The sequence below is a fragment of the Roseiarcus fermentans genome (genome assembly GCF_003315135.1).
In the GTDB taxonomy this organism is placed as follows: domain Bacteria; phylum Pseudomonadota; class Alphaproteobacteria; order Rhizobiales; family Beijerinckiaceae; genus Roseiarcus; species Roseiarcus fermentans.
This window is the reverse complement of record NZ_QNRK01000009.1, coordinates 105199-161238: the sequence shown is the minus strand read 5'-3', so window position 1 is coordinate 161238 and position 56040 is coordinate 105199. Positions and strand designations below refer to the sequence as shown.

Annotated in this window: 50 protein-coding genes and 1 tRNA gene (1 of these 51 only partly in view); 31 read left to right on the top strand and 20 right to left on the bottom strand. The window is 69.2% G+C overall.

Features of this window, described 5'->3' with window-relative positions:
• Positions 1 to 62: 62 nt before the first annotated feature.
• The 3 genes from DFR50_RS10135 (at position 63) to DFR50_RS10125 (ending at position 2112) form a co-directional block, all read left to right on the top strand.
• A complete protein-coding gene (locus DFR50_RS10135; protein ID WP_113889083.1) occupies positions 63 to 1058 on the top strand; it encodes a hypothetical protein in 996 nt (331 codons plus the stop codon).
• A 71-nt stretch (positions 1059 to 1129) separates the two neighbouring features.
• Positions 1130 to 1819, top strand: a complete 690-nt coding sequence (locus tag DFR50_RS10130; RefSeq protein WP_113889082.1) for an AzlC family ABC transporter permease — start codon at positions 1130 to 1132, stop codon at positions 1817 to 1819.
• Positions 1819 to 2112 carry an AzlD family protein gene (locus DFR50_RS10125; protein WP_113889081.1) on the top strand — a complete coding sequence of 98 codons (294 nt, stop codon included), beginning with the start codon at positions 1819 to 1821 and terminating at the stop codon, positions 2110 to 2112. Before DFR50_RS10130 ends, DFR50_RS10125 begins: the two co-directional genes overlap by 1 nt.
• A 1387-nt stretch (positions 2113 to 3499) precedes the next feature.
• Here DFR50_RS10125 and DFR50_RS10115 read toward each other — a convergent pair.
• Together DFR50_RS10115 and DFR50_RS10110 are read right to left on the bottom strand one after the other, a co-directional pair.
• On the bottom strand, positions 3500 to 4015 hold the full coding sequence (locus DFR50_RS10115) for a gluconokinase (RefSeq protein WP_170153146.1): 516 nt from the start codon (positions 4013 to 4015) through the stop codon (positions 3500 to 3502).
• The gene (locus DFR50_RS10110; protein WP_113889079.1) at positions 4012 to 5328 is read right to left on the bottom strand and encodes an MFS transporter; all 1317 of its coding nucleotides are present in this window, start codon (positions 5326 to 5328) and stop codon (positions 4012 to 4014) included. The genes DFR50_RS10115 and DFR50_RS10110 overlap by 4 nt, the downstream gene beginning before the upstream one ends.
• A 425-nt stretch (positions 5329 to 5753) precedes the next feature.
• Here DFR50_RS10110 and DFR50_RS10105 point away from each other — a divergent pair, with 425 nt between their 5' ends.
• From DFR50_RS10105 to DFR50_RS10095, 3 genes are all read left to right on the top strand, one after another.
• Positions 5754 to 6185: a hypothetical protein gene (locus DFR50_RS10105; protein ID WP_147262719.1), complete on the top strand. Its 432-nt coding sequence runs from the start codon at positions 5754 to 5756 to the stop codon at positions 6183 to 6185.
• A 161-nt stretch (positions 6186 to 6346) separates the two neighbouring features.
• Positions 6347 to 8353 (top strand): acetyl-CoA carboxylase biotin carboxylase subunit, encoded by a 2007-nt coding sequence (locus tag DFR50_RS10100; protein ID WP_113889077.1) that lies wholly within the window; start codon positions 6347 to 6349, stop codon positions 8351 to 8353.
• Positions 8350 to 8748, top strand: a complete 399-nt coding sequence (locus DFR50_RS10095; RefSeq protein ID WP_113889076.1) for a RidA family protein — start codon at positions 8350 to 8352, stop codon at positions 8746 to 8748. Before DFR50_RS10100 ends, DFR50_RS10095 begins: the two co-directional genes overlap by 4 nt.
• Before the next feature lie 219 nt (positions 8749 to 8967).
• Here DFR50_RS10095 and DFR50_RS10090 read toward each other — a convergent pair whose 3' ends face one another.
• The 4 genes from DFR50_RS10090 to DFR50_RS10075 all read right to left on the bottom strand — a co-directional run bounded on the left by DFR50_RS10090 (position 8968) and on the right by DFR50_RS10075 (position 12278).
• Complete coding sequence (locus tag DFR50_RS10090) at positions 8968 to 9240, bottom strand: hypothetical protein (RefSeq protein ID WP_147262718.1); 273 nt, start codon at positions 9238 to 9240, stop codon at positions 8968 to 8970.
• Positions 9241 to 9466: 226 nt separating this feature from the next.
• Positions 9467 to 10156, bottom strand: a complete 690-nt coding sequence (locus DFR50_RS10085) for a VIT1/CCC1 transporter family protein (protein WP_113889074.1) — start codon at positions 10154 to 10156, stop codon at positions 9467 to 9469.
• Between the two features lie 209 nt (positions 10157 to 10365).
• Positions 10366 to 11739, bottom strand: coding sequence for a hypothetical protein (locus DFR50_RS10080; protein WP_147262717.1), 1374 nt, complete (start codon positions 11737 to 11739; stop codon positions 10366 to 10368).
• 272 nt (positions 11740 to 12011) lie between these two features.
• Positions 12012 to 12278 (bottom strand): high-potential iron-sulfur protein, encoded by a 267-nt coding sequence (locus tag DFR50_RS10075; protein ID WP_113889072.1) that lies wholly within the window; start codon positions 12276 to 12278, stop codon positions 12012 to 12014.
• 646 nt (positions 12279 to 12924) lie between these two features.
• Between DFR50_RS10075 and DFR50_RS10070 the strand changes: the two genes are divergently transcribed.
• The 3 genes from DFR50_RS10070 to DFR50_RS10060 are packed head-to-tail and all read left to right on the top strand — an operon-like array spanning position 12925 to position 13997.
• On the top strand, positions 12925 to 13200 hold the full coding sequence (locus DFR50_RS10070; protein ID WP_113889071.1) for a PepSY domain-containing protein: 276 nt from the start codon (positions 12925 to 12927) through the stop codon (positions 13198 to 13200).
• Positions 13201 to 13217: 17 nt separating this feature from the next.
• Positions 13218 to 13748: a cytochrome b/b6 domain-containing protein gene (locus tag DFR50_RS10065; RefSeq protein WP_113889070.1), complete on the top strand. Its 531-nt coding sequence runs from the start codon at positions 13218 to 13220 to the stop codon at positions 13746 to 13748.
• Positions 13749 to 13769: 21 nt separating this feature from the next.
• Complete coding sequence (locus DFR50_RS10060; protein WP_113889069.1) at positions 13770 to 13997, top strand: hypothetical protein; 228 nt, start codon at positions 13770 to 13772, stop codon at positions 13995 to 13997.
• Positions 13998 to 14003: 6 nt separating this feature from the next.
• On the opposite strand, the gene DFR50_RS10055 is transcribed toward DFR50_RS10060, so the two are convergent.
• From DFR50_RS10055 to DFR50_RS10045, 3 genes are all read right to left on the bottom strand, one after another.
• A complete protein-coding gene (locus DFR50_RS10055) occupies positions 14004 to 15368 on the bottom strand; it encodes a sensor histidine kinase (RefSeq protein ID WP_170153145.1) in 1365 nt (454 codons plus the stop codon).
• Entirely contained in the window at positions 15346 to 16029 is a 684-nt protein-coding gene (locus DFR50_RS10050) for a response regulator transcription factor (RefSeq protein ID WP_113889067.1), read from the bottom strand. The genes DFR50_RS10055 and DFR50_RS10050 overlap by 23 nt, the downstream gene beginning before the upstream one ends.
• Before the next feature lie 61 nt (positions 16030 to 16090).
• The gene (locus DFR50_RS10045) at positions 16091 to 16576 is read right to left on the bottom strand and encodes a hypothetical protein (protein ID WP_147262716.1); all 486 of its coding nucleotides are present in this window, start codon (positions 16574 to 16576) and stop codon (positions 16091 to 16093) included.
• Positions 16577 to 16633: 57 nt separating this feature from the next.
• Here DFR50_RS10045 and bfr point away from each other — a divergent pair, with 57 nt between their 5' ends.
• On the top strand, positions 16634 to 17113 hold the full coding sequence (bfr, locus tag DFR50_RS10040; RefSeq protein ID WP_113889125.1) for a bacterioferritin: 480 nt from the start codon (positions 16634 to 16636) through the stop codon (positions 17111 to 17113).
• Positions 17114 to 17160: 47 nt separating this feature from the next.
• Here bfr and DFR50_RS10035 read toward each other — a convergent pair whose 3' ends face one another.
• On the bottom strand, positions 17161 to 18408 hold the full coding sequence (locus DFR50_RS10035) for a cytochrome-c peroxidase (protein ID WP_113889065.1): 1248 nt from the start codon (positions 18406 to 18408) through the stop codon (positions 17161 to 17163).
• A 359-nt stretch (positions 18409 to 18767) separates the two neighbouring features.
• On the opposite strand from DFR50_RS10035, the gene DFR50_RS10030 reads away from it, so the two are divergent.
• From DFR50_RS10030 to DFR50_RS10020, 3 genes are all read left to right on the top strand, one after another.
• Complete coding sequence (locus DFR50_RS10030; protein ID WP_113889064.1) at positions 18768 to 19424, top strand: tetratricopeptide repeat protein; 657 nt, start codon at positions 18768 to 18770, stop codon at positions 19422 to 19424.
• Positions 19425 to 19434: 10 nt separating this feature from the next.
• Positions 19435 to 20835, top strand: a complete 1401-nt coding sequence (der, locus tag DFR50_RS10025) for a ribosome biogenesis GTPase Der (protein ID WP_113889063.1) — start codon at positions 19435 to 19437, stop codon at positions 20833 to 20835.
• A gap of 128 nt (positions 20836 to 20963) precedes the next feature.
• On the top strand, positions 20964 to 22691 hold the full coding sequence (locus DFR50_RS10020) for an AMP-binding protein (RefSeq protein WP_245427577.1): 1728 nt from the start codon (positions 20964 to 20966) through the stop codon (positions 22689 to 22691).
• Positions 22692 to 22852: 161 nt separating this feature from the next.
• On the opposite strand, the gene DFR50_RS10015 is transcribed toward DFR50_RS10020, so the two are convergent.
• A complete protein-coding gene (locus tag DFR50_RS10015) occupies positions 22853 to 23710 on the bottom strand; it encodes a LysR family transcriptional regulator (RefSeq protein ID WP_113889123.1) in 858 nt (285 codons plus the stop codon).
• A 92-nt stretch (positions 23711 to 23802) separates the two neighbouring features.
• Between DFR50_RS10015 and DFR50_RS10010 the strand changes: the two genes are divergently transcribed.
• The 4 genes from DFR50_RS10010 to DFR50_RS09990 all read left to right on the top strand — a co-directional run bounded on the left by DFR50_RS10010 (position 23803) and on the right by DFR50_RS09990 (position 26475).
• On the top strand, positions 23803 to 24183 hold the full coding sequence (locus DFR50_RS10010) for a tautomerase family protein (RefSeq protein WP_113889062.1): 381 nt from the start codon (positions 23803 to 23805) through the stop codon (positions 24181 to 24183).
• Between the two features lie 607 nt (positions 24184 to 24790).
• Positions 24791 to 25273: an ester cyclase gene (locus DFR50_RS10000; RefSeq protein WP_170153144.1), complete on the top strand. Its 483-nt coding sequence runs from the start codon at positions 24791 to 24793 to the stop codon at positions 25271 to 25273.
• Positions 25274 to 25376: 103 nt separating this feature from the next.
• A complete protein-coding gene (locus tag DFR50_RS09995; RefSeq protein WP_113889059.1) occupies positions 25377 to 25730 on the top strand; it encodes a hypothetical protein in 354 nt (117 codons plus the stop codon).
• A gap of 139 nt (positions 25731 to 25869) precedes the next feature.
• Entirely contained in the window at positions 25870 to 26475 is a 606-nt protein-coding gene (locus tag DFR50_RS09990; RefSeq protein WP_113889058.1) for a riboflavin synthase, read from the top strand.
• A gap of 24 nt (positions 26476 to 26499) precedes the next feature.
• On the opposite strand, the gene DFR50_RS09985 is transcribed toward DFR50_RS09990, so the two are convergent.
• The 3 genes from DFR50_RS09985 to DFR50_RS09975 all read right to left on the bottom strand — a co-directional run bounded on the left by DFR50_RS09985 (position 26500) and on the right by DFR50_RS09975 (position 30528).
• The gene (locus tag DFR50_RS09985; protein ID WP_113889057.1) at positions 26500 to 27291 is read right to left on the bottom strand and encodes a hypothetical protein; all 792 of its coding nucleotides are present in this window, start codon (positions 27289 to 27291) and stop codon (positions 26500 to 26502) included.
• Between the two features lie 107 nt (positions 27292 to 27398).
• Positions 27399 to 28964: an oleate hydratase gene (locus tag DFR50_RS09980; RefSeq protein WP_113889056.1), complete on the bottom strand. Its 1566-nt coding sequence runs from the start codon at positions 28962 to 28964 to the stop codon at positions 27399 to 27401.
• Between the two features lie 316 nt (positions 28965 to 29280).
• Entirely contained in the window at positions 29281 to 30528 is a 1248-nt protein-coding gene (locus DFR50_RS09975) for a UbiH/UbiF family hydroxylase (RefSeq protein WP_113889122.1), read from the bottom strand.
• A 165-nt stretch (positions 30529 to 30693) separates the two neighbouring features.
• Here DFR50_RS09975 and DFR50_RS09970 point away from each other — a divergent pair, with 165 nt between their 5' ends.
• The 5 genes from DFR50_RS09970 to DFR50_RS09950 all read left to right on the top strand — a co-directional run bounded on the left by DFR50_RS09970 (position 30694) and on the right by DFR50_RS09950 (position 34743).
• Positions 30694 to 31404, top strand: coding sequence for a CDP-alcohol phosphatidyltransferase family protein (locus DFR50_RS09970; protein ID WP_113889055.1), 711 nt, complete (start codon positions 30694 to 30696; stop codon positions 31402 to 31404).
• 84 nt (positions 31405 to 31488) lie between these two features.
• A tRNA-Cys gene (locus tag DFR50_RS09965) sits at positions 31489 to 31562 on the top strand.
• A gap of 59 nt (positions 31563 to 31621) precedes the next feature.
• Entirely contained in the window at positions 31622 to 32293 is a 672-nt protein-coding gene (locus DFR50_RS09960; protein WP_113889054.1) for a protein-L-isoaspartate O-methyltransferase family protein, read from the top strand.
• 248 nt (positions 32294 to 32541) lie between these two features.
• Positions 32542 to 33978: a TolC family outer membrane protein gene (locus DFR50_RS09955; RefSeq protein WP_113889053.1), complete on the top strand. Its 1437-nt coding sequence runs from the start codon at positions 32542 to 32544 to the stop codon at positions 33976 to 33978.
• 138 nt (positions 33979 to 34116) lie between these two features.
• Complete coding sequence (locus DFR50_RS09950) at positions 34117 to 34743, top strand: DUF2497 domain-containing protein (protein ID WP_245427555.1); 627 nt, start codon at positions 34117 to 34119, stop codon at positions 34741 to 34743.
• A gap of 287 nt (positions 34744 to 35030) precedes the next feature.
• Here DFR50_RS09950 and DFR50_RS09945 read toward each other — a convergent pair whose 3' ends face one another.
• Positions 35031 to 35582 carry a Spy/CpxP family protein refolding chaperone gene (locus DFR50_RS09945; RefSeq protein ID WP_170153143.1) on the bottom strand — a complete coding sequence of 184 codons (552 nt, stop codon included), beginning with the start codon at positions 35580 to 35582 and terminating at the stop codon, positions 35031 to 35033.
• Positions 35583 to 37482: 1900 nt separating this feature from the next.
• On the opposite strand from DFR50_RS09945, the gene DFR50_RS09940 reads away from it, so the two are divergent.
• From DFR50_RS09940 to DFR50_RS09930, 4 genes are all read left to right on the top strand, one after another.
• Positions 37483 to 40359, top strand: coding sequence for a valine--tRNA ligase (locus DFR50_RS09940; RefSeq protein ID WP_113889051.1), 2877 nt, complete (start codon positions 37483 to 37485; stop codon positions 40357 to 40359).
• A 219-nt stretch (positions 40360 to 40578) separates the two neighbouring features.
• Positions 40579 to 41541, top strand: coding sequence for a tetratricopeptide repeat protein (locus DFR50_RS09935; protein WP_113889050.1), 963 nt, complete (start codon positions 40579 to 40581; stop codon positions 41539 to 41541).
• A 110-nt stretch (positions 41542 to 41651) separates the two neighbouring features.
• Positions 41652 to 41795 (top strand): DUF5989 family protein, encoded by a 144-nt coding sequence (locus tag DFR50_RS32015; protein ID WP_170153142.1) that lies wholly within the window; start codon positions 41652 to 41654, stop codon positions 41793 to 41795.
• The gene (locus tag DFR50_RS09930) at positions 41792 to 44209 is read left to right on the top strand and encodes an SGNH/GDSL hydrolase family protein (RefSeq protein ID WP_113889049.1); all 2418 of its coding nucleotides are present in this window, start codon (positions 41792 to 41794) and stop codon (positions 44207 to 44209) included. Before DFR50_RS32015 ends, DFR50_RS09930 begins: the two co-directional genes overlap by 4 nt.
• A gap of 46 nt (positions 44210 to 44255) precedes the next feature.
• Here the strand turns inward: DFR50_RS09930 and DFR50_RS09925 are convergent, their stop codons facing one another.
• Positions 44256 to 45260 carry a DUF2865 domain-containing protein gene (locus tag DFR50_RS09925; RefSeq protein ID WP_113889048.1) on the bottom strand — a complete coding sequence of 335 codons (1005 nt, stop codon included), beginning with the start codon at positions 45258 to 45260 and terminating at the stop codon, positions 44256 to 44258.
• A 150-nt stretch (positions 45261 to 45410) separates the two neighbouring features.
• Between DFR50_RS09925 and DFR50_RS09920 the strand changes: the two genes are divergently transcribed.
• Complete coding sequence (locus DFR50_RS09920; protein ID WP_170153140.1) at positions 45411 to 47087, top strand: MFS transporter; 1677 nt, start codon at positions 45411 to 45413, stop codon at positions 47085 to 47087.
• A 1703-nt stretch (positions 47088 to 48790) separates the two neighbouring features.
• On the opposite strand, the gene DFR50_RS09915 is transcribed toward DFR50_RS09920, so the two are convergent.
• Positions 48791 to 49057: a hypothetical protein gene (locus DFR50_RS09915; RefSeq protein WP_113889046.1), complete on the bottom strand. Its 267-nt coding sequence runs from the start codon at positions 49055 to 49057 to the stop codon at positions 48791 to 48793.
• A gap of 475 nt (positions 49058 to 49532) precedes the next feature.
• On the opposite strand from DFR50_RS09915, the gene DFR50_RS09910 reads away from it, so the two are divergent.
• From DFR50_RS09910 to DFR50_RS09895, 4 genes are all read left to right on the top strand, one after another.
• Complete coding sequence (locus DFR50_RS09910; protein ID WP_170153139.1) at positions 49533 to 50849, top strand: ClC family H(+)/Cl(-) exchange transporter; 1317 nt, start codon at positions 49533 to 49535, stop codon at positions 50847 to 50849.
• Between the two features lie 364 nt (positions 50850 to 51213).
• Positions 51214 to 52746, top strand: coding sequence for a succinyl-CoA:acetate CoA-transferase ScpC (gene scpC, locus DFR50_RS09905; RefSeq protein WP_113889044.1), 1533 nt, complete (start codon positions 51214 to 51216; stop codon positions 52744 to 52746).
• 437 nt (positions 52747 to 53183) lie between these two features.
• Entirely contained in the window at positions 53184 to 53441 is a 258-nt protein-coding gene (locus DFR50_RS09900; protein WP_113889043.1) for a hypothetical protein, read from the top strand.
• Positions 53442 to 53702: 261 nt separating this feature from the next.
• Entirely contained in the window at positions 53703 to 54167 is a 465-nt protein-coding gene (locus tag DFR50_RS09895) for a retropepsin-like aspartic protease family protein (RefSeq protein WP_113889042.1), read from the top strand.
• A 26-nt stretch (positions 54168 to 54193) separates the two neighbouring features.
• Here the strand turns inward: DFR50_RS09895 and DFR50_RS09890 are convergent, their stop codons facing one another.
• From DFR50_RS09890 to DFR50_RS09880, 3 genes are all read right to left on the bottom strand, one after another.
• A complete protein-coding gene (locus DFR50_RS09890) occupies positions 54194 to 55471 on the bottom strand; it encodes a helix-turn-helix domain-containing protein (protein ID WP_281015952.1) in 1278 nt (425 codons plus the stop codon).
• A gap of 178 nt (positions 55472 to 55649) precedes the next feature.
• Entirely contained in the window at positions 55650 to 55844 is a 195-nt protein-coding gene (locus DFR50_RS09885) for a hypothetical protein (protein ID WP_113889040.1), read from the bottom strand.
• Positions 55845 to 56014: 170 nt separating this feature from the next.
• Positions 56015 to 56040, bottom strand: partial view of a KUP/HAK/KT family potassium transporter gene (locus tag DFR50_RS09880; protein ID WP_113889039.1) — the 3' end only. The gene runs 1921 nt beyond the window's last position; 26 of the gene's 1947 nt are visible here — the last part of the coding sequence; its start codon lies beyond the right edge, outside the window — the gene reads right to left on this strand; its stop codon occupies positions 56015 to 56017.

The following is a 56040-nucleotide window of genomic DNA, read 5'->3' as shown; positions in this document are numbered from 1 at the left end:
CCGGCTCCGCGTTTCGCTGACAGCGCGATGCGGCCGCGATGCCCCGAGCGAGCCAGAGACCCATGCGCCGATCTGAACTTTCGACCGACTACAGGATCGGGACGCTCTACGCCCTCGTCACCGCGATGCTGTATGCGGTGCAGGAGCCGTTCAGCTTTCCGGCGGCCCACGGGCTGTCCACGGTGCAGTTCGTCTGCCTGACGCAGATCGCGCTGTTCGTGTCGATCCCGCTGGTGACATTTCGGGCCGCGAGCCGCCGCGATCTCCTCGCCCTGCTGGCCGAGCCGGAAAACTACGCCAGGCTCGCGGTTATATTCGCGGTCGGGCTGAGCGGCCTGCTGCTCTACAATGTCGGACTGAGCGACGCCAACCCGATCATCGTCTCGGCGGTCCTGAACCTTCTGCCGTTCTGGGCGGCGCTGGTGGCGCTGGCGATCTCCGGCGTTCCGATCCCGGTGTCGCCGGCGGTGTTCTTCTCCTGCTTCCTCGGCGCCTTCCTCGGGGCGATGATGGTCGCCTGGAGCCAGGTCTCGGCCGCCGACCAGCAGACGTGGGACGCGCTCGTCCAGAGCCTGTTTCGCGGCAGCTGGATCTACGCGCTGCCGGTTCCGGTCTGCACCGCGCTCGGCGGCACCCTGATGGCCCGATGGTTCGCGAAATACGACGAGGCCGCCGCAGTGGCGGCGAACTTTCTGTTCGCCAACGTGCTCCTGATCCCGGCGACCCTCGTGTTTCTCTACCGTCGCTCGGAACTCGGCTTCGACGGAGCGGCCCCGGCGGTCGCGCTGATGTTCGCGGGCACGATCGTGGCCGCCTCGGTCGGCCGGATCGTGTTCCAGATCGCGCTGACGGCGACCGGCGGCGACAACGGCTTCGTGTCGATGTTCCTCAACCTCGTGCCGGCGCTGACCGCGCTCGTTTCCTTCGTGCTGGTGCGCTGGATTCCCGATCTGCGCTTCGCCTTCGACGGCCGGTTCTTCCTCGGCCTGGCGCTGATCGTGGCGTCGCTGGCGCTGTTTTCGGCGCGATCCTGGCGGGCGCCGGCGCGCGGCGGGTGAGCCCTGGGCCGCCGTTGACGGCGGGGCCGGCGCGCCTGTAGGCCGTCCCGACCTCCGACCGGGGTTCCCTCATGCGCACAGAGCAATCCGGCGACGGCTTCTGGGCTGGCGCGCGCGACATCCTGCCGCTCGCGGCGGGCGTTTCGGTCTATGGCCTCGCCTTCGGGCTGCTCGCGGCGCAGGCCGGCTTTTCGCCGCTTCAGATCGGCGCGATGGGCGCGCTCGTCTATGCCGGCAGCTCGCAGATCATCATGAGCCAGCAATGGCTGGCGGGCGCCGGCTTCGCCGGGTCGGTGGTCGCGGGCCTGATCCTCAACCTGCGGTTGCTGCTCATCACCGCCTCGCTGCGCGACGTGTTCGCTGGCCGGCCGTGGTGGCAGACGGCGTTCGGGGCGCATCTCGCGGCCGACGAGAACTGGGCGCTGCTGCTGGCCGGGCGCGCGCGCGGGCGGCGGGTCGGCTACGCCTACCTGATCGGCGGCGGGCTCGCGCAGATGGCCGCCTGGTGCGGATCGACGACGGCCGGGGGGCTGTTCGCTGAGGCCATTCCCGATCCCAGGGGGCTCGGCATCGATTTCGCCTTCACCGCCGCCTTCATCGCGATCGCCCGGTCGCTGTGGCGGGGCCGGAGCGACCTCTTGCCGTGGTTCGTATCGGTCGCCGTCGTGTTCGCCGGGGTGAAGCTCGCGGGGGCGCCGGCGCACTGGATGCTGGCGCTCGGCGGCCTCATAGGCGCTGCGACCGCGGGAGCGCGCGCGTGATGGACGAGCATTGGCTGTTGATCGCGGCGCTCGCCGCCGGAACCTTGTCCATCCGGCTCGCCGGCGCATGGGCGGGGCAGGCGATCCCGGCGCATGGGCCCCTCGCGCGCGCGCTCGACGCGCTGCCCGGCTGCCTGATCGTGGCGCTGGTCGCGACCTCGATGCTGACGGGGGGCTGGCGCGAATGGGCCGCCGGCGCGATCGCCGCGGCCGCGGCGGTCGCGACCCGCAGCGTTCCCGCCACCATGGCGGTCGGGATCGCCGCCATCTGGGCGCTGCGGCACATGGTCTGACACCGTCCGCCCGACCGAATGCAGCCATTCGCACCGGGGGAATTCGTCGGCGTTTCGGGAAGCGGCCGCCGCGCGCGGAGACGGGTTCGCCTCCGGAAACGAGACTTTCCAGACGCTTGCGGCGCGTTTCGGTTCCGCGCGCAACGCCCAGGCCTCGGCGCGCCTCGGGAAGGACGGGCGGTCGTCGACGCCGAGGCGGGGGCGACGACGCTTCCCGCCGTCCTCGCGAGGAGCCCGAAGGGCGACGCGGCGATCCAGGCGCCGCCTGCGCCGACGGTGAAGCGCGGCGACGCCCGGCATACGGCAGACCTCGGCCGCGTCCCCCTGGATCACCACGTCGCTTCGCTCCTCGCGATGACGGCGGCCTGTGTGTTCCGTCCGCGCACGCCGCCCGTCGAGCCGGGATGGTCGTTGCGGGGCGCGATGAACGCGCCCGTCGCCCCGGCACGCGCCCGGAGACGGGTTCGGCTCCGGAAACCAGACTTTTCAGACGCTTGCGGCGCGTTTCGGTTCCGCGTGTAACTCCCAAGCCGGCAGCGAACAGCGCCGTCATCGCGAGCGACCCCCGGGTCGAAGAGCCCGGGGGGAAGCGATCCAGGACCGCTGGGCCGCTGTCGCGCCCTCTGGTCGTCCCGCCGCCCTTCGTTGCGAGCAGAAGACGGAGCGATTTTTTCCGCAGGAAGCAAGCGGCGGCATGGATTGCTTCGTCCCCCCGGGCTCTTCGACCCGGGGGTTGCTCCTCGCAATGACGGGATTGGGAGTTACTTCCGCGCACGGCGCCGCGCGGGGGGTGACGGCCGTTGCGCGCCGCGACGAGCCCGCCCGTCGCCTCGGGCGCGCGCCCTGAGGCGGGTTCGGCTCCGGAAACGAGACTTTTCAGAGTCTTGCGGCGCGTTTTGGTTCCGCGCACGGCGCCGACCTGGTGGTGCTCGCCGTTGCGCGCCGCGGCGAACGCGCCGTTCGGCTCGGGCGCGCGCCGGACAATGAGGCTGCGCACTTCCGAGTGTTTGCGGACAAGGCCCTTGGGCGAGCGGCGGACTTCAACCACGGGCGGCCTCGATGACGTCTCGATGGAACAAAGGTAGAACATGTTTGCGAGGTTGGCAAGGAATTGCCGGGCGCGGGCCTTAGGCCGGCGCGAGACCGCTGCCCCACAGAGCGCAACCCGGCTAACTCACAGCCGGAGCGCGATTCATGAACCCGATTTTGATTCAGGACCATTTCAACGAGATCAGCCGGCGGAAGACGTTTTCCGCACGGAAACCGAAAGGTGATCTCCGAGGCCTTCGGGGAGTTTATCAAAGCATGGTTCGGAGGCGACGATGGCCGAGCCGCATTGTTCCGCGGCGAGACGCCCTCCCGTGCCGCGTCCGAGGTTCCCGCACGCCTACCCCGCCAGCCCCAGCGCCGTCACGATCGCCTCGACCTCGGCTTCCGGCGTCTCGCCGGCGTCGATGGTGACGACCGGTTCGCCGGGCAGGGGTTCTTCGAGCGTGTCGAACTGGCTGCGCAGCAGCGAAGCCGGCATGTATTCGTGATGGCGGGCGGCGACGCGGCCGGACAGCAAAGCCGGCGACCCCTTCAGGTAGACGAAGCGCAGGTCCGGCCGCGCGGCCAGCAGCCGCTCGCGATAGCTGCCCTTGAGCGCCGAGCAGGTGACGAGGCCCGACCGGCCCTCGGCCGCCCAGGCCTTCAGCAGCGCGCCGATCGCGTCGAGCCACGGCCAGCGATCTGCGTCGTCGAGGGGAATACCGCGGCGCATCTTCTCGACGTTCGCCGGCGGGTGCAGGGCGTCGCCTTCCGCCATCGTCCAGCCGAGGCGCTGCGCGAGCCTGTCGCCGACCGTCGACTTGCCGCTGCCGGAGACGCCCATGATCACCAGCGCTTGCGCCGGGCCGGTCATTGCGCCGCGCTTCCCTCGAGCGCCGTCGCGCCGTTCGGTTCGGGGATCGGCTCGATCCGCCCGAGGACGAAGACGTAGGAGATAATCCCGATCATCAGCACGACGCCCGCGACCAGGAAGGCGTTGGTGAACGAATGCGTGGCGCCGACGATGAAGCCGGTGACCGCCGGCGCCACCGCGCCCATCAGGTTGTTGAAGAAATTCATCACCCCGCCGATGCTGCCGGTGCCGCCGCGCGGCGCGATCAGCGACGGGATCGACCATCCGACCGGCGCGGCCGCGGCGAGCCCGCTGAGCGCGATCGAGATCCAGACGATCGCCCAGACCGGGCTCGAGGTCGTGGTGGCGCCGAACACCGCCAGGCCCAGAACCATGCCCGACACCAGCACGGTCTTGCGGACGATCGTTTCGTCGTGGCCGCGGGCGATCAGGTGGTCGATCAGCCAGCCGCCGACGACGAGGTCGGCCACGGTGGCGAACGCCCACGGAATCGCCGCGTAGCCGGCCGACTTGATGATGCTCATGTGCATCTCCGAGACGAGGTAGCCGGGCAACCAGGTGAGGAACAGGTAGAAGGAATAGCCGTAGGCGGCGAAGCCGATGGTCAGCCCCCAGACTTTTCGGTTGCTGAGCACGTAGCCGAGCATGGCGAACGGGCTCGCGCCGGACGGGCCTTCCGGCGTCGCGCCGCCGGCGACGATATAGGCGCGCTCCTCGCGGCCGAGCTTCGGATCCCGGCTCGGGTCGCGGTAGAGGACCCAGTAGGCGACGAAATAGGCGAAGCTCAGGATCGCCGTCAGGCCGAAGCCCCAGCGCCAGCCGAAGGTGACAATCGCGACGGCGACCAGCGGCACGCCGATCACGTTGGAGAACTTCGCCGCCGCGTCGAAAATCGCGGTCGCGGTGGCGCGCTCGCCGCGCGGGAACCAGTAGCCGGTCGCCTTGGAGTTGGCGGGGAAGGCGGGGGCCTCGGCGACGCCGAGCAGCACCCGGGCGGCGAAGATCGTGCCGAAGCCGCCGGCGAAGGCGACGATCGCCGAGGCGACCCCCCACAGGAAGGCGCCGAGGCGGCTGACGCTGGTCACGCCCCATCGGTCGAGCACCATGCCGACCGGGATCTGGAGGATGGCGTAGGACCAGAAGAAGGCGCTGAACAAGAGACCGAGATCGCCCGGGGTCAGGTTGAACTCCTGCTGCAGCTGGGGGGCGGCGACGGAAATGTTCACCCGGTCGAAATAGTTGATCAGGATGCCGACCCCGAGCAGCACGCCGATCGTCCAGCGCCGTCGTCCGACGGCCGCGGCTGTCGCCATGGCCTCTCTCCTCCCGGTCTCCCCGCCCGCCAAGGTGCGCGCGCGGCGCCGGCTCTGTCAATCGACCCGCCGGCCGGCCGGGGCAGTCGCTTGAACGTCCGCGACGCGCCTCCTCCCCCACGAGAGCCCGCGCCCGGGCGCGCGCAAGCGCGGCCCGGGTGGCGGCGGGGACGCAGCCGGTCGCCAGAGGACGGGCTTCAAGCAATGATCCCGGCCGGCCGCCCTTCAGCGAAAGACGTGTTTTGAGCGGACGCGTTCACATCCGTGAAACCATGCGGCTTTGCTGGACCTTAACTGTGCCGGAAGGCTCCCGCCGGATCGGGGGTTCGATTCATTTCTCGGCAAATTTTACCGGGCAGGGTCACGCCACAGAAAGGCGGCCGGTTCTCTGGGCCGCGGCGTCGAGTGCGTAAGGGGTGTCCGCGATGGGGTTTGCTGTCGAGAAAAGCCGGACGATCATCAGCGCCATGATTCTCGGCCGCAAGGTCACCGCGCAGGACGTCGCCTGGCTGAGACGGGAGGTGTTCGCCGACGGCGAGGTGACCCGCGAGTCGGCCGAAGAGCTGTTCGCCGTGGTGCGCGCCGGCATGAGCAATGCGCCGGAGTGGACGGAGCTGTTCGTCGAGCTCATCACCGATTACGTGGTCTGGCAGTCGCGGCCGACCGGCGTCGTCACCGACGAGGAGGCGGAGTGGCTGATCGGGCGCGCCGACGAGTGCAAGTCGCTCGATGCGCTGGCGGCGCTGGTCAACGTGCTGGCCGAGGCGCATCGGGCGCCGCAGTGGTTCGTCACCGCGGTGCGGGCGCGCGCGCTGCAGTGGCCGGGCGTCGAGGCGGCGCTGCGGGCGCGCGCCTGACGAGCGGGCGCTCGCGATCGCGGCGTCGCGACGGACGCGTTCGCACGAGAAATCATTCCTTTTGATAGGCCCTGCGACGGCGCGCGCCGTTTACGCGTGGGCGCGCATCCAATAGAACGGCCCCACAACGAAAAGCCGAGCCGTCGTCGCACGGGGAGTCGATGTTCAAAAAAATCCTGATCGCCAACCGAGGCGAGATCGCCTGCCGGGTCATCAAAACCGCGCGCAGGATGGGGATAAAGACCGTCGCGGTCTACTCGGAGGCCGACAAGGACGCCCTGCACGTCGAAATGGCCGACGAGGCCGTGCTGATCGGGCCGCCCGCCGCGGCCCAGAGCTACCTCGTGATCGACAAGATCGTCGCCGCCTGCAAGGAGACCGGCGCCGAGGCGGTTCATCCCGGCTACGGCTTCCTGTCGGAGCGCGCGGCCTTCGCCATCGCGCTCGCCGAGGCCGGAATCGTGTTCATCGGTCCCAACGTCCGCGCCATCGAGGCGATGGGCGACAAGATCGAATCGAAGAAATTCGCCAACGCCGCCAAGGTCTCGACTGTGCCGGGCTACCTCGGCGTGATCGAATCGCCCGAGCACGCCGCCGCGATCGCCGACGAGATCGGCTATCCGGTGATGATCAAGGCGTCCGCCGGCGGCGGCGGCAAGGGCATGCGCATCGCGCACAGCCGCCAGGAAGTCGCCGAGGGCTTCGCCCGCGCCAAGTCGGAGGCGAAAAGCTCGTTCGGCGACGACCGGGTGTTCGTGGAAAAATTCATCGTCAATCCGCGCCACATCGAGATCCAGGTGCTGGGCGACAAGCACGGCAACGTCATTTATCTCGGCGAGCGCGAATGCTCGATCCAGCGCCGCAACCAGAAGGTGATCGAAGAGGCGCCCTCGCCGCTTCTGGACGAGGCGACCCGACGCAAGATGGGCGAGCAGGCGGTGGCGCTCGCCAAGGCGGTGGACTACGACACGGCCGGCACGGTCGAATTCGTCGCCGGCCAGGACAAGAGCTTCTACTTCCTCGAGATGAACACCCGCCTGCAGGTCGAGCATCCGGTGACGGAGTTGATCACCGGCGTCGACCTCGTCGAAGAGATGATCCGCAGCGCCGCCGGCGAAAAGCTGCGCATGACGCAAGCGGACGTGAAGCTCGACGGCTGGGCGGTCGAGAGCCGCGTCTACGCCGAGGACCCGACCCGCAACTTCATGCCGTCGACCGGGCGCCTGGTGCGCTACCGGCCGCCGGTCGAGGGGACGCACGACCGGATCACCGTGCGCAACGACACCGGCGTGTTCGAGGGCGGCGAAATCTCGATCCACTACGACCCGATGATCGCCAAGCTCGTCACCCACGCGCCCGACCGGCTGAGCGCGATCAAGGCCCAGGCGACCGCGCTCGACACCTTCGTCATCGAGGGCATCCGGCACAACATCCCGTTCCTGTCGACCCTGATGCAGCATCCGCGCTGGCGCGAGGGACGGTTGTCGACCGGCTTCATCGCCGAGGAATTCCCAGACGGTTTCCAGGAGCTGCCGGCCGAGGGCGACACCGCCCGGCGGATCGCCGTGGCCGCGGCGCACATGGACCACGTTCTCAACCTGCGCAAGCGCCGCATCTCCGGCCAGTTGCGCGCGCCCGAACTGCTCAGCTTCGACACCAAGCGCGTCGTGGAGATGGGCGAGCGCAGGGTCGAGCTGGAGATGGAGCCGCGGACCAGCGGCGGCCTGTCGATCGCCTTCGCCGACGGGCACAGGGCCTATGTCGAATCGGACTGGAAGCCGGGCGACGCCCTGTGGTGCGGCAACATCGACGACGCGGCGGTCGCGGTGAAGACGCGCGCGATCCCGAACGGATTTCATCTGCGTCACGCTGGCGTCGGCGTCGACGCCCGCGTCTACACCCGGCGCGAGGCTGAACTCGCCGCGCTGATGATCGAGCGCAAGGGGGCGGACGGCTCGAAGGCGCTGCTCTGCCCGATGCCGGGCCTGGTCAAGTCGATCGCGGTCAAGGTCGGACAGGACGTCAAGGCGGGCGAGCAGCTGTGCATCGTCGAGGCGATGAAGATGGAGAACGTGCTGTCGGCCGAGCGCGACGGGATCGTCAAGGCGGTCCACGCCAAGGAGGGCGATTCGCTCGCGGTCGACGCCGTGATCATCGAATTCGCGTGAAGCCGACGCGCCGCCTGATCTCCTCGGGCTCGCCGTTCGAGCGCGCCTACGGCTATTCGCGCGCCGTCGTATCCGGGGAAGACGTCCACGTCTCCGGCACTACCGGCTACGACTACGCGCGGATGACGATGCCGGAGGACCCGGCCGATCAGGCGCGCGCCATTTACGCGACCTTTGCCGCCGTGCTGAAGGAAGCCGGCGCCGCGCTTTCCGATGTCGTGCGGCTGCGCACCTACGTCACCGATTCTGCCTTCTGCGCGCCGGTGCTCGCGGCGCAGGGCGAGGTTTTCGCGGAGATCCGGCCGGCTGCGACGATCGTGGTCGTGTCCGCGCTGCTGACGCCGGAAATGAAAGTCGAGATCGAGGCGGACGCGCGCATCAGCCGCCGCGGCTGACGCCGCTTTCCGATCGGCCTCGCCACAACCGGGGCGAAGACTGCGGGGCGCGGCTCCGCTTGCAGGGGGACGCTCGTCGGGCGCGCCGTCGCGTGGACGCAATTTCGCCCCGACGACGATTTCCAGCCAAGGCGGCCGATCGCCAATCGGCGGCCGCGTCGGCGTCTCGCAAAAAAAAAGCGGCGGCCGTCGTGCGGCCGCCACTCCTGTCGAAGTCCGTCAGGCGGGCTTCTTGACCCAGAGGTTGCAATAGCCGGTCGGCGAGATCTCGCCGTCGACCATCTTGCACTTGTTCGGCGCGACGAAGAAGTTGCAGCCTTCGCAGTCCCTCTTCGAGCCGTCAGCCATCGTCTTCGGCTCGGTCTTGTAGCCCGCGGCGGCCTGCGCCATGAGCGCCTGGGCGCTGCCCGTCATCATCGCCAGGACCGGCACCGCCCCAGCGGCGGCCAGGAGCACCGTCCGCCGGCTCACGCCCTTTCCACATTCACTCATAATCGCCTCTTCCCTTGGATCGCGACTGTCTGCGCCTGCGTCATGCCGCGCGTCGCGCCGTCATTCAACGGCGTTGCGCTGCGGCTTATCGGCGCACGGGCACTATACGCCACAATGACGATTCCGGATCACCCGACATTCGTATCAGCCGAAATTCTGGAATAGTCTACTTCGTTACTATTCTATTCCGCCCTGGATGCGTCGCGGGGATCGCCTCGTCCGGCGGTCAGACCGCCTTGCCGACGAGGGCGCCGATGCCGGCCGTGACCGCCATCGCCATCGCGCCCCAGAAGCCGACGCGCAGCGCCGGCCACACCATCCCGGCCCCGCCGAGCCGGGCGCCGACCGCCCCGAGCGCGAGCAGAAAGACCAGGGTCGCGGCGGCGACCGCCTCGATCGTGGTTCCCTCGGGCGCGAGGAAGGCGGCCAGCGTCGGCAGCGCGGCGCCGAGCGAAAACGCGGCGGCGGAGGCGAAGGCGGCCTGGATCGGGTTCGCCTCGGCGGTTTCGGTCAGGCCGAGTTCGTCGCGGGCATGGGCGGAGAGCGCGTCCTTCGCCGTGAGCTGCTCGGCGACCTTGCGCGCGAGGTCGGCGTCGAGACCGCGATCCTGATAGATTTCGGTGAGCTCCATCAGCTCGTCCCTGGGATCCTCATTGAGCGCGCGCTTCTCCCGCTCGAGGTCGGCGGCCTCGAGATCGGCCTGCGAACTGACCGAGACGAACTCGCCGGCCGCCATCGACATGGCGCCGGCCGCCCAGCCGGCGACCGCGGCGGTCAAAATCTCGGTTCGTCCCGCCGAAGCCGCCGCCACGCCGACGACGAGGCTGGCGGTCGAAATCAGGCCGTCGTTCGCCCCCAGCACCGCGGCGCGCAGCCAGCCGGACCGGTGGACGAAGTGGTGTTCGACGTGGGGCATGCGGTGCGGTTCTCAGAGCAGAGGGCGAGCCCTTGCCCAGAGCGCGCCACGGTTGGGGAAGGCGGGTTTTTCACAGCAGGCGCGCGTCTTCAAGGCCTTGGAGCGCCTTTGCGATGACGAGCGAGCGCGCTGCGCTTTATCAGCTTCGGATGACGCGTCGCTGACAGCGCCCCGGCCTCGCGCCAACCGGCGCAGGCCTTCCCGGCGGGTCAGAACGCCAACAATGCGTACACGAAGACGGAGTTGTTTCCGGATGCGTTGTGCGTTCCGCCGAGGAACGAGCCGTCGAAATTGGTCGTTCCGCCGTAGAGATGCAGGTAGGTCGTCAACTGGACGCCGAGGCGGGCGTTCCAGGTCTTGTAGTCGTAGGGTCCCGGCGCGCCGTGCGCGAAGGGCACGTAGGAGAGGTCGACGATCAGGCCGTTGCCGTTCGGGCTCGCAATCACGCTGTTGGAGGTCCCGGTGGTCGGCATGCAATAGGCGACCAGCGAGCCGTACAGGTTGCAATCGGAGGAGCCGGTGATGTTGAAGTAGCCGAAGCCAATGCTGTAGGTGTGATCCCAAACGAAGCTGGCGTTGGCCTTGAAGCTGTTGAGCCTGTCGTTCAGGTTCGACGATCCGCCGAGCCCGTATGTGGCGTTCAGCGTCTGCCATTCCATGATGTCGGTGAGCTTGACCGTCAGGCTGTATTGGTCGCCGTCATATTGATACTGGCTGTCGAAGCCGACGTCGAGGTAATTGTCGGTTCCGTATCCGTATTGACGGCCAGGAGTTATCTGTCCGTACATTCCGAACGTGCCGACCATCAGGTAGTGCGAGCCCCAGTGCGGTTCGACCGCGAGTCGCCAGTAGGGGGCGACGTTGGACACCGCGTCGGTGGCGCTGTTGCCGGTGTTGAAAGCCTGCAGGGCGGGCGTCGGGAGGCCCTTGTAGGCGGTCACGTCCAGATAGAGCATGTCGTTCCAGAAGGCGTACACGCCGGCGCCGCCGACGATCCCGCCGTAGCCGCCCTCGATGTGGGTGAGCGGCGGACTGTACAGGGTCGCGCCCGGAGAGACGGCCGAGGCGAACTGCGGCCAGCTCCAGGCCGGGGTCGTATTCCACGGGTCCTGGAAGGTCGGGGAGTTGTTGACGTCGATGCCGACGATCGTATCCTGGCCCAGGAGCTTCAGCGTGTTGGCGTAGCGGATTTCGGAGCCGTCCAGGAAGGCGGTTCCGCCAACCGGATCGCCGGTGATCTGGATGAACGAGCCGACGTTGTCGATGAGCCTGCCGGCGATGTAGCCGGAGATCTGCTGCGACGCAACGTTGTTGTTGGCGTGCAGGCCAGCGGGCGGGGTGTTGGATTGTGGCGAGGCGCCGTTGGGGTCGTTGGCCTGCGCATTCGTGTTCGGATAATCGTAGGGCGCCTTCGCGTGGGTGAATCCGGCGATGTACATCGCAGCGAGCGGCGGTCCCTGCCAGTCGCCGCCCTGAAGCGTGTAGCCGCCGATCTTGAAGCGCCGCCCGAACGGCGTCAGTTCCGGAATGATGGTGTGGCAGGAGGCGCAGGGCTGGCCGGTCTGTCTTGCGTAGCTCGGCAAAGCCCGTGCCGGGCCGGCGCCGAGCGCAAGGAAGGCCGCCGCTCCGGCAAGGAGTCCGGCGCAGACGGCGCCCCAGGCGACGGGACCTGGACGACGCTTCGATACAACGACTTCTGCGTCCTGTTGGATCTTTGCCGCCGCCATTGCGTATACCTCGACTATTGAACTCTTTATTGCGGTTCGGCGCCGCCATCGATTCGAATATATCGTGGAAGAAGTCCTCGACTAAACACGCCGACCGTCCCGTCACGCTGCACGGAGTCTGGACGACGTCAGCCAGCCTTCTTGACCCACAGCGCGCACCAGCCGGACGCTGCGATCGACCCGTCGACGCTCTTGCATGCGTTGGGCGCGACGAACAGGCTGCAGCCGCTGCACTGCTTGCCGTCCTTGGGGGTGGCCTGATAGCGCACCGCCGTTTGCGCCATCTTGCCTGCCTTTGCGCCCGTCGCGCCCAACGCGATCAGGGGCAAGGCGCCCGCGGCGCCCATGAGAACGGTGCGGCGGCTGACGGCTGCGACTTTCAGATCGTCACTCATGGGTCCTGTTCCTCCGATAATCCCTCGCGGGGACTTGCGACCAGGCTTCCACCGAAGGCGAAGCCACATCAATCCGCCCGACCCGCGACGAAAGCGCGCTACCGCCTCGACCGGGAGAATTGCACCGCCGTCAACAGCGTGCGCGCGGCGCGGCGACAGCGCGCGATCGGAACGGCGAAAACGCGGCCAGAACTATACCAATCGGTAATCTACTTTGGTCCGGAGGGGTCGGGCGCAGCGGAAAACAATGAACATCATGAGGTTACGAACAGCCCTGGGAACGCTCGATCATTGCGCTCGCGCCCGCGTCGGCCGGCGGGGTCGGTGATCCGCCGCGCCACGGTCCCGGGGCCGAACCGCGGCTCGGCCAGAGCGTGTTGCGCGCGGCGCAACAATCATTCCCTGTTTCCGGATCGCGCCCGACCGGCCAGACCAGCCGCCCGCGTTCGTCGGCAGGCGCTTCCGGCGCCCGAGCCCGAGGCGTTCCGCCGCCGGCTCGACCTGCGCCGGCCGGCCGAGCGCCGGACATTGGCGATCCGTAACCTGAACACCGTAAATCCGGCGCGATGCGACGCGATTCCGGTCGGCGACGCAAACGACGGGCCTTCGCCCCGCTTCGCGACGTCGTCGAAACCCGGAGATCCCGATGAAGCTGTTCACCGCCCTGACCGTTCTCGCCGTCGCCGCCGCGGGCCCGGCCTTCGCCGAGGGAAAGTGCGCCACAACCGCGAAGTCGAAGTGGCAGCCGAAGTCCGCGCTCGAATCGCAGCTCCAGGCCGACGGCTACAAGGTGAAGCAGATCAAGGTCGAAGGCGGCTGCTACGAGGTCTACGCCACCGACAAGACGGGCAAGCGCGCCAACATGGCCTTCAACGCCGAGACGCTCGAGAAGCTCGACAACGCCGAAGCCGGCGAAAACTGAGCCTCGGTCGGTCGATCATGATTCCGGTCTGGGATCCGTTCGTGCGCGCCTTCCACTGGGCGCTCGCCGCGAGTTTTGCGGTCGCGTGGGCCAGTTCGGAACACGCGGAGACCGTGCACGACGCGGCGGGCTATGTCGCGGGCGCGCTCGTGGCCGTGCGCGTCGTTTGGGGCTTCGTCGGCCCGCGCTATGCGCGTTTCGCCCAGTTCGTGCGGTCGCCGGAAACGGTGATCGACTACGTCCAGGCGATCGGGAACGGGTCCGAGCGCCGCTACATCGGCCACAATCCGGCCGGCGGGGCGATGATCGTCGTCTTGCTCGCGGCGGTGGCCGCGACGGCGTTCACCGGCTGGATGATGACGACCGACGCGTTCTGGGGCTCGGAAGCGCTGCAGCATGTCCATTCGGTCCTCGCCCACGCCGCGCTGGCGCTGGTGGCGCTTCACCTGGCGGGCGTCGCGCTCGCGAGCCTGCGCCATCGGGAGAATCTCGTCCGCGCGATGGTCGTCGGCGCGAAACGGCCCGCGGCGCCCGGCGACGTCGGGTGATCGAGCATCGGGAGAGTCACGATGTCGGAGACAGAAGAAACAGCGGCGCCGTTCTTTTTCGCCGCGGAGCAGCCCACGGCTTCGGCGATCGACGACGACATCTATCTCACCGTTCCGGCCGCCCTGCCGGACTTTCCCGGCAGGATCGAGGCGGTCGACATCGTCCTGACGGTCGAATACGCGAGGGCGGTCATCGATCAGCTTTCGACCGCCGTCGCCGCCGCCGCACGGCGTCGCGAGGCCGGCTGACGGCGTTCACTCCGTCTCGGCCGCCGTCGCGAGCGTGACGCGCAGCCCCGGGCGATTGTCCGAAGCCCGGCAGTCGAGGCCGTGCAGGTCGGCGATCGCCGCGACGAGCGCGAGGCCGAGCCCGGTTCCGGGCGAGCGTCGCGATTCGCCTCCGCGATAGAATCGCTGGAAGATCGCCGCCCTGTCGCCTGGCGCGACGCCGGCGCCGTTGTCGGAGACCGTCAGCGCGATTCCCCCGGCGGTTTTCTCGCCTCCGACCTCGATCCGCACGCCCGCCGCCGTGTGCCGCAGGGCGTTGTCGAGCAGGTTGGCGATCATCTGCACGAGGAGCTCCCTGTCGCCCGCGATCGGCAGCGGGACGTCGAGCCGCTGAACGAGCGCCTTGCCCTCGTCTTCGGCGGCCGGCGCGAAGGTCTCGGCGACCTCGCGCGCGACGTCGGCGAGGTCGAGCGGCCGGAACGCCGCGCGGCGGGCGCCGGCCTCGACCTGGCCGATGCGGAGCAGAGCGTTGAAAGTGTCGAGCACGCCCTCCACGTCGCCGATCGCCGCGCCGATCGCCTCGCGCGACGCGGCGGCCGAAGGGTCGTCGCGCGCGGCTTCGAGGCGGCGCAGCACGCCCGCGAGGGGCTTGCGCAGATCATGCGCGATGTCGGCGCTGACCTGCCGGTTCGCCTGCAGGAGCTTTTCGATGCGATCGAACAGTCGGTTGAAGGTGCGGGCGAGCGCGGTCAGGTCGTCGTCGGTGCGGCTCAGCGGAATGCGCCGGGTCCAGTCGCCGTCCATCAGGCGGCGCGCCGTCTGGCGCATCGAATCGATCCGCTCGAGGAAATGCGCGCTCAGCCACAGTCCGCCGATCGTTCCCAGCGCGAGCGTGGCCGCGACCGCCCACGCGAAGGCGGTCAGCACGCCGGCCAGGATCTCGTCCGGACGGCGCCGTTCGTCGCCGACCAGCAGCGACGATCCGTCGGCGAGCGGGGTGACGAGGGTTCGGATGACCTCGGCCGTGGATTCCGCCGGTTCCTCGCTGTCGGCCTCCTGCGCGTCGGTCCAGCCTGCGACGCCGGCGGAAGGAACGCGCAGATCGCCGGCGATCAGCCCGCCCTCGCGACTGAGCAGGCCATAGGAGAAGCCGGCGCCGCCCTTGCCGCGCGCCTCGATGATCGCGGCCAGACGTTCGCGTCCGCCGTCCGCGAAATCGCTCTTCAGGGCGTCGGTCTCCTCGACGATCCGCTCGTCGAAGTCGGTCAGGATCTCACGGCGCACCGAGAGATAGACGAACGCGCCGAGCGCCAGCGCCGACGCGGTGAACAGCGCGAGATAGAGAGCCGCGAGCCGGAAGCTCGCCGTTCTAAGAAGACGAACCCGGAACACGCAAAACATATCCGGCGCCGCGCACGGTCTGAATCAGCGACGCCTCGCCACGATCGATCTTACCGCGCAGGCGGCTGATGTGGGTCTCGACAATGTTGGTCTTCGGGTCGAAATTGTACTCCCAGACTTGTTCGAGCAGCATTTTCCGGGTGACGACCCGGCCCTCCGCCCGCATCAGGAATTCGAGCAGGCGAAATTCGCGCGGCTGAAGGTCGATTGCCTCGCCGCCGCGCCGAACGGTTCGCGCCACGAGATCCATTTCGAGATCGCCGCAGTCGAGCACGGTCCGCGGCGCCCCGAGCGTCGGGCGTCGGGCGAGGGCCGTCAGCCGCGCCATCAGCTCTTCGAAGGAGAAAGGCTTGACGAGATAATCGTCGCCGCCGGCCTCCAATCCGTCAACCCGATCGTCGATGCCGGAAAGATTTGTCAAGAAGAGGACAGGCGTCGAGACGCCGTCCGTCCGCAGCAGGGCGACGACGGCGAGGCCGTCGAGTTTCGGCAGCATGCGGTCCAGCACGACGACGTCGAAACGATCGGCCCGGGCGCGCTCATACCCTTCGCGGCCATCGCGCGCGACGGTCGGCTCGTGTCCGCGCGCGACAAGCCCCGCCACGACGAACTCGGCGGTCCCCTCGTCGTCCTCGACCACCAGAATCTTCATGCCGCCGGCTTAGCAGACACACACGGGCTGACAATGCGCCAGGCGCGAGGACTGGAGCCGGTCAGGCGGCCTTGGTCAGCCAGATCCGGCATCCGCAATCGCGCCCGATCTGCCCTGAAACGGCGATGCAGGACGAGGGCGCCACGAACAGCTTGCACGCGCTGCAGCAATGACCGTCTTGAGCCGTCGTTACGTAATGGACGCTGTCCTTCGACACCTTGACGGGCGACATCTCGATGGCAGACGCGCCGGTCGCGAGCGCGCTCGCTCCGCCCGCAATGCAACCGAAAACCATCGTCCGGCGCGATACGCCGCTTCCAGACATTGTCATGGCCTTGCGCCTCCGAGGCGGAATAAAATCCGCTCGCAGCTGGTGTTTGTTGCATTGCGAAGCGACACCGAATTTGATCTGGATCAAATGGCGCGCTATTTTCCCGGGCGGCTCCAGCGCGCTCGGGCGTGGCGGGTCGGAAATCGCTGCGGCGACACCTGCGAAAGTCGCTCCGGGCTCTTGCTCACGAACGGGAATCGCGAGACCTTCCTTCACCGGAAGGCGTCGGCCCCGGCTTGGCGTCGGCTGCGGCGCCGGAATAAGGACGAGTGCATGCGTGGGGATCCAAAAGTCATCGAATACCTGAATTCGGCGCTCCGACACGAACTCGCCGCCGTTAACCAGTATTGGCTGCATTACCGCATCCTCGACAACTGGGGCTACAAGGACTTCGCCAAAGTCTGGCGTGAAGAGTCGATCGAGGAGATGCGTCATGCCGACACGATCGTGGCGCGCATCCTGTTTCTCGACGGCGCGCCCAACATGCAGTCGCTCGAAAAGTTGCGCATCGGCAAGAGCGTCAAGGAGATCATCGACTGCGACCTCGCCGCGGAAATGAGCGCCCGCGCGCTCTACCTCGACGCCGCGAAATATTGCGACAGCGTCAACGACCGCGTCACCAGGATGCTGTTCGAGCATCTGACCTCCGACGAGGAGAAGCACATCGACTTTCTCGAGGCGCAGCTCACCTTGATCGACCAGCTCGGCGAGCCGCTCTACGCGCAAAAGCACGTCGGCGAGCTGCACGAATAGGTCGATCCGCCGCCGGAGCCGGCGGCGGGCCGGTTCCCTGTCGGGGCTTACTGCATCCCCTTGTCGGTCAGCGTCCCGAGAAAGGCGACGAGCGCGTCGATGTCCTGGTCGCTGAGCCTCGGCCGCTGGCCCGGATGGCGATCGTAGGGGACCTCGTCGGTGTTGACGTTCGCCTTGTAGCCGCCCGGCAGGTCGTTGAATTTGTCGGCCTCGCCGGACTTGAGCCTGGGGAACCAGCGGCCGGGGTCGGTGTCGCGGGTGGCGTAGATGGCGACGGCGTCGCGCAGGCTGGTGAAAACGGCGTTGTGGTAATAGGCGCCGGCGACCGCCACGTTGCGCAGCGTTGGAACCTTGAAGGCGCCGCAGAGCGATTCGAGCTTGATCTCCTTGGGCAGCTTCGCCGCCAGTCCCGGCTGCTTGCATAGGCCGAGGTCGAACGTCGAAGCGTCGGCGTTGGCCGGAATGGCGGCGTTGCGCGGCGCGCCGAGCGCGTCGTAGGTGAAGTCGGTGAAGATCCAGTCGGTCGGATCCTTCGAGTCGGTCCTGCCGACGTGGCAGGCGATGCAGTTGCCCCGCTTCGGGTCGGTGAAGAGTTCGAATCCGCGCGCCTCGGCCGGCGTCAGCTTCGCCTTGCCGCGCAGGTAATCGTCGAATTTGGACGAGAACGGCGCGAAGCGCTCGGTCACCTCGTAGGCGAAGATGGCGGCGGTCAGCTTGCTCATGGCGGCCTTCGGGTCGGCGAAGGCGTCGTCGCCGTAGACGGTCCTGACGAGGTCCGCGTAGGGGCCGGCCTTCACCTTCTCGACCACCGCTTCGATCGACGGGTTGTTCATCTCGGCCGGGTCGAGCATCGGCAGCGTCGCCTGCTCGACCATGTCGCTGGCGCGCCCGTCCCACATCTGGCCGCCCTTGGCCTCGAGCGTCTCCTTGCCGTCGTCGAGGTCCTTGTAGAAGCCGAAGGCGGGCGAGTAGGTCTTGTACATGAGGGTCGGCGACTTGCGATGGCCGATCTTGTCGGGCGTGCTGCCCGCCGCGATTCCCGGGATCGGCGAGCCGTTGACGCCCTGGAAAGCGTGCTGCGGTTGGTGGCAGGCCTGGCAGGCGAGACCGCGCGGCTCGGACAAATTCGTGTCCTCGAAGATCCGCTTGCCGAGGAGCTGGACGTCGCTCAGCGATTTCTCGTCGTCCGATTGCGCGAAACGCGAGGGCGCGGCGGAATCGGCCCAGCCAGCGAGCGGCGCGAAGCCGGCGAGGCCGACGGCCAGATAGAGAGCGCGCGCGCCCGTGCGTGACATGGACCCCTCCTTCGACGCGGCAAGTGACGGCCCGACGTCGTGTCGCCCGCTTACTCACGGAGGACCTGGCGCGGCAAGCCGGCGGGCGAAGATCGGAATGGTTTCAATTTGGAATCGTTTCAAAACGCCCTTCAGCCGGGCCTGCCGACTGCGTTCATTCTGGTTGAGATCGGGAAGCGCGCCGCCTATACTTGACGAGACCGGCCGGCCTGCGAGCGGCGGGACGATGAGGTCGCACGGGCGCGCCCGCCGAGGGGAAAGCGAGCCCCGCTCGCTTTCCCCGGCCTCCCGTGTTAGGGCGGGCCCCCATTCGCCCAACGCCTCGCGAAAGCGACGTTGCGGCACGCATCGAGCCAAAAATGAGCGATATCTTTCAGGAAGTCGACGAGGAGGTCCGGCGCGACAGGGCGGCGGAATTCTGGAAGAAGTATCAGAACGTCATCATCGCCGCGGCGGTCCTGATCGTGCTCGCTTCCGCCGGCTTCCGCTATTGGCAGCACCAGCGCGAGGCCGCGGCGCAGGCGGCCGGCGACCAGCTTCAGGCGGCGATCGCGGCGTTCGACGCCGGCAAGCCGAACGAAGCGTTCGGGGGCCTCGCCAAGCTCGCGGCCGAGGCGCCGGGCGGCTACCGCGTCCTCGCCCAGATGACCGAGGCGGGGGCCAAGTCGGCGACCGACCCGGCCGCGGCGATCTCCGCCTTTCAGGCGATCGGCGGCAACAGCGCGGTCGATCCCATGTTCCGCGACGCCGCCAAGCTGCGCGCCGCGCTCCTTCAGCTCGGCGTCTCGGGGGAGGAATCGGCCGGCGTCACGGCTCTGACCTCGCTCGCCAACGCCGAAGGCCCCTTTCGCCGCCTGGCCAAGCTGACGCTCGCCGCGCTCGACATCGGCCGCGGCGACTACGACGCCGCCGGCAAGGATCTCGACGACGTGCTCGCCGATCCTGAGGCGTCGCAGCGGGAACGCAATCTGGCTGAGCGCTGGCTCGCCCTCGTCGCCTCGAACCGCGCGAAGTGAACCGAGGGGCATGAGCAAGGTCGCGATCATCGGCCGACCGAACGTCGGCAAGTCGACCATCTTCAACCGGCTGGTGGGGCGCAAGCTCGCGCTGGTCGACGACCAGCCCGGCGTCACCCGCGACCGTCGCGAGGGCGAGGGGCGCATCGCCGACCTCGCCTTCACCGTCATCGACACGGCGGGCCTCGAGGAGGGCGATCCGGAGACGCTCGCCGGCCGCATGCGCGCCCAGACCGAGACCGCGCTGTCCGACTGCGACGTGATTGTGTTCGTCATCGACGCGCGCGCCGGCGTCACCGGGACCGACCGGCACTTCGCCGCCGCCATCCGCCGCGCCGGCAAGCCGATCATCGTGCTCGCCAACAAGGCCGAGAGCGGGGCGGGGCGGGACGGCGCCTACGAGGCCTTCAGCCTCGGCCTCGGCGACCCGATCCCGTTTTCCGCCGAGCACGGGCAGGGCCTCGGCGACCTTTACGACGCGCTGGTCGACGCGCTGCCCGCCTCCGCCCGGCTCGATCCGGACGAGGAGGACGAGGGCGCGCCGCTGGTGCTCGGCGAAGAGGAGGACGGCAGCGAGCTCGATGCGACCAAGCCGCTGCGCATCGCCGTGCTCGGCCGCCCCAACGCGGGCAAGTCGACGCTGCTCAACCGCATCCTCGGCGAGGACCGGCTGCTGACCGGCCCTGAGCCGGGCATCACCCGCGACTCGATCGCGATCGAGACCGAGTGGCGCGGGCGCAAGCTGAAGCTGTTCGACACCGCCGGCCTCAGGCGGCGGTCGCGGGTGGTCGAGAAGGTGGAAAAGCTCGCCGTCGCCGACGCCCTGCGCGCGGTGCGCTTCGCCGAGGTGGTGGTGCTTCTGCTCGACGCGACCATCCCGTTCGAGAAGCAGGACCTGTCGCTCGCCGACCTCGTCGAGCAGGAGGGCAGGGCGCTGGTCATCGGCCTCAACAAGTGGGACCTGATCGACAACAAGTCGGACCGCGCGCGGGAGCTGCGCGAGGAGGCCGACCGGCTGCTGCCGCAACTGCGCGGGACGCGCGTCGTCCCCGTCTCCGGCCTCACCGGCGCCCATGTCGACAAGCTGCTCGAAGAGGTGGTGGCGACGCACGCAATCTGGAACACCCGCATCTCGACCGGGCGGCTCAACCGCTGGCTCGGCCCGGTCGTCGATTCGACGCCGCCGCCCGCGGTGTCGGGGCGGCGGATCAAAATCCGCTACATGACCCAGCCCAAGGCGCGGCCGCCGTTCTTCGTGCTGTTCGGCAACTCGGTCGAGTCCATCCCGGAGAGCTACAAGCGCTATCTCGTCAACGGCCTGCGCGAGACCTTCGGCCTGATCGGGGTGCCGATCCGGCTGTCGATGCGCTCGGGCGGCGCCAATCCGTACGCGCCCAAGAAGCGGCGCTGACGGCCGGCGCTCGATGCGAGCGAGGCGGACGTAACCCTCGTCGGCGGGTCCGGAGCGCGTCCGGTCGCGCCGGCCTCAAAATCCTCGCTTGCGGCCGCCGTCCGGACTAGAAGCGGAGCGGCCCTTCCATGCGGTTTCCCATGACCTTCTCAACGCAGCATCGACCGGGCGAGCACACGCCCACCTTCCGCGAGGCGCGGGATCTCCTGCTCGCGCTCGACGACCGCTACATGGCCGCCAAGACCCAGTTCGCCTGGCCGCGGCCGGCACGGTTCAACTGGGCGCTCGACTGGTTCGACGCCGAGTTCGCCGGGGGCGACTGGGCGGCGCGGACCGCGCTCAAGATCGTCGGCGAGACGGTCCAGATCCGCAGCTTCGGCGAGCTCTCGCGCGAATCGTCGCGGCTCGCCAACGGCCTGCGCACGCTCGGCGCGCGACGCGGCGACCGGCTCCTGATGATGCTCGGGGCGTGCCCGGAGCTCTGGGTGACGATGCTGGCTTCGATCAAGCTCGGGCTCGTTCTGATGCCGGCCATGCCGCAGCTGAGCCCTCTCGACATCGTCGACCGGCTCGAACGCGGTCGGGCCAAGTTCCTGATCGCCCACGGGTCCGACGCGGGCAAGTTCGCCGAGGTCGAGACGAAGGCCGTCCGCATCGCGGTCGGCGCGGCGGCCGAGGGCTGGCGCGCCTTCGATCAGCTGCTCAGCCCCAACCCGCGCTTTCAGCCGGACGGCCCGACCGACGCCGACGACCCGATGCTGCTCTATTTCACCTCGGGCACGACGGCGCGCTCGAAGCTGGTCGTGCACAGCCACGCCAGCTATCCGATCGGCCACCTCTCGACCATGTACGGGTTGGGCCTCAAGCCCGGCGACATCCACCTCAACATCTCCTCGCCCGGCTGGGCGAAGCACGCCTGGTCGAGCGTATTCGCGCCCTGGAACGCCGGGGCGACGGTGGTGGCGCTGGCGCAAAGGTTCGAGCCGGGCGCGGCGCTCGACGCGCTCGCCGCCCACGGCGTCACCACCTTCTGCGCGCCCCCGACCGTGTGGCGCATGCTCGTTCAGGCGGACCTCGGCGCCCGGAAGGCGGACTTGCGCCTGCGCGAGATCATGTCCTCGGGAGAGCCGCTGAACCCCGAGGTGATCGACCAGGTGCGGCGGGCCTGGGGCCTGACGCTGCGCGATTCCTACGGCCAGACCGAGACGACCATGATGGTCGCCAACTCGCCGGGCCAGAGGGTGATTCCCGGCTCGATGGGCCGCCCCCTGCCGGGCTACCGCATCGTTCTGCTCGACTCCGACGGGCTCGAGAGCGACCACGGCGAGATCGCGCTCCCCTTGAGGCCCCGCCCCGTCGGGCTGATGAGCGGATACGCCGACGACACGGGCGGTCCGGCGCCCGTCGGCGGCGCCTATTTCCGCACCGGCGACGTCGCCTCGCGCAACGCCGAAGGCTACCTCACCTACGTCGGCCGGGCCGACGACGTGTTCAAGTCGAGCGATTACCGGCTGAGCCCGTTCGAGCTCGAGAGCGCGCTGATCGAGCACGAGGCGGTGGTGGAGGCCGCCGTCGTGCCGGCGCCCGATCCCGTGCGCTTCACCACGCCCAAGGCCTACGTCGTGCTCGCCGAGGGCTTCGCGCCGGACGCCGCGACGGCGGCCGCGATCTTCGCCCACGTCCGCGAGCGCCTGTCGCCCTACAAGCGCGTGCGGCGGATCGAATTCGCCGAGCTGCCCAAGACGGCGTCGGGCAAGATCCGCCGCGTCGAGCTGCGCGCTCGCGAGACGGACCTCGCGGAGAAGGGCGAGCGGGCGGAGCGCGAGTTCCGGATCGAGGATTTTTCCGAAGGGTGAGGCGCGCCGGGCGGGGCCCGAGGCTTCAGGCGAGACGGGATTCGACGCAACTGCGGCGCCGCCTCCCTTTGCCGGAGGGAGAGCGCCTCGACCGCCCACTCTCCATTGCCGATCCATCGCCGCAGCTTGGCTGTTCCGATTCGACCCAATGGCGCCTTGTCTCAGCCGCGCACGGCGCTCCGGAAGGCCGCCGAAAGCGCCGCGAGCGTGTCGCGCGGCCGATCCTCCTTCAGCCTCGTGTGAAGCACAACCGGCAGGCGCGGCAAATCGGGCAGCCCGAGTTTGGGGCCGACGTCGACCGCGCCGAACGGCAGCATGCGCGGCGCCAGCGCCGCAACGCCGAGCCCGGCCATGACGGCCGCAGCCACCGCCGCGACGCCGCCGCCGACGAAGATTTCCGTCCACGGCACGCCGGCCGCATCGAGCAGTTCCGCTGCGATCGCGCGCACGCCGCACGGCTCGGCCATCGTTGCGACCGGCAGCGGCTCCCCGGCGCGACGCCGCCAGCCGGGGGCCGCGAACCAGCCGAACTTCTCTTCGACCAGAACCTCGCCGTCGGCGCGCCCGGCGTGGAGACGGACGATCACCGTGTCGAGTTCTCGCCGGTCGAAGCTCTGAAGCAGCTCGGCCGACGATCCGATCCGGATTTCGATCAGCATCTGAGGGTCTTGCGCGTTCATGCGCGCGATCAGCGCGGGGAGCTCAGGCCCGGCGACGTGATCGCTCATGCCGATGGCGAGGCGCTGCCGGGCCGCCGTGAACCCGGCGAGCGCGCGCTCGTGCGCCTCGAGGAGGCTGCGGGCATGGTCGAGAAAGCTCGCGCCGCGCCCCGAGAGCTGCACGCGCCGGGGCGTCCGCTCGACGAGCCGGCAGCCGAGCCTCGTCTCGAGCCGCTTCAGCTTCAGGCTGACCGCAGCCTGCGTCGTTCGCATGGTTTCGGCCGCGCGGGTGAAGCTGCCGAGCTCGGCGACGCTGACGAAGGCCTGGACGGCGTCGAGGTCGAGGGGGCGTTGAACCATATCCATGCGTTATCTCTGATATCAATATCCATAGCGTATCAAAATGGTTGGCGGCGGTCTACGTTGGCGCGGGACAAATTCGAGGAAGGCCCATGCCGCTTGCACACATCTCCCTTCGCGCCGGAAAGCCTGAGGCCTACCGGCAGGCGATTTTCGACGGCCTTTACCGTGCGTTGCGCGAGACCTTCGACGTGCCCGAAGACGACCAGTTCATGACCATCACGGAGCACGACGCCGCGAGCTTCCGCTACAGCCCATCGTATTTCGGCGTCGCCCGGAGCGACGATCTGGTGCTGATCCAGATCACTGTCAGCAACACCCGCACCGTGGCGCAGAAGAAGGCGCTGTTCGGGCGGATCGCGGCGGCGCTCGGCGAAAGCCCCGGCCTCCGGCCGGAGGACGTGTTCGTCAACCTCGTCGAGGTCGCCAAGGAGAATTGGTCCTTCGGCCATGGCCTCGCGCAATACGCGTGAGGCCGATCGCATTGCGGGTCACAGCGGGCGAATTCGAAATGGCCGTGGAGAGGCGCAAGGCCGCCAGTTTCGAGAGGCTTTTCCGGGAGTTGGCGCGATGGCGCGCCATCGCCGCCCCCTGGCGAACGCCCAGGCCCGCGAAGGCGCGCGATCCGGCGTCGACAGGGTTCGTCGCCGGCATGGCGTCCTGGCGCCGGTCGAGAGCCGCCCATGCGACGGGGGAATTGCCGCCGGCTCGCTGGTGTGATCAGGTCGAGCGCGAGATCAATAACCAGATCATTTACGGCGACCCTCGGGGCGGGAACCGCCCATGGTAGCCCTCGGCTCCCGCGAGGACTTCGCCAAACGACCGAAGCCGCGAAAGCAGCGCGGACGCGTGTCCGGGCGCTGATCGGCGAAAACAGCTCCGAGTCCTGCGAAGCTGGGCGCCGTGGATCGTCCTGGGCGCCGCCGACGCCTTCGAGGTTCCAGGTCGCATGGTCGCTCAGAACCGTTCGGTCGGCCCGAAAAGGACGCGCTTGGAGCGAGGGGGGCGCCTGCCGGGCTCGGAATGGACTATAGGGATCGGGTGGGCGGCTCGCCGTTCGCGAGCCGAGGGAGCACCCCCATGCGACGCAGAACATTTTTGACGGGCGCCGCGGTCACGGCCGCCGGCCCCCTCGCGTCCGGTCAAGCCCGCGCCGCCGACGCTACGATGGCGCGCAAATTCGCCGACGCCCTCAGCGCCCACGACATCGATGCGTTCGCCGACCTGTTCGCCGACGATTACGTCAACCATCAGGTTTCCATCGCCGCCCCGCCGCCCTCGGGCCTGTCGGCGAAGGCGGCGACGGTCGCCTTCTTCGCCGCGCGGCTGAAGGCGATCCCGGACCTCGCGGTGTCGCTCGAGACGACCGTCGCGGAAGACGACCGGGTCGCAGCCAGTTTCGTCTATCAGGGGCGGCACGAGGGGGTCTATTACGGCGTCGAGCCGACCGGCAGGCGGCTGTGGTTCACCTCCTGCGACATCTTCCGCATCGCCAACGGGCGAATCGTAGAGCATTGGGGTATGGGGGATCTCGCCGGGATCGTTGCGCAGCTGAAGGGCTAGCTGGCCGCGAGAACAGCCGAGCCGGGTTTTGTGAAGGGCGCGGCGTCGCCGCCCCGGAGCGAGTGGTGATTGTCGGGTCCGCGCGGGGTACGGGAGTGGCGCGATGGCGTGGGGGGCGGTGATCGTTTGCGGGCTCGTGCTGTGGGCGGCGAGCGGCGGCGTGCTCGCTCTGGGGCGGGAGATCTGGCCGGCGGAAATGCCGGAGGCGGTGCGGCTCGCGGTGGCGCCGGCGCTCGCCGCGGCCGCCACGCTCGCCGACAAGCTCGCCACGCCTCTCCTCGACCCGCTTCTGCGCGCCGTCGCGCTGACCGCGATCGTCGGGACGCTGGACGCGTTTCTCATCGCCCCGCTGATCGTCGATGACCGCGTCGTCCTTCGCGCCGGTTTCGCCTACTGGGCGCCGCTGGCGGCGATCCTGTGCGCGAGCTGGCTCACCGGCCGCTTCGGACCAATGTAACGGCCATGGGCGCACGTCTCGGGCGCCGCCCCTACCATCCGATGCCCGATTGCGCGCTGGCGCCGCCGCCGCCTTGCTCCGCCCGCTTCGGCGGCGCTATGACCGCGCTCGAGCCGATGCGGCCGGAAAGCGAGGCGCCATGTTCACCGGTATCGTCACCGACGTTGGAGAGGTCCTCGACAGGGAAAGGCTCGGCGCGCGCGACCGGCTGACCATCGCGAGCCGCTTCGATCCCGCGTCGATCGCCCTCGGCGCCTCGATCGCCAACGCCGGCGTGTGCCTGACCGTGGTCGACGCGGCCCCGCGCGAAGGCGGCGCGCGGCTCGTGTTCGACGTCGGGGCCGAGACGCTCGCAGTGACGACGCTCGGGCGCTGGGAACCAGGGACCCGGGTCAACCTCGAGCGCTCGCTCAGGGTCGGCGACGAGCTCGGCGGCCACATGGTCTCGGGCCATGTCGACGGCCTCGCCGCGATCGTGTCGCGGCGCGACTTCGACGGCATGGCGCATTTCCGCTTCCGCGCGCCCAAAACGCTGGCGAAGTTCATCGCGGTCAAGGGCTCGGTCGCGCTCGACGGGACGTCGCTCACCGTCAACGCCGTCGAGGACGACGAATTCGAGCTCCTGCTGATCCCGCACACGCTCGAGGTCACCACCTGGGGCGAGCGCAAGGCGGGCGACGCGGTCAACATCGAGGTCGACCAGATGGCGCGCTACGCGGCCCGGCTGATCGAGGCGGGGCGGTAGGCTCGACGGACTGACCGTCGGATCTCAACCGTCCGTCGCGCCTTGCCGTGCAACCGAACTGTCCGCCTCCGCCACGGGGTCGTTGAAGGTCCAGCGGCGGATTGCGCGGATGCGGTCGAGGCCTGCGAACACGCCGGCGAAACCGCCGTGGGGCGAAAGCTCCCGAAGGACGGCGTCGAACGCCTGACCGAACCCGTCGAAGCCGTCGGCGTCCACCTCGCACAGGTGAATCTGGTTCCAGTCGATCGTCAGCCCGGGGTCCCGATACAGCACCGCGGCCGTCTCCATCGCCCTGAAAGTCCCGATTCTGTTCGCCCTGACGAGCTCCGCGGCGGCGGGGCCGATGTATCTCCGCATGATGTCTCTGTATTCCTCGAGATATATCGGGTCGACATCGATATATTCCAGCGACGCCTGCCGTCCCGGCGAATCGGCCGATCCCCGCCAGGCGCGCGGCAGGATGAAGGCCGCGGGCGTGGTGAGGAGAATCTCCGCGCGCAGCAGGTCCGTCCCTGCCGGTTGCCGCCTGACCACGAGGTCGTGGATGGCGTCGGCCGGAACGATGTTGCGGAAGTAGCTCAGCTCGAGATGGCTCCACGCCGGCGCCTCCGCGGCGTTGCGAAACACGGAGCGGTGCCGGTAGAGCGCCTGCCCGAGGCACGTTTCCCCGAAGCGCGCCCAGTCGGCGGCGCTGTCCTTCAGCGCGGCTTCCGTTCCCGGATCCCGCGCCTGTATCGTCCGGGCGAGCGCCACGAGGCGGTCGCCCGGTTCGATCCGGGCCAGGGGCTCCAAGAGGGGATCGACGCTCGCCACCATTGCCCGCCTCGCTCACGCGCCTGCCCCGAAGGCCGCGCGACCGGGATCGCGGATTCCAGCGGCTTGTTCAAGCCGTCGCGGAAGGTCGAGCGCTTTCTCGCCCGCCGTCATCGACCGAGAATCACCCCGAGGGCGGCGAGCAGCGCCTTCGGATCGAGCTGGCTCTGATAGACCGGCGGCGGCGCGGGGCCGCGCCCGGTGAGCCGGTGGATCGCCTCCCAGGCGGTGCGGGCGGAATATTCGATCGTGAACGCGATGTCCCTCGGCGTCTCCACATACTGGCCGATCAGCCCGAGATTGCTGGATCCCTCCGGAACGACGGCCGGCCGGTCGCCGCCCTTCCTCGGCAGCCAGATATTGTTGACGAACGGCAGGCAGCAGGGAACGCAGGTCGAAGTCCGCATGATCGCCGCCAGTCGGCCGTCGAAGCCGAACTGCCGCACGACCTCCTCGAGGATCTCGGCGCCGGCGCACTCCGTCATCGCCTTCCGGACGTGACCGCCCGGTCGATCGGGATAAAGGCCGTATCCCCACCACACGGTCGCGTCCTGCGGCTGGCCGAGGACTTCGGGGTTGTGAAAGACCGTCACCGAGGGGACCCAGGGCGCGTCGCGCAGCGTCACCAGGCCGCCCGAGCCGGATTTGCTCCCCGTGAGCCGTGCGAGCGAGTCCTGGAAGTCGGTCCCCGTGGTGGTGACCGTGAACGCCACCCAGCGCGAATCGGCCGCTTTGTCCGCAGCGAACCAGACGTCGGGATTGCCGAAGCCCGCGCGCCGCTCGGCGAGCCGGCGCCACAGCGCCGCCGCTCCCCCGCCCGGCGGCTTCGGCGCTTCGGTCATCGACCCGACGGACATGCAGGCCGCCTGCGATCCGGTCGTGACCAGCACGAGGTCCTCCGGCGCGACCGCGATCGGGTACGCCGCCCCTGCGCGCTCCACCTCGAGGCCGACGACCGTGATCCGCTCGGTCGCGGGCGCAAAGGCCAGGTCCGTGACGACGGCGCCGGTCAGGACGTTGACGCCGAGCGGATGCAGCCAGGCGGCCATCGGTTCGACGAACGCCTGCTTTTGGCAGTATGGCGTTCGCAAAATGTGCGTCATGTCCGAGAGGTTCGGGAACAGATAGAGGAACCGGTTCAGGTAGCGACGGAACTCGACGGCGCCGTGCTGGGGCAGCGATCCCATCAGCGTCGACCACAGCAGCCAGAACTCGCTGGCGAAAAACGCCTCTGGGAAGAACGCGTCGATCCGCCTCCCCGCCAGCCAGGCTTCGGGCGTGAGCGCGACGCGGGCGAGACGAAGGAAATCGCCGAGCGTCAGGCCGAAACGCGGGTCGTGCGCCACGAGCCGGCCGTCGCGGTCGACGATGCGCCCACGGTCGTCGAACGGTTCGGCGTCGTTGAAGGCGAAGAATTCGTCTGTGACGGACATCGCCGGAGTCTTCGCCGCGGGAATTCCGGCGAGCAGGTCGAACGCGCAGCGAAATTCCCTGTCGAAGACGGAGCCGGGCAGGTTGTAGCCGCGCTGCGCCGTTCCCTGCAGATAAAGGCCGCCGCCGAGGACGTCGCCCGCTTCGTAGATCGTGATGTCGGGGCCGGAAATCCCGGCGTTGCGGACGAGCAGGACGGCCGCCGCCAGCCCGCCGAACCCACCCCCGACGATATGCGCCTTCATGCGCGCCTCCCGCGGATCGCTTGCATCGGCCGTCGTCGGCGCACGCTTTCGGCCGGGCGCGAGCGCAGAGAAGGCCGGCCGTTTTCAGACAGGGGCCGCGACAAGCGCCGGACGCCGTAAAACAATCTGCTAATGTATAAGATAGTGAATCCGAGGAGCCGTCAAGGGGCGGATGTCGGGGCGCGTCGTTGTCGACGCAGCCGCCGGCCGCGTCGCGCTCGGAAATCCGCCCCCGTCGCCAGAAACGGCGCAAGCGGTTGAAGGGTCTGACGTCGGGGTCGAGAGTCCGCGCCCCCGCGGTAGCCGGCCGAGCCGGTCAGGCGTTGTCCGGGCGGCGCGCGGGCCCGGGAAGCGGCCGGGCGAACCGGGGCGCCACCCCCTCGCGCATGACGAATCGCCGCAGCGGCCCCACCGCGGCGAGCGCCGCGAGCCCGGCGCCGCGGGCGAGGTCGAGCGGAGCGAACTCGGCCAGAAGCGCCCGGTTCAGCCCGTCGACCGCGGCCGTGCGGGTGAAAATGTCGGCCCGGCGCGCCCGCTCGTAAGCCGCGAGCGCGGCGCTTCCGCCGATGTCGCCCCCGGCCGCGCGCGCCTCGACCGCGGCCTCGACGATCGCCTCGACGTCGCGCAGGCCGAGGTTCAGCCCCTGGGCGCCGATCGGTGGAAACGCGTGGGCGGCGTCGCCGATCAGCGCGAGCCGGGGCGCGGTCAGGGTCGGCACGACCTGCCGCGCCATCGGAAAGATCCCGCGCCGGCCCTCGATCCGCATCGCCCCGAGGAGCGAGCGCGCCTGACGCTCGATCTCGCGCGCGAGCGCAGCGTCGTCGAGCGTCTCGCGGCGGCGCGCCTCGTCGTCCGACATCAGCCAGACGAGGCTCGACCTGTCCGCCGCTTCGCCCGCCGGCGGCAGCGGCACCAAGGTGAACGGCCCCTGCCGGGTGTGGAACTCGGTCGAGACATCGCGATGCGGCAAGCGGTGCGCGAGCAGCGCGGTCAGCGCGCTCTGCGGATAACGATGCGTGCGCACGCTCAAGCCTGCGGCGCGCCGGGCGGGCGAAGCGCGGCCGTCGGCGCCGATGACCAGCGCGGCCGCGACCGTGCGCCCGTCCGCGAGCCGGGCGAGCGCCCGCTCGCCGGAGAAGTCGTAGCTTTCGACCGGGCGTCCGGTCCGCTCCACGCCGGGAGCGGCGGCAGCGCGCGCGGCGAGCGAATCGGCCATGAGGTCGTTCTCGACGTTCCAGCCGAACGTCTCGAGGCCGATCTCCGAGCTCGCGAACTCGACCGGGCGGGGCGGAAACAGCCCGCCGGTGTCGTCGATCATGCGCAAGGCCCGCATCGGCGCGGCCTGCGGTTCGATCGCCGGCCACAGGCCCAGCGAATCGAGGTAGGCGATCGAGCGGGCGAGCATGGCGACCGTGCGGCCGCGGGCGAGCCGTTCGTCGGCCCCGCACGCGACGACGTCGAAACCGGCTCGGGCGAAGGCGATCGCCGCCGCGAGGCCCGCGAGTCCGGCGCCGGCCACGAGGACGTCGCAGATACGGTCGGCAGGTTCGGCGAGGCGGGTCATGGGCGGCGGCTCGATCGGGTTGTCTTGCGGCGCCGGGCGGAGGCCGGCGCGGTCGCCATGGGGAGACGGCGTCGCCGGACTTTGATAAGCCGGAGGCGGCGCGGTCAAGCCACGGGCGAACGCGTTTGCGCTTTTGTCGCGCAACGAGAGGCGGGCGGATAAGGCATGGCGAGCGAGAAGCAACCCGTTCGGGTCGCGAAGGCGGCGGGCTTCTCCGTCCACGTGTTCACCGCGTCCGGCGGCGCGGTCGCCGTGCTCGCGCTCTACGCCGCGATCGAGCGGCAGTTCGCGATCTCGTTCGCCTGGCTCGGCCTCGCCCTGTTCATCGACGGGATCGACGGGACGCTGGCGCGCGCCGCCCGGGTGCACGAGACCGCCGCGACCATCGACGGCGTGGTCCTCGACCTGGTGATCGACTTCCTCACCTATGTGGTGGTGCCGGTGGTGGCGCTGTGGCGCTCGGACCTGATGCCGACCGAGGCCTCGTTCTGGATCGGCCTCGTGGTGGTGATCGCCTCCGCGCTCTATTTCGCCGACACCCGGATGAAGACCGACGACCTGTGGTTCCGCGGCTTTCCCGCGACGTGGAACATTCTGGTGCTCTATCTCTTCGTTCTGCGCCCGCCCTGGATCGTCAGCGCCGCGGTCCTCCTGGGGGCGACGGCGCTGATGTTCGCGCCGGTCGTCTCGGTCCATCCGCTGCGCGTGCTTCGGCTGAGGGCGCTGACGATCGCGATGACGCTCGCCTGGTTCGCCTTCGCCGCGCTCGCGATTCTGTTCGATCTGTCGCCGCCGCACTGGGTCGTCGCCGGCATGGTCGCGACCGGCGCCTACTTCCTCGCGCTCCCGCTGCTGCGTCATTCGCCGTGGGCCTAAGATCGCACGCTTGAGGCGCTTGCCGGGCCGAGCGAATCCTTGCTATAGCGCCCCCGTTGCGGCCGAACGCCTTGGTTCGTCGCCGGCCTCGTGGCGGAGTGGCTACGCAGAGGACTGCAAATCCTTGCACCCCGGTTCGATTCCGGGCGAGGCCTCCAATTCAACTGACCATGAGGCACGGACGGCCCGTGCGTCAGAAGCGCGGGGGCGGATTCCAATGGCGACGACTTCTCCGGCCGACGGGACCCTCGAGCAGCGGCTGCACATGGTCAATTGCCAGTTGCGCACCGGCGACGTGGTCGACCAGGAAGTGCTCGCCGCCTTCCTCGACACGCCGCGCGAACCGTTCGTGCCGGCGGAGCTTCGCCCGCTCGCCTATCTCGATCGCGAGACCCCGGCGTTCGGGGCGAAGACCCGCCGGCTGCTGCGTCCGCTGACGCTGGCGCGGCTCCTCCAGGCGGCGGCGGTGAACGCGGGCGACCGCGCGCTCGACGTCGGCGGGGGGTCCGGCTACGGCGCGGCGCTGCTCGACGCCATGGGCGCGAAGGTCGTCGCGCTCGAATCGGACGCCGGCGCGGCGGCGGCGGCGCGCGGGTTGCTCGCCGGGCGCGCGGGCGTGACCGTGATCGAGGGACCGCTGCCGAACGGCGCCGTGGCGCAAGCGCCTTTCGACGTGATCGTCGTCGAAGGCGCCTTCCGCGTCGCGCCGGACACGCTCATCCGGCAGCTCGCGGACGGCGGCAGACTGGTCGGAATCGACGCGATCGTCGGCGCGCCGCAGGCCGCCCTGTACGAGCGGCGCAGCGGAGGGGTGAGCCGACGCGCCCTGTTCGAGGCGGCGGCCGACGTCCTCGACGGTTTCGCGCCAGCGCCGAGTTTCGTCTTCTAGCGCTGGCCGCGCCCCGCGCGCGGTCGACGAAAAGTGTCTCATCTTTGCGACGCCCGGGCGAAAAAGTGACGAGGCCGGGCGTATTTGCGGGTGGCGCGGGTGGCATTCGGGAGGGCGGCGGCTATGATGTGCGGCGCGGCGCCGGATCGCGGGATGGTGACTTGGATATTCTCGTCGGGCGTGCGACGGCGGGACGGGCGGGGAGGGGGACTCTCTCCGGCGCGGGCGAGGCGGAGGCGGATCGAAGCATGGGTGCAAGCGAGACACGACCATCCGTCCGGACGCTCGGGGGCGTGATCCGGCCGGCGCTCCTTGCGACCGTCGCCGCCTTCGCGATCAGCGGCCCGGCGGCGCGGGCGGAAACCCTGAGCGGCGCCCTGGCGAAAGCCTATGTGACGAACCCCGACATCAACTCGCAGCGCGCCGCTGTCCGGCAAACCGACGAAAGCGTTCCTGCGGCGAACGCCGGCTATCTGCCGAAGATCTCCGCCTTCGGCAACGCCGGCGTCGCGCACCAGAACGGCAATTTGATCAGTCCCACCTCGACCGGCGCGTCCGACACGGATTACGCCCTCGGCACGCTCCCGCGCGGATACGGCGTGCAGGCGCAGCAAACGATTTTCGACGGCTACCAGACGATGAACAAGATCCGCAGCGCGGATTCTCAGGTTCTGGGCGCGCGCGAGCAGTTGCGCAACACGGAGCAGAACACGCTGCTCTCCGGCGTCACCGCGTATATGGACGTGCTGCAGAACTCCGCCATCGTCGAACTCGACAAGAACAACGTCGAGGTTCTGAAGGAACAGCTGCGGGAGACCAAGGACCGCTTCACTGTCGGCGAGGTGACCCGCACCGACGTGGCCCAGGCGGAGGCGAGCCTCGCCAGCGCCAATGCGCAACTGCTGACCGACCAGGCCGTTCTCGAAGGCTCGGTCGCCACGTATCGCCAGGTGATCGGCGACCAGCCGAAGACGCTCGCGCCGGTCAAGCCGCTGGCGAAGCCGCTGCCCAGGACTCTGCCCGAGGCGGTCAACATTTCGCAGGTCGAGCACCCGGCCATCGTCGCCCAGCAGCACGGCGTCGACGTCGCGCTGCTCAGCATCAAGATCGCCGAAGGCGCTCTCTACCCGCAGGCCAGCGTGACCGGCCAACTGGCGCAGAGCTACGACGTCAACGCGACTCCCGGGCAGCGGCTGTTTTCCGCGCAGATCACCGGGCAGCTGACCATCCCGATCTACCAGGGCGGCGCGGAATACGCCAACATCCGGCAGTCCAAGGAAGGTCTGAGCGTCCAGGAGCTGAAAGCGAGTTCGACGCGCGACCAGATCCGTCAGAACGTTGTGGCGGCCTGGGGTCGCTTTCAGGCGGCCATCGGCGTCGTGAAGGCGGCGCGCGCCTCGGTCGCCGCCAACGAGGTGGCGCTCGCCGGCGTCCGCGAGGAAGCCAAGGTCGGCCAGCGCACCACGCTCGACGTGCTCAACGCCCAGCAGGCGCTGCTGTCCGCCCGCACCCAGCTCGTCCGCGCCGAGCACGACCAGGTGGTGTTCTCCTACTCGCTGCTCTCCACCATCGGACGGCTCAACGCGCCGACCCTCGGGCTGGCGGTCGAAGAATACGATCCGCGCGTTCACTACGACCAGGTGAAGAACAAGTGGATCGGGCTGCGGACGCCCGACGGCAAATAGCCGTGGACGACGAGCCGGCGCCCGGCTGCGCGCTTGCGCGCCGCGGCGCGCGGCGGCTACCTTCCGATCGGTGATTCGCAAACCATCTGCGCCGTTCGACCGGTTGTTTGCGGGCGCGGTTTTCTCGAGGACGCGATTGTGGCCGAAGCGATGAGGACGAGCGCAGCCAGCACGAGCGCGGCCGAGCGCGAGCAGGATTCGCTTCGCAGAGCGCAGCGGGCGCACGAGCCGTCGATGGAGGAGATTCTCGCCTCGATCCGGACGATCATCGCCGAGGAGCGTCAGCCGGCCGGGCGGCCAGAGCCGAAGGGCGCGCCGGTCTCCGCGGCTGCGGTGCCGATGGCGCCGCAGATCGTGTTTTCCAAGAGCGATTCCGCTCCGCGCTCCCCCTCCCAGCGAGCCGAGCCGGCCCCCGAGTCGAACGCGCCCAAGGCGGCGTCGCGACAGGCTGAGCCCGAGGCGGTCGTCCCGCCCCCGCCGCCAGCCGCTACGACCGGATCGCCCGCGCCCGCCGCCGCCATTTCGTCCGGCGCTCACGCGTCGGACGATGCGCCGCTCCTCTCCGCCGAGGCCGGCAAGGCGGTCGCCTCGGCGTTCGACGCCCTCTCGGCCAGTCTCGCCCAGCGCAGCACGGAAGTCGCCGAGGGGGTGGCGCGCGAAATGCTCCGGCCGATGCTGAAGGCCTGGCTCGACGAGAACCTCCCGGCGATCGTCGAACGGCTGGTGCGGGCGGAGATCGAGCGGATCAGTCAGTCGACGCGTTAAGGAAGCCGGTTCTTTCGGGCTCTGACTGCAGGCCTGTTGTGGGCGAGGCCGGAAAAGCGGTTTGCGGCCGTTCGAACCCTAGGCCGGCGAGGTTGGACCGCCCACCCAGCGCCGATTCCAAGAAGCGCTCATCCACGATCGACGGACGTGTCCGCCAAGCGCACGCTCCATGGCGCCGGAGCGAGCGGCTCCGCGGGCCGGATCGCGAAGTCAACGCAACCGAGCAACCGACGCGCCGCTTCACCCCGAGACGGCGACGAGAAGCCGCAGCGCCGGAGCGCTTCGGCTTACGGCTGTTCCTGCTGGCCGTCCCAGCCCTCGGGCTCCCAACTGCCCCCGGCATCCCCGCCGTAGTCGACCCATTCCACGCTGCGCGACGCACGCCCAGACATCATGACGCTGCGGCTCAGCACGTCGAAGTTGTGCTTCTGTTTGGCGTCGAGGCTGGCGTAAAGCGGCTTCATCGCCTCGGAGGTCGCCTTCATGTGCGCGGCTCCCTGCGCCATCCGGCTGGCCATGAACTCCATGCGGTCGGAGGGGGACATGTGGCCGCCGCCCTCACGCATCTTCACCATCTGCTGCATGGTTTCCATGCGCGATTGGAAGGCGTCGAGGATTGCGGCTTGGAGCGGAGTCCAAAGCTTCTCCTGGTCCGCCGTCAGTCCGAGTCCGGTTTTCATGCCGGCGAGCCTGGACTGGAGGATCATCTCGCGATCAGCCGCCCAATGCGCCATGCGTTCTTCGCGCGGGCGCTGCTGATCGCTCTGCGCCACCGCGGGCATAGTGGTGAGGGTGGAAATGGCGGCGGCGGCAAGTGTTCCAACGAGCATGCGCTTCATGTTAGTCTCTCCCATTGCCAGAAAGATGATCGCTCGAGGTCGAGTCAGGCTTCCTTTGTGAAGAGCGATTTATCGAAAGAACTCCAAACTTGTCCTGGTCTGTCCTTCGGATATAGCGCGTGTATATGGCCTAAAGATGTACGAAGCGGGGAGTGTACGACACGAAGGTTATTCTCCGTCATTGGCGCGGGTGACGAAAGCGCGTCCAGTCGCGGTCAGAAACACTGAACGAGGATTTAAGTTTGCCGACGCTGGCCGAGCGGCGTGGGCATAGCAAACTGACAAATCGAAGGGAAAAATCAAAAGAAGGGCGGCTTTGGCGAAAGTCCGGCGGCCGCGGCATGCTGCAGGTCGAGATCCGCTGTTGGAGCCGAGCCGCCGCCGCGCAGCGCTCGCGCCGACGGCGCTGTTGCAGGGCGCGATCGGCTGACTTTGGTGCGGGCGAAATTCTTGAAGCGATTCCTTCCGATAGGCAGAAGTCCGTGGTAACTTGAGATCTGATGCGCTGGCTTTGTGCGGCGAAGCAAGGCGACACGTGTCCGGTTGGAGAAATTCGACGTCACGACGGCCGCTGCCGGTGGCTCGCGCGTCCCGTCGGAGCGCATTGCCGCGAGGCGCGGGCCACGAGTTCGCGCCAGGAAGGACGGCTTTCGGTAAGGGAAGGAGCGGGCGTCCGTGCGCGCCGAAGGCGAAGGCGGTCATGCCGCCGGACGCATCGGCGGCCTGGTTTGCGTCGGCGTCGCGAGAAGCCGAAAGCGTGGCGACGACGGCGCAGGGCCGCCGTCCCTGGGTTGCGTTGGGCCGCAAAATCTTCTGCAAGGCCTTGCAAAAGCGCAAAACCGGCTCCGAAAGGACAGGGGCGGCGAAGACCGCCCCCGACCCGCGGGACCCTCCGCCCGCGACGGTCGCCCGGCGGTCGTCCTGCCCGGCGCGCCGTCGCCGCGACTGGCCCCCGGGTCGAGGGGGTCGGCGGGAAGCTGTCCGCGCCGCAGGGCGCGGCGACTTGGCTCCTCGCAAGGTCGGAGCGGTCGATCGGCCCGGGCGCGACAATCGCCCGCAACTCCCAACCCGTCATTGCGAGAAGCGAAGCGACGAAGCAACCCATGCCGCCGCTTGCCTCCTGCGGAAAAAATCGCTCCGTCTTCTGCTCGCAACGAAGGGCGGCGGGACGATCAGAGGGCGCGACAGCGGCCCTGCGGCCCTGGATCGCTTCCCCCCGGGCTCTTCGACCCGGGGGTCGCTCGCGATGACGGCGCTGTTCGCTGCCGACTTGGGAGTTACAACCGCCCGCAGAATCGGCTGCAAGTCCCTGAAAAGGCGAAAAACCGGCCCGGACGAAGCTCGAGGGACGGCGTGGCGGTCCACGAGCCGCAACAGCAGCCCAGCGGCCCCTGGGTCGCTTCGCTTCGCTCGCGATGACGGCGTTCTTCGGCGTCCATCTTGGGGGTTACATTCGCCCACGAAATCGGCCGCAAGGGTTTGGAAAGGTTGAAAACCGGCTCGGATAGACGGGCCGCGCGCGCTCCTCGCGGGCCGCCGCGGCCGGCGGTCGAGGCGCCGCGGCCCTTCCGCAGACCGAGAGGGATCGCGAGAGGGATCGCGAGCGAGAATATGGAGTTCGAGGTCCTGAAATCGTGATTTCGTCTGCAAGAGCGCGCATCGGCGGCGTCGGCGCCGGTCTGCGCACGAATTCTCGGCCGGCCGGGGAGGCGCGGCCGGTCACGACGGCGGCCTCGCGAGGCGCGCGGCTCGCCGACCGCCCACGCTCCGTTGACTTGCGAAGCGCCGTGGGGCTTAACCCGGCGCGGCGCAAGGCCGTCGGCTCCGGCCGGCGGGCCGCGAAGCGCCGCGATGCAACCGTAATCAGCCGGCCCGGCGGGGCGGCGCGGACTGGTATCCCATGATGGACAAATCGTTTGACGCTTCTGCGGTCGAATCCCGCATTTCCGCGCTTTGGGAAGCCACAGGAGCCTTCCGCGCCGGCCGTTCCGAGCGAGTGGACGCAGAACCCTTCTGCATGGTCATTCCGCCGCCCAACGTCACCGGCAACCTGCATATGGGGCACGCGCTCAACAACACGCTGCAGGACATTCTCGCGCGCTATCGCCGCATGAACGGATGCGACGTGCTCTGGCAGCCGGGCACGGACCACGCGGGAATTGCGACCCAGATGGTGGTCGAGCGGAAGCTCGCCGAGGCGCAACAGCCGGATCGTCGGACCATGGGGCGCGAGGCCTTCCTCGAGCGCGTCTGGGCGTGGAAGGCCGAGTCGGGCGGCGCGATCGTGCAGCAACTCAAGCGGCTCGGCGCCTCCTGCGACTGGAGCCGGGAGCGGTTCACCCTCGACGAAGGGCTGTCGCGCGCCGTCGCGAAGGTGTTCGTCCAGCTCTATCGCGACGGCCTCGTCTACAAGGACAAGCGGCTGGTCAACTGGGATCCGAAGTTCCAGACGGCGATTTCCGATCTCGAGGTTCAGCAGGTCGAGTGCAGGGGCTCGTTCAAGTGGTCGCGCGACGACGGCGCGCCCCTGGATGCGGTCTCGCTTGGAAAGGTTCTCTCAAGAAACCCCAACGGCCACCTTTACTATTTCGACTATCCCGTGGTCGATCGGGACGGCGAGGAGACCGGGGAGCGCGTCACGGTCGCGACCACGCGGCCCGAGACCATGCTCGGCGACACGGCGGTCGCGGTGCATCCCGAGGACGAGCGCTACCAGAGCCTGGTCGGCCGGCAGGTGCGCCTGCCGCTGGTCGGGCGGCTGATCGCCATCGTCGCCGACGCGTACTCCGATCCCGAGAAGGGGACCGGCGCCGTCAAGATCACGCCCGCCCACGACTTCAACGATTTCGAGGTCGGCAAGCGCCACGAGGCCGAGGGCGCGCGGGCGATCAACGTGCTCGACGCCGAAGCGCGCGTCGTCCTCAAGGACAATCTCGCGTTCTTCGAGGGCCTGGAAAGTGACCACGACCATGCGCGACTGATGGCCGCGGTCGATGGGCAGGACCGGTTCGCGGCCCGTTTGGCGATCGTCGAACTGATGGCGCTCGCCGGCTTGCTGGCCCGGATCGAGCCGCACGCCCACATGGTCCCTCATGGCGACCGATCGAACGCAGTCCTCGAGCCGTGGCTCACGGATCAATGGTTCGTGGACGCCAAGACGCTGGCCGGGCCGGCCCTCGATGCGGTCCGCGACGGGCGGACCCAGTTCGTGCCGAAGAACTGGGAGAAGACCTATTATGACTGGCTCGAGAATATCCAGCCCTGGTGCGTCTCCCGGCAGCTCTGGTGGGGGCATCAGATCCCGGCCTGGTATTCGCCGTGGGGCGGTAGCTTCGTCGAGGAAACCGACGACGCAGCCTATGCCGCTGGGCTCGCCGACGGCGTCGAGCGCGGCGCGCTGACGGAAGCCGAGGCGGAGGCGCTGTCGCGCGACCCGGCGAGGCTGGCCGAGACCTTCAAGCGCGACGAGGACGTGCTCGACACCTGGTTTTCGTCGGCGCTGTGGCCGTTCTCGACGCTCGGCTGGCCGGACGAGACGCCGGAGCTGAAGCGGTTCTACCCGACCGCCGTGCTGATCACGGGCTTTGACATCATCTTCTTCTGGGTCGCCCGGATGATGATGATGGGGCTGCACTTCCAGGACGCGATCCCGTTCCGCGACGTCTACATCCACGCCCTCGTCCGCGACGAGAAGGGGGCCAAGATGTCGAAGTCGAAGGGCAACGTGATCGACCCGATCGACCTGATCGACCGCTACGGCGCCGACGCCCTTCGGTTCACGCTCGCCGCCATGGCGGCGCAGGGGCGGGACATCAAGCTGTCCGAGGCGCGCGTCGAGGGTTACCGCAACTTCGCGACGAAGCTCTGGAACGCCTCGCGTTTCGCCGAAATGAACGGATGCGCCCGCGTGGCAGGGTTCGACCCCGCCGCGACGCGCGAACCGCTGAATCGCTGGATTCTCGGGCAGGCGGCGAGAGCCGCGGCCGAGACGGCGGGGGCGATCGAATCCTACCGTTTCAACGACGCCGCCAACGCCGTCTATCGCTTCGTCTGGAGCGTGTTCTGCGACTGGCATCTCGAACTCGCCAAACCTGTCCTCCAGGGCGAGGCGGACGAGGCCGTCCGGGCGGAGACTCGGGCGACGATCGCTCACGTGCTCGACACGATTTATGGGCTTCTGCATCCGTTCATGCCGTTCCTGACCGAGGAACTCTGGGCGATCAAGGGCGAGGCGGGTCCGTCGCGCGAGGGACCGCTGGCCATGGGGCCGTGGCCGAACGAGGGAATCGAGATCGACGAGGCCATCGAGTCTGAGATCGGCTGGGTCGTCGACCTGATCGGCGAGATCCGTTCGGTGAAGTCCGAGATGGGCGTTCCGCCATCGACGGCGATGTCGGTGATCCTGGTCTCGCCTGGCGACCGGACGGCGAAGAGCGCCGCAGCCTGGAGCGAAGCGGTCAAGCGGCTCGCGCGGGTCGAGTCCATCGAGACGGCCGAGCAGGCGCCGCCGGGCTCGGTGCTGCTGGTGGTGAGGGGCGAGGTCGCCGCCTTGCCGCTGGCCGGCGTGGTCGATCTCGCCGCCGAACGGGCCCGCCTCGACAAGGAGATCGCCAAGGTTAAGGTCGAGATCGCCAAGGTCGCGGCGAAACTCGGAAACGACGACTTCCTCGCGCGCGCCCCGGAGGAGGTGATCGCCGAGCACGAGGAGCGGCGCGAGACGTTCGAGGCCCGGCTGGTCAAGCTCTCGCATGCGCGCGAGCGTCTCGAAGGGGTTTGAAGAGGGCGAATAGTAATAGCTTATGTGTAGTGTGAAAAAGCGCATGTGTCTTCGCGGCAACAGCCCCATTGCATCTTCCGGGCGTCCGGATTCCGGCGGCGCCGCGCCGCGATTGCGCCATAAACGACTCGCAGTTTCCGGGCTCGGGTTTACGTTTGTCACGCGTTGTGTGCGCCCTCGTTCGAGGCCGCCGCGTGGCCGGTCGGCGGGTCGGGATCCATGCGCGTTTACGCGTGTTTTGAGGTGGGAGACAGGGGATGGCGGCGGCGCGAGGCGGCGCTGCTCGCCGCAGCGGCGTTCGTCGCGCTCAGCGCGGCGTCCGCTTTCGCCTTCGACGGCGAGACGTCGGGCGTTCCGGCGAAAATCAGCCCCAAGAGTTACGCAAGCGCGGAACAGGCCCTGCGCGCCGGTCTTGACGACCTCCACGCCGGCAACGCCGCGTCGTGCGTCGACGCGCTGACCTATGCGGCGGAAGGCGGCCAGCCGGTCGCGCGCTGGAAGCTCGGGGAGATGTATGCCGATGGCGTCGGCGTCCAACGCGACGACGTCAAAGCCTACCAATATTTCAACCAGCTCGTTCAGGATTATGACGAGGACTCGCTCGACCCGCGCAACCGCGGCGCGGTGTCGAGCGCCTTCGTCGCGGTGGGCGTCTACAGCCTGACCGGCATTCCCAAGAGCGAGGTCCGTCCCGACCCGGAGCGGGCGCGCGAGTTGTTCCAATACGCCGCCTCGACATTCGGGGACCCGGATGCGCAGTACAATCTCGCCCACATGTACCTCGTCGGGGCGGGCGGTCTGGCGAGGGACAAGCTCGTCGCGGTGCGGTGGCTTTCGCTGGCGTCGGGCAAGGGCCATCGTCCGTCGGAGGCGCTGCTGGGACACCTGTTGTTCGTAGGAGACGGGGTGCTGCCGCAGCGTCCGAAAGGGCTGATGTGGCTGACCATCGCCAACAACGGCGCGGAAGGTCCCAAGGACGAGTGGATCCGCGATCTCTACCGGCGCGACTTCGCCGACGCGAGCCCGCAGGATCGGGCGGCGGCGGCCGCGATGCTCGACGAGCGCGCCAAAGGCCCTCCGCTCCCCTCGGTGATTTCCCGCACGGTCGTCCAGACGCTGCAGATCCTGCGACCGTTCGGAATCCCGGTGATGGCCGCGGCCCCGCCTTCGGCCGCCGAATAGGGGTTGGCGCCCGCGGGGCTGGGTCTCCATCCGACCGTCGCCGTTTGCCGCCCCGGGCGGGGCGGGTATAAGGCCCGCGTTCATTCTGTCCGCGCAGAGGCCTCCCGCCGGTGAGTATGCGAGCGTTCATCGAACGACAGTCGGCGGCATCCTGGTCAGGGCCGGCGTTGATCTGTCTCGTGCTGTTCGTGGCGCTGTTCGCGCTCGCGGGGCAGACGGCGAACGCGCCGTTCGTGTACGCCCCGCCGCAATGAAGCGCAGCGCCTCGCTGGATTTCCTCCGCGGCGCGGCCGCGTTCGCGGTCGCTGTTCCGCATTACCTGACCGCCAACGCGCCATTCAGCCCCGGGATCGAGTCGGTCGCGGTGGCGGCGGTCGAAGTGTTCTTTGTCCTCAGCGGTTTCGTGCTCGCCCCCCAGATCGTCGATTGGGTGGTCGGCCGCTCCTGGCGCAACCTCGGCGTTTTTCTGACCCGGCGGTGGATGCGGACCATCCCGCCCTATGTCGCCGCGCTCCTCGTCGTCGCCGTGATGACGGGCAACCTCCTGACCGCCGACACCCTCCGGTATCTCTTCTATGTCGAGAACCTGTTCCGGTCGGCCAACGCGGTCGACTTCTACCCGGTCGCCTGGAGTCTCGCGGTCGAGGAGTGGTTCTATCTTTTGTTTGCTCCGCTGCTATTTCTGATCGGGCGGGCGCTCGCGCGCGACGACCGTCGGCTCGATGTCGCCTTCGCCATCCTCTTCGTCCTCGTGATCGCGGCGTTGAGGGCGTTCCATGCCCCGCCGGACTGGGACCTGAACGCGCGGCGGGTGACCCTCTTCCGGATCGATTCGATCGTCTGGGGATTTCTGCTCTATCTGGCGCTCGAGCGGCGGCGGCTGGTCGAGCCGGACACGGCTTCGGGCTTGCGGCGGCTTGTCGCGCTCGGCGCGGCGTTCGCCGCCGCCTCGGCGCTCGAAATCGGCGTAGCCAGGCTCGCGCTCGAGGGCGGCGGCGTCGCCCAGCGCCTGTTCCCATACGCGTCCGCGCTGTTCGGCGTTGCTGCGGTGGGGTTCTTCCGCGAGGCCGACGGCTGGTTCAAGGGGCCGCGGCTCTCGGCCGTGTGTTTCTACCTCGGCCGCATCTCCTACTCGGCCTACCTGTTCCACATCGTCATCGTCATGGCGCTGAAACCCCTGGTCGGCGCCTGGCCGATCCTCGCGCAGCTCGCCCTCTACGTCGCGGCGATCTGCGCCGTCTCGACCGTGTTCTGGCGCGGCTTCGAACGTCCGATCCTGGCCGCGCGACCGGACTACCGGCGGCGATCCGCATCCGCCGCGCTGCGGGAGGCGCAGAATGCCGCCGACTCCGGCGGGGGAAAGCTCTGGGTCGCGGCGCTCCTCTGCGCCTTTCTCGGCGCCGTCGCGACGGCGCGCAGCGCCTTCATGGCCAACGAGCCCTATCTCTTCTACCCGGCGCTGGTCGCAGCAAGCGCGTTCGCGCTCGCGCTCGCCGAGCGCGCGGGGCGATTTTCTCCCGGGCTCGGGGTGGCGGCCCGCGCGTTCCTCCTGTTCGCGCTCGCGCTGCCGGCGGCCGACGCGCTCTATCGGTCGGCGACCGGCGTGCCGATCGCCGGATCGGTGGCCAACCCGACCTATTCCTTCCGCGCCGCGCGGGAGAATCCGTCCGCCTTCGCGATGTGGTGGTTCTACTACCTCAACGAATGGATCCGCGACGACGGCATTCGCGGCGCAATCGAAAGGCCAGACCCGCAGAAGAAGCTGCCGTTCGTCCTCGCGCCGGGAAGCTCGGGACGCATGTTCGACACCACGATCCGGATCAATTCGGCGGGCTTTCGCGGCCCGGAGCCGGCGCTGGACAAGGGCGACCGCTTCCGGATCGTGGCGTTGGGCGAGTCCCAGACGTTCGGGCCGACGCTACGCGACGGCGAGCGACCCTGGCCCGAACAGTTGCAGGATCTGTTCGCAGGCAGATGCAGCCGGCCGGTCGAGGTGATCAACGCCGGGACCGAGGCCTATACGCTCGAGGACAACCTCGAGCGGATGCGCCGCGACGTCCTGCCCCTCAAGCCCGATCTCGTCCTTTCGACCCACGGCATGAACGGTCTCTACGCCCTCGGCCTGCGTCAGGAAGCCGAACCGAACGAGCCCGGCGTCCGTCCCCGCGCGTCGGCGCTGATCGGCCGGGCGGTGCTGACGATCGAGCGCGCCCTGCACGATTTTCGCACCCGCGGCGCCGCGCCGCGTCCGGCCCCGCCGCCGCTGTCCGATCCGGCCCTCATGCGCAGCCGTTACGCCGACGCCTATCGCAAGCTGATCGCGCTCGGGCGCGAGCATGGGACGCCAGTCGTGCTGGCGACCTCGAGCCTCGCGGTCGATGCGAACGCCCCGCGCGAGGTCAAGGCCTTTTACGGCGCCGTGTTCAAGCCGATCGACGACATCATCGCCGCCAATGCGGCCCACAACCGCATGGTGAGGCTGATCGGCCGCGAGCAGAGCGCGCCCGTCGTCGAGGCGATCGCCAGCCTCGACGGCGACTGGGACGACGATCTCTACCTCGACATCGTGCATTTCACCGAGCGCGGAAACGCGCGCGTGGCGCGCGCGATGAGCGAGGCTCTGGTTCCTATATTACGTTATAACAACGTACAATGTAGTCTGGACTGAGCCTGGACTGAGCCGTCGCCAGCAGACGCCTTCGCGGCGGCCGCCCTCAGAACAGCGGCGCCAGGATCCGCACGCGTCTGCGCCCGCCCTCGGGATTGCTGTCCTGAACGACGCGGCCGTCCTTCAACCCGAAGCGCGATCCGCTCTCGATGTCGATCGCCGTGATGCCCGAGGTTTCGCGGCTGACGGCCGCGGTGGCCGCCTTGAGTCTGGTGTCGACGCCGTTTGCGTCGAGATCGGGATCGGGATCGGCGATCGTGGCCGCTGCGAGCGGCTGGCCGTCGTCTGGCTGGTCTTTCGAATAGGCGGCGTTCCGCGCGGTCGGTTTGGCGTTGGGGTCCGGCTTCGGTCGCGACATCTGCGCCGAGGCCTCCTCCGTGACGACGAGTTCATGCGCCCTGTGGCCGTATTTCGCCTCCGCCGCCGCGAGCGCGTCCGCCCAGCTCTGCCCGGGGCGTCGGCAGGAGCAGTTCTCTTCGTAGGATTGCTGGAATTTGAGGGCGTTCGGCTCGGCCGTATAGCGCGCGCCGGTCTGCGAGACGCCCTGATCGATCGTTCCGCCGAACGGCATCGTATACAGCGCCATCTCGGCGTTCGGGCACAACGCCTGGCAAATCTGCGCCAGGGTCGATCCGCTCGAGCCGGCGAAGGGCAGGGGAAAGAAGCTGCCGTCGCAGGTTCGCACACAAACGTAAACGGCGCCCCCGATCGCGTCCGCGGCCAGACCATGGCCGCCGTCGCGGTTCGCCGACGCCGCCCGACGACGGGACTGCGAGTCTCCGCCCCGCCGCTCGCCGTTGCGGTGAGCCCGCTCGATGGGGGCGGCGGCCTCGGGGCTGGCGAACGGGTTGGGAAAGCTGAACGGCCCGATCGTGATGGTGCAGCGGCCGCATCCCGTCGCCTGGGCGAAAGCCGGACCGTTCCCGCCCGCGAACCCGGCGATGGCGAGGACGATCGTCGTTGCGGCGGCCCCGCCGCGAACCAGAAATGCGACCCTTTTGCGACGATCAGGCGCACGACCCGAGGCCAAGCGAAGCGAAACCCGTACCATAATTCTACTCTCGAGGCCGCGCCGGACCGGATAGCGCGTCCTTGTTTCAGGCTCATGTCGGGCCGCCGTCGCCGAACGGCAATGGGCGCCATTGCCAATTCGCCCTGATCGGCGCACGGATGACAGCGCTCTGTAAAGTCGATTGTCTCGTTGACCGATCAACCCGTTCCCTCGACTGACGACGCCGGTCCCTCGCGCTGGGGGGTGTTCGGCCACCCCGCGTTCGTCGTCATTCTGATCGCGAGCTCGGTCTCGAGCGTCGGGATCGCGATGTTCGACACGGCGATGAGCTGGCTGATGACCAGTCTCAATCCCGATCCATTGATGGTCTCCGCCGTCCAGGTCGCGACCATGGCGCCGATGTTCCTCCTGACCATCCCGGCCGGCGCGCTCGCCGACGTGGTCGATCCGCGCCGGCTCCTGCTCGCGGCGCAGGTCGGCGTCGTCGCCGTCGGCGTGGCGTTCGCCGCGGTCGTCATGCTCCACTGGGAATCCGCGCCGGGGCTGCTCGGGACGACGTTCCTGCTCGGCGCCGCGGGCGCGCTGGCTGCGCCCGCTTGGCAGATCATCACGCCGATGCTGGTGCCGAGACCCGAACTCGACGCCGCCATCGCCGTCAGCAACGCCGGCTACAACGTCAGCCGCGCCCTCGGGCCGGCGCTCGGCGGCGTCGCCATTACGGCCGTCGGCTTCAGGCTGCCGTTCTGGGTCTATGTGGCGACCAACGTCCTCGTCCTGGCCGCGCTTCTGTGGTGGCGCCCGCCGCGAAAGGCCCCCGAGACGCTGCCCGCGGAGCGGTTCGTCGCCGCCGTCGCGGCCGGGCTCCGCTACGCGCGCAACAACCGCGACCTCGACGCGACGCTGATCCGCGCGATCGCCTTCTTTCCCTTCGCCAGCGCTTACTGGGCGCTGATGCCGCTGATCGCGCGCGACCGGCTTCACGACGGCGCCGCGCTCTACGGCCTCTTGATGGGCATGATCGGCCTGGGGTCGGTGGTCGGCTCGATCGGGCTTCAGTCGCTGAAGGCGCGTCTCGGGCCGGACCTTTCGGCCGGCGCGGCGACGATCGGGACCGTCCTGGCGCTGGTCCTGTTCGCCTTCGCACGCAAGCCCGAGATCGCGATGGCCGCGAGCTTCGTCGCGGGCGCCTGCTGGATCGTTGCGATGACCACCCTGTTCGTCTCCGCGCAGGTGGCGCTGCCGGACTGGGTTCGCGGCAGGGGCCTCGCCATCTTCCTGACCGTCTACTTCGGGGCGATGACGGCGGGCAGCGCCGTCTGGGGCGAGGTCGCGAGCCTGGAAGGCCTGCCGTTCGCGCTCGCCGCCGCGGCGGTCGGCGCCACTCTGGGGCTCGTCGCGACGCTGCCCTGGAAGCTCGAGACCGGGGCGGCGTTCGATCTCGCGCCCTCGATGCACTGGCGTGCGCCAGCCTTCGTGCAGAAGCTGGAAAACGACGCCGGTCCGATCCTCGCGCTGATCGAATATCGCATCGATCCAGCGGATTCGACGGCGTTCCTCGCGCTCATGCAGGAGATCGGCCACGAGCGGATGCGCGACGGCGCCTATGCGTGGAACCTGTTCCACGATCCCGACGACAGGGGCCGCGCGATCGAGACCTGGCTCGTCCATTCGCTGCTCGAGTTCAAGTACCGGGCCGAACGGGAGACCCGGGCCGACGAATTGATCGAACGGCGCGCGCAGGGCTATCTCACGGCGCCGGCGCAGGCGAGCTACTACATCGCCGCCGAGCGGCCTCATCACGGGCGAAGGAAAGCGCTGGCGGACGGCTCGCCGGGCGAAGTGACGACGAGACCGATATCGCGCTAGGGGAACGCTGTCCGTCCGGGCCTCAAGGGGGAAGCGGGCAAAGGACGGTTCGATCTCGTCGTCAAAGAGATGATACCATTGTTGTACAGCGGTCACAATGTCGCCGAGCGTCGTTATATTCCCGGACGGGGATTCGGGCCGCGCGGGAGCGCCGTATGGGGCGTCGCGAACTCCGAAGAGCGGCAGTGGGTTCGGGCGCAGTCTGCGACCCGATCTCCGTCCGGCTTTCGGCGCCGGTGGCAGCCTCCACCTGAGCTCGGGCCCGTTTTGAGTGTTATCAGGGCGTTGCACGGCGTTTTCCGGGCGACTGTATCTCCCAACCCCGTCATTGCGAGGAGCAAAGCGACGAAGCAATCCATGCCGCCGCTTGCTTCCTGCGGAAGAAATTGCTCGCAAGGAAGGGCGGCGGGACGACCAGAGGGCGCGACAGCGGCCCAGCGGCCCTGGATCGCTTCGCTTCGCTCGCGATGACGGCGCTATTCGCTGCCACCTTGGGAGTTACGGGCCACTGTATCTCCGAAGGCGGGGCTCGCTTCAAAGCCGTCATCGCGAGGAGCGAAGCGACGTGGCGATCCAGGAGTCCGGGACGCCGACACCTGCCGCCAGTGGGGTCCAGCGCTTCGGCAGCCGGCAGCGCAGACGGCTCCTGGATCGCCGCGTCGCCCTTCGGGCTCCTCGCGATGACGAAGTGCAAGGACCCCCCCGTGGCGGTTACGGGCGACTGCGGCTTCGTATGTGGCTTGCGAGGAACCCTGTTCACCAGTCCACGTCGGCAGTCGCGCCGGGGGAGGGCGACCTTCGCTCCGCCCCGTGAGGTCGCGCCGGTTTTGAGGATTTTCAAAGGCTTGCGCGAAGTTTTGCGGGCGACTGTCACGCCCGAGGCGGGTGTTCCGCGAGGAGCCGGGCAGCGCGCCCCGAGAGGGGCGGCGTCCCGCCGCCCGGGCGCCCGGGACGCGCGCCCTTCCGTTGAACGCGCCGCTCGCGCACGGTCATGAGCACGAAGGTCGACGCGTCGGTCCGGTGCGCACGACGGCAGCCGAGCGGCCTCTGGATCGCGTCCTCCCGGGCTCCTCGACCAAGTGGCCGCTCGCGATGACGGCGCCGTTCGCGTCCGCCTCGGGCCGGTTTTGAGTGTTTTCAAGAGGTTGCGCGGAGTTTTCCGGGCGATTGTAACTCCCAAGCCGGTGGCCAACAGCGCCGTCATCGCGAGCGAAGCGAAGCGATCCAGGGCCGCTGGGCCGCTGTCGCGCCCTCTGGTCGTCCCGCCGCCCTTGGTTGCGAGCAGAAGTCGGAGCGATTTTTTCCGCAGGAGGCAAGCGGCGGCATGGGTTGCTTCGTCGCTTTGCTCCTCGCAATGACGGGGTTGGGAGTTACGGGCGATTGTATCTCCCAAGCCCGGCGTACGGGCGGCGGTCACGGCGCTCAACGGGAGCGGCGGCGTCTCGCCGCCGGGGTGCGCGAGACGGGCGCCCTCCCAGCGTGCGCCCCGTCCGGCTCCTCGCGGACAGCCACCTTGCGAGTTACGGGCGACTGTCACGCCCGAGGACGGCCGTTCAGGACCGGACCGGTCGGTTGCGGCGACCTGCGGCGCGCGGGCGTGACTGGCCGTCATCGCGTCTTCCGAGGGCGGGCCTTCGCTCGACATACCTTCCTTCTCCGACGGGCGCCGTTTGTTTGGATCGACGAATCAATGCTAGCATAAGTCATGAAAAACAGAAATCATTTGCTTTCGCCGCCGCGCGGCGCAACCGGCGGATCAGGCTGCCCGGCGAAGGACGAAGCGCTTGCCGCGGTCGGTTGTTTCGACCCATCCCGTGCGGGTCGCCGCTGGTCCCCTTCCGGATGTCGTTTGACAGGGCGAGGGCGGCGTGCACGGCGGCGACCTTGGGCGCGACCTTGCGGCCCTGTTTGAATGACGCGGCGAGCGCGTCGGCGGTGAGAGACGCGGAGGCCGAGGCGAGCGCGGCCATGACGGCGGCGGTCTGGGCGAAGTCGTCGGCGGGGTAGGGCGGGCGGCCGACGGCGGCGACGGACGCCAGCGCGTGACGAACGCCTCGACCGCCGGGGGAACCGGCTCGGTCCCTATCCTCGGATGCGCCCCCATGACGCGGGATTAGAGGCGACCATAACGGCGGCGTCAATACGGTCAACGTCGTTCTTTCAGCGCCGTCATCGCGCGCCGCGATGGGGCGTGGCGACCTGAGGGGCCGCGCCATTCGCCCAGCGGCCCCTGGATCGCCGCGCTTCGCTCGCGATGACGGCCACCACTCTGTGGCCGGCGCCGCCTTCTGCGCCCAGGACATCCGACGGCTTCGCGATTGACGCGCCGCGCCCCGATATGGTCCAGAAGGCCGGGGCGGCCTGTCGCCCGCCCCGCACGCGAGGGGCCATGCTGTCGCCGGGCGGGGAATGTTCGCGGGAACGACACGCATCGCGGACGGCGCGATGACGCGGTCGGAACTCGCCGGGCTCGTCCGGCTGCTGGCTGCGGGCCTCGTCACGGGGCTCGCGATCGGCGTCGTCGGCAGCGCCTTTCGCTGGCTGCTCGGCCTCGCCAACACGGCGCGCGATCGTCTCATCGCCGAAGCGCACGCCAGCCAGTGGCAGGGCTTTCTGGCGGTCACGGCGACGGTGGCGCTATGCGCCATGATCGCCCGCCTTCTGGTCGTGCGCTTCGCGCCGCTCGCCTCCGGCAGCGGCGTGCAGCACGTCGAGGCGGTGATGCGCGACGGCGCCCCATCGGCGCCGGCCGCCGTCATTCCGGTCAAGTTCGTCGGCGGGTTGCTCGCGATCGGCGCCGGGCTGACGCTCGGCCGCGAGGGCCCGACCGTGCAAATGGGCGCGGCGCTCGGCCGGATCGTGCGCAACCTCGTCATGCGAGGCGATGCGGACCGGACCATCGTCGACGCCGCCGGCGCCGGGGCGGGCCTGGCGGTCGCCTTCAACGCGCCGATCGGCGGCGCGATCTTCGTGTTCGAGGAACTGACCCACACCGTCAGGCCGAGGCAGGCGCTGGCGACGCTGGCGGCCGCGGGCGTGGCGGTCGCGGTCCTGCGCTGGTCGCTCGGCGATCTTCAGGAGTTCCGGGCGGGGCCGTCGACCGATCAGCCGTTGTTGCAGTTGCTGCATCACGGCGCGATGGGCGCGGCGCTCGGACTGGTCGGCGCCGGCTATTCGGCGCTGTCGCTGCTTCTGCTCGACGCCGGCGACGCGCTCGGGCGGATCCCGTCGATCGTGCGCGCCGGTTGCGTCGGCCTCCTGGTCGGGACGATCGGCTGGTTCGGGCCGTCGCTGATCGGCGGCGGAGAAAACGTGGCCTCCGCCGTGCTCGCCTCGAACCCGGCGGTGACCGCGCTGCTCGTCCTGTTCGCGGCGCGCTTCCTGATCGGGCCGGTCAGCTACGCCGCCGGGACGCCGGGCGGGATTTTCGCGCCGCTGCTCGCGATGGGGGCGATCGCCGGCGCGCTGTTCGCCGACCTCGCCAACGCCTGGCAGCCGCAATGGGCGCTGTCGCCGACGACATTCGCGGTCGTCGCCATGGCGGCGCTGTTCACCGCGGTGGTGCGCGCCCCGTTCACCGGCGCCGTGCTGACGATCGAGATGACCGGGCGCGCCGACTGCGCGCTGCCGATGCTCGTCGCCTGCCTCGCCGCCGCGACCGTCGCCGCCGCAGTCGGCAGCGAGCCGATCTACGACACCCTCAAGACGCGGATGCTCGAGGCGCAGAAGGGGAAATGGCGACTGCCGAGCCCCGATCCGTGACGGCGGCCGTCCCCGGCCTGTCGGCGATGGAGCGGGTCCGCCGGCCGCCCGTCCGGTTGCAAAGCGACCCCGGCGGCGGGTTCAGCCATGAGTTTTTCGCATGGCGGCATTGCCGGACGAGCAGGCGCGGCGGCCGTCCGCCGGCGGCTTGGAGGCCATTTATAAACCGGCTTTATTAATATCGTTATAGATCAATGTCTTCAGTCGCTTGGCGGAGTTCGGCCGGCGCCTGCGCGTTACCCGCCCGGCTTGCGGTGATAGGCGTTGACCAAATGTCGCATTTCGCGCGGCGCGATAAATGCTATGCGCTTGCTGCGCTGCGGCGGGGGGCAGCCGACCGGCGCAAAAGAGAGCGAATTCGACCATGAGCGAGAGCCGCATCCGGAACGCCGCGCTGCGTTCCAAGATCATGAGCGCCGACCAGGCCGCCGCGCTGATTCTCGACGGGGCGCACGTCGGCATGTCGGGCTTCACCGGCGCCGGCTATCCCAAGGCCGTGCCGGCGGCGCTCGCCGCCCGGATGAACGCCAAGCACGCCGCCGGCGAACATTTCAAGATCGGCGTCTGGACCGGCGCCTCGACCGCGCCCGAACTCGACGGCGCGCTCGCCAAGGCCGACGGCATCGAACTGCGCATGCCTTATCAGTCCGACCCGAACTGCCGCAAGCGTATCAACGCTGGCGAACTGGATTACATCGACATCCACCTGTCGCATGTGGCGCAGTACGTCTGGTTCGGCTTTTTCGGCAAGCTCGACGTCGCCGTCGTCGAGGTCGCCGGCATCCGCGAGGACGGGCGGTTGATCCCGTCGTCGTCGGTCGGCAACAACAAGACCTGGCTCGACCAGGCCGACAAGATCATCCTCGAGGTCAACCGCTGGCAGAATCCGGCGCTCGAAGGCATGCACGACATCTACTACGGCACCGACCTGCCGCCGCATCGGCGGCCGATCCCGCTGATCACGGCGCACGACCGCATCGGCCAGCCCTACTTCTTCTGCGACCCGGACAAGGTGATCGCCGTCATCGAGACCGACGCTCCCGACCGCAACACCGCCTTCAGCCCGCCGGACCTCGTTTCGCGCGCCATCGCCGGCAACATCCTCGACTTCCTCGAGCACGAGGTGAAGAAGGGCCGGCTGCCGCCGGAGCTGCTGCCGCTGCAGTCGGGCGTCGGCAACGTCGCCAACGCCGTCATGGACGGGCTGCAGCACGGGCCGTTCGAGGGCCTGTCCTCGTTCACCGAGGTGCTGCAGGACGGCATGCTGAACCTGATCAAGTCCGGCAAGATGGAGTTCGCCTCGGCCACGGCGCTGTCGCTCTCGCCCGAGGCCGCGGAGGAGTTCAACCGCGACGTCGCGCTCTACCGCAAGAAGGTGATCCTGAGGCCGCAGGAGATCAGCAACCATCCCGAATTGATCCGCCGCCTCGGCGTGATCGCGATGAACGGCCTGATCGAGGCCGACATCTACGGCAACGTCAACTCGACCCACATCCGCGGCACCTCGATCATGAACGGCATCGGCGGCTCGGGCGACTTCGCCCGCAACGCCTATCTGTCGATCTTCATGACGCCGTCGACCGCCAAGAACGGGGCGATCTCGTGCATCGTGCCGATGGTCACCCACGTCGACCACACCGAGCACGACGTGCAGGTGATCGTCACCGAGCAGGGACTGGCGGATCTGCGCGGCCTGCCGCCGCGCCGGCGCGCCCAAGAGATCATCGCCCGCTGCGCGCACCCGGACTACCGGCCGGCGCTGGAAGACTATTTCGCGCGCGCGCTGAGGGAGTCGCCCGGCCGCCACACCCCCCACCTGATGAACGAGGCGTTCTCGTTCCTCGACGCGTGGAAGGCGGCGGAGACGCGGATCAACAGCGCGAGGGCGGCGGAGTAGGCGGCCGGCGAAGACTTCGGCGAGGACCCGACCGCGGCGGACGAAACCGAGGGGGATCTGCGGGCGCGGGCGCAGCGCGGGCGTAGCGCGGGCGTAGCGCGGGGACGCAGACGCGGCAGCGCGCTCGACGCGCCGCGCATTGCAGGCGGGCGACGCCCAGGCGTGCGCGGCTGCTTGACGTCGCGCGAAACGCCGGCGCTTTTCCCAGGACGGCCGCGTTAGCCGTTGTCCTGATTTGTTTTGCGCTCGGACGGTGGTAAACGACGGCAACTGGCCTGCGGGCCGTGGGGCTGAAGGCTGGGCCGAGCGTGCGAGCGCCGTCGAAAAACGCCAACGGGTCGCGTGGCGGCCTGACGGAGGAAACTGCGTCGGGCATCGGCGAGCGCATATACAGCGTTCGGCTTCGGCTGGACCGGAGCGTACCCGGCTTCGCAGCCATGCTCGGCGTTTCCGCCGATGTCGTCGCCGGGTGGGAGGCCGGCCGGGGCGTCGATCGCGAGGCGCTGACGCTGATCGCCGCCTCGACCGATACGGCGATGGAATGGCTGATCGCGGGCCTTTCCCCCGAGCAGGTGGCGGCGTTCCACGCGGCGGCGCGCAGCCAGGTTCGCGGCGACCGGCTCGGGCGGGGGCGCGCCCCCACGGACGAGGCCTCGCCGACGCATGTCGGGCGCGGTCGCCGATCCGGCGGCTGATTCGGAAACGCTCCGACGGACTCGATCCGATTCTCGCGCCCACCCGCGGGGCGTCGTCTCGATCTCCACCCGCTCCCGCCGCGCGGCGATTCGTCGCTGCGCGCTTGGTCGCATTGATTGTTCGGCCTCGGCGCCTTCGAAATAGGCAGCGCGGCGGGTAGTCCGGCCGAACGCGCTGCGAAGATTGCGAAATGGCCTGGCACGCGCTTTGCGTATCCGTGGCGACGCCGCCTGCTCGAGGATGGAGCCGACGACCGAAGGATGATCAGCGCCGCGCCTCGACGTTTCCTCAGGGCCACCCCAGTGACGGCCGGCTTCGACCCCGGGCGGGCGCCGGCGCGGCCGGCCCCGACCACGACGCCCATCTATCTCGACCGGGACGGGCGGACGGCGCGGGTCGACGTCCAGCTCGGGTCGATCACCAAGCGCATGGTGATCGACACCGGCGCCACGGGGCTCAGCATCCCGGCGTGGATCGCCGAGCGCCTGCTCTGGCGGCGCGAGGCGGTCGAGGCGCAAAGCGCGGTCATGACCTTGGCCAACGGACGGGAAGAGCTGCGTCAAGGCGTCAAGCTGTGGTCGGTGACGGTCGGCGGCCGCACGCTGCTCGACGTCTATGCGACGGTCGCGCCGCACGAAGCCGAGCCGCTGCTCGGCTTCCCGGTCCTCAACCAGGCCGGCCGATTCACCATCGACACCGTCGCCGGCCTTCTGATCATGGGCTGACGGCGACGGCGCCGGCCCGGCAGCCTTTACATCAGCCCCGGCCGCCGCAACGCGGTCCTCCGCCCGGCGCGATAATCCTCCGGCGTGTCGCCGAACTGCGCCTCGAAGGCGCGGTTGAACTTCTCGAAATCCATGAAGCCGCTGAGAAACGCGATCTCCTCGATCGCGAGATGCGCGTCGCGCGGGTCGGCCAGGCGCGCCCCCGCGACCGCCGCCCGGCGGTCGCTGACCAGCTCGGTATAGGACTGGCCGGTCTCCCACAGGAGGTCGTGGATCTCGCGCTCGGTGAGGCCGAGGCGCCCCGCGACCGACCGCGCCGTGAACCCGGGCGTCGCCGCGCCGGCCTCGATCGCCTCGGCGATGCGGCAGCGCTGCGCTTCCCTGACGCCGCGCCGTTCCGCCAGCGCGCGCTCGTCGCCAGAGGCGCCGAGCATGAGGGCGCACAGGTCGGCGACGTGGTCGGCGGCGGCGGCGGCGAACGAATGGCTCAGGCCGTCGGCCGACTTCAACAGCGAGGACGCGTAGGCCGCGAACAGGCGCACCGGCGGAAGGTCGGGAGCGATCGACTGCATGAGCCGCGCCTCGGCCTGCGGCGCCCGCTTGAGCACGGACTGCATCGGCAGGAACACGCTGACGTATTGCCCGTCGGTCTGGCGCAGGGAGCCGTCCTCGCTGTCCGACACGAACACCGCGCTGCCCGCGGCGCCTTCGTGGCTCCGGCTCGCCTGCTCGAAACGGCGGCGGCCGCCGACGACCAGGCTCAGGAGAATTCGCCCGCCGGCGTTGGTGTGGTCGCCGCGGTTGAGGCGGAAGGTCGCGGCCCCGGCTCCCGACATCAGCGTCGCGTCGGGGAGGTCGAGGAGGAGCGTCGGCGAACGAACCGCAGCGCCGCCCCGCTCCGCGCCCCTGTCCCTCGAGATCTCGAGGCTCTCGGGCCTCACGTTCAGCGCCGACGCGATCGACGTCGGCAGGTCCTCGTCGCCCGTCAGGGCGCGCACGCCGACGCGGTCGTCCGACCGGGGAAAGACGCGCGAGGCGTCGAGCGGGGCGATGGCGGCGGCGGTCTCCTCGCCCTCCTCGACGTCCCGGTCGGTCAAACCCTCGACCAGCCAGTCGATCGAGGTGTCAGTGGCCTCGGCGAGCAGGAGCAGGTCGTCCTGACGAAAGTTCAGGCCGCGCTCCCACGAGCGCACCGCTTCGTGCGGCACGCCGAGCATTCTGGCGAAATCCCGCGGCGTCCGATCCAGACGACGCCGAACGACCTCGATTCGGGCCCCTATCGCCCGCCGCGTTTCCGGTGACACTGTAGCCCCCTTGGAGTTGCCCTCGACTTCCCCAGCAAGGCGTTACGGACCGTGCGCCGCGCGAGTTCCAGACGACCTCCGAAGGTCCCTTCGGCGTTCCAGTCGTCTGCGTGAACGCTCGCGCAAGGGGCGTGCCACCGCCGAGGCGCGAGCGCGCCTTCGCACGGAGCGCGAGCGTTCAGGCGCGGCGTGGATCCGGGAGCGTCCGGGCGTCGCCGCGCGGCGTCGCCGGGCGCATGGCGCCGAGCAGCGAAACGATGTTGCGGGCGCCGGATTCGCTGGCCGACCCGCCGATCGGCGGCCCCCGCCGCGCCGTGTCGATCACCACCCAGCGCCGATCGTTGACGCGCTCGATCGCATACCGGTCCGACATGGTCGATCTCCCTGGGTTCGCGCTGGCGTCCGGAGCAATGTTCATGCCCGTCCGCGGACGAGGCCTTGCGGCGGCTCCGCGTCAGCGACGATGCAAAACGGCGACGCGGGTTTGCAAATTGCAAAGGGCGTTCGCAGGATGGAAACGGCCCCGCCGCGGGCGCCGAAGCCTCAGCGCAGCCGGACCGGAATGACTT

Coding starts and splice junctions, on each gene's coding strand:
- DFR50_RS10135 (WP_113889083.1), top strand. CDS start 63: ATGCGCCGATCTGAACTTTCGACCGACTACAGGATCGGGACGCTCTAC.
- DFR50_RS10130 (WP_113889082.1), top strand. CDS start 1,130: ATGCGCACAGAGCAATCCGGCGACGGCTTCTGGGCTGGCGCGCGCGAC.
- DFR50_RS10125 (WP_113889081.1), top strand. CDS start 1,819: ATGGACGAGCATTGGCTGTTGATCGCGGCGCTCGCCGCCGGAACCTTG.
- DFR50_RS10115 (WP_170153146.1), bottom strand. CDS start 4,015: ATGACCGGCCCGGCGCAAGCGCTGGTGATCATGGGCGTCTCCGGCAGC.
- DFR50_RS10110 (WP_113889079.1), bottom strand. CDS start 5,328: ATGGCGACAGCCGCGGCCGTCGGACGACGGCGCTGGACGATCGGCGTG.
- DFR50_RS10105 (WP_147262719.1), top strand. CDS start 5,754: ATGGGGTTTGCTGTCGAGAAAAGCCGGACGATCATCAGCGCCATGATT.
- DFR50_RS10100 (WP_113889077.1), top strand. CDS start 6,347: ATGTTCAAAAAAATCCTGATCGCCAACCGAGGCGAGATCGCCTGCCGG.
- DFR50_RS10090 (WP_147262718.1), bottom strand. CDS start 9,240: ATGAGTGAATGTGGAAAGGGCGTGAGCCGGCGGACGGTGCTCCTGGCC.
- DFR50_RS10085 (WP_113889074.1), bottom strand. CDS start 10,156: ATGCCCCACGTCGAACACCACTTCGTCCACCGGTCCGGCTGGCTGCGC.
- DFR50_RS10075 (WP_113889072.1), bottom strand. CDS start 12,278: ATGAGTGACGATCTGAAAGTCGCAGCCGTCAGCCGCCGCACCGTTCTC.
- DFR50_RS10070 (WP_113889071.1), top strand. CDS start 12,925: ATGAAGCTGTTCACCGCCCTGACCGTTCTCGCCGTCGCCGCCGCGGGC.
- DFR50_RS10065 (WP_113889070.1), top strand. CDS start 13,218: ATGATTCCGGTCTGGGATCCGTTCGTGCGCGCCTTCCACTGGGCGCTC.
- DFR50_RS10060 (WP_113889069.1), top strand. CDS start 13,770: ATGTCGGAGACAGAAGAAACAGCGGCGCCGTTCTTTTTCGCCGCGGAG.
- DFR50_RS10050 (WP_113889067.1), bottom strand. CDS start 16,029: ATGAAGATTCTGGTGGTCGAGGACGACGAGGGGACCGCCGAGTTCGTC.
- bfr (WP_113889125.1), top strand. CDS start 16,634: ATGCGTGGGGATCCAAAAGTCATCGAATACCTGAATTCGGCGCTCCGA.
- DFR50_RS10035 (WP_113889065.1), bottom strand. CDS start 18,408: ATGTCACGCACGGGCGCGCGCGCTCTCTATCTGGCCGTCGGCCTCGCC.
- DFR50_RS10030 (WP_113889064.1), top strand. CDS start 18,768: ATGAGCGATATCTTTCAGGAAGTCGACGAGGAGGTCCGGCGCGACAGG.
- der (WP_113889063.1), top strand. CDS start 19,435: ATGAGCAAGGTCGCGATCATCGGCCGACCGAACGTCGGCAAGTCGACC.
- DFR50_RS10020 (WP_245427577.1), top strand. CDS start 20,964: ATGCGGTTTCCCATGACCTTCTCAACGCAGCATCGACCGGGCGAGCAC.
- DFR50_RS10015 (WP_113889123.1), bottom strand. CDS start 23,710: ATGGTTCAACGCCCCCTCGACCTCGACGCCGTCCAGGCCTTCGTCAGC.
- DFR50_RS10010 (WP_113889062.1), top strand. CDS start 23,803: ATGCCGCTTGCACACATCTCCCTTCGCGCCGGAAAGCCTGAGGCCTAC.
- DFR50_RS10000 (WP_170153144.1), top strand. CDS start 24,791: ATGCGACGCAGAACATTTTTGACGGGCGCCGCGGTCACGGCCGCCGGC.
- DFR50_RS09995 (WP_113889059.1), top strand. CDS start 25,377: ATGGCGTGGGGGGCGGTGATCGTTTGCGGGCTCGTGCTGTGGGCGGCG.
- DFR50_RS09990 (WP_113889058.1), top strand. CDS start 25,870: ATGTTCACCGGTATCGTCACCGACGTTGGAGAGGTCCTCGACAGGGAA.
- DFR50_RS09985 (WP_113889057.1), bottom strand. CDS start 27,291: ATGGTGGCGAGCGTCGATCCCCTCTTGGAGCCCCTGGCCCGGATCGAA.
- DFR50_RS09980 (WP_113889056.1), bottom strand. CDS start 28,964: ATGAAGGCGCATATCGTCGGGGGTGGGTTCGGCGGGCTGGCGGCGGCC.
- DFR50_RS09975 (WP_113889122.1), bottom strand. CDS start 30,528: ATGACCCGCCTCGCCGAACCTGCCGACCGTATCTGCGACGTCCTCGTG.
- DFR50_RS09970 (WP_113889055.1), top strand. CDS start 30,694: ATGGCGAGCGAGAAGCAACCCGTTCGGGTCGCGAAGGCGGCGGGCTTC.
- DFR50_RS09960 (WP_113889054.1), top strand. CDS start 31,622: ATGGCGACGACTTCTCCGGCCGACGGGACCCTCGAGCAGCGGCTGCAC.
- DFR50_RS09955 (WP_113889053.1), top strand. CDS start 32,542: ATGGGTGCAAGCGAGACACGACCATCCGTCCGGACGCTCGGGGGCGTG.
- DFR50_RS09945 (WP_170153143.1), bottom strand. CDS start 35,582: ATGAAGCGCATGCTCGTTGGAACACTTGCCGCCGCCGCCATTTCCACC.
- DFR50_RS09940 (WP_113889051.1), top strand. CDS start 37,483: ATGATGGACAAATCGTTTGACGCTTCTGCGGTCGAATCCCGCATTTCC.
- DFR50_RS09935 (WP_113889050.1), top strand. CDS start 40,579: ATGCGCGTTTACGCGTGTTTTGAGGTGGGAGACAGGGGATGGCGGCGG.
- DFR50_RS09930 (WP_113889049.1), top strand. CDS start 41,792: ATGAAGCGCAGCGCCTCGCTGGATTTCCTCCGCGGCGCGGCCGCGTTC.
- DFR50_RS09925 (WP_113889048.1), bottom strand. CDS start 45,260: ATGGTACGGGTTTCGCTTCGCTTGGCCTCGGGTCGTGCGCCTGATCGT.
- DFR50_RS09915 (WP_113889046.1), bottom strand. CDS start 49,057: ATGGCCGCGCTCGCCTCGGCCTCCGCGTCTCTCACCGCCGACGCGCTC.
- DFR50_RS09910 (WP_170153139.1), top strand. CDS start 49,533: ATGACGCGGTCGGAACTCGCCGGGCTCGTCCGGCTGCTGGCTGCGGGC.
- scpC (WP_113889044.1), top strand. CDS start 51,214: ATGAGCGAGAGCCGCATCCGGAACGCCGCGCTGCGTTCCAAGATCATG.
- DFR50_RS09900 (WP_113889043.1), top strand. CDS start 53,184: ATGCTCGGCGTTTCCGCCGATGTCGTCGCCGGGTGGGAGGCCGGCCGG.
- DFR50_RS09895 (WP_113889042.1), top strand. CDS start 53,703: ATGATCAGCGCCGCGCCTCGACGTTTCCTCAGGGCCACCCCAGTGACG.
- DFR50_RS09885 (WP_113889040.1), bottom strand. CDS start 55,844: ATGTCGGACCGGTATGCGATCGAGCGCGTCAACGATCGGCGCTGGGTG.